Genomic DNA, 57,493 nt, shown 5'->3' on the forward strand with positions numbered 1-57,493 from the left:
GAGCTCAATGAAGAGGCCGTCATCACCAGCGAAGAAGGCTATTACCCGTTCGGCGAAACCGCGTGGATGGCCCCGGAATCGGAAATCGAATACCGCTTCATCCGTTACTCCGGCAAGGAAATGGATGCCAGTGGTTTGTATTACTACGGCGCGCGTTATTACGCGCCGTGGTTGCAACGTTGGGTCAGTGCGGATCCGGCGGGGGACGTGGATGGGTTGAATCTGTATGCGTTTGTAAGCAACAACCCCGTCGGTTATATAGACGCCGACGGTCAAGGCAAATTACTGCCGACAAAAGCGGACTATGACGCCGCCTGGAGCAGGCACTTTTCGCGGGAAAACGCCAGCTATGCAAAAAGAGGTCAGGGAATGGCTTCTGATCGCCTGCGCAGCACTCTGGCGAATCAGATACTCAAGCACGTGAATATTCTGGGAATCACCCAACTGCGATCCAACAATGTGCAGCAGCAGATGCTCAACCAGAATTCAACTTCCCATTTTGCGAAAGCAACAGCCCGTAGAACAGCCGTCCATGTGACGAATCAGGCCCTCAGTTATGGCGCAGGAATAGTGGTTGGGCTGGGTGCCCAAGCGTTAGGGGTAGCCGCTCCTGGCGTGGGAAATGTGGTTGGTGTCGGCATGGGGATTGCCACCAAAACCGCCGTCAGCTTCGCTATCGACTATGTCGCCGAAAAATCCGGGCTGAGCACCTCGGTCAAGCTCAAAGCAAGTGCTCTTGATCCTGACAAAATCATCCGGCAGGCAGAGTACAAGTCCATGAACCTACTGAATTACCTGGGCGCCAAGGGCATCAAGAATTTTGACGTTCGAAAAACCAAAGGCCAGGTAGGTACCGGAAAACTTGCTGCCGCTTTTGGGCTCAAGTTTTTTGCACCAAACGTTGCTTCTGAAGCCGGTGCAGGGCTTTCCTTAGCGATTGGAGCAGTAGAAATCGTTAAAGAAGTCAGCGACGCCAGTTCTGAAATATCCGACGAGAAATACGGCAGGCTGTTCACATATATCCCGGCATTGGTCCAGCAGATCAACGATAACCTGCAAACCACCAGAGAGTACTTCGCTGCGCTTTCCATTGATTCGCTGGCAGGAGTCAAACTTGCCGACCTCGAAACGGAAACGGCAAGAATTACCGGACACCTGCAAGAAACGATGAACAGGGCAATATCCTATTCGAAGAAACCCAGGGCGGCATGACCCCCATGGATCTCAAGTAGCAGGCAAGGGGTGATGGCATGCTATCGTGCCCCTCCTCCTACCATCCGTTAGACCAGCATGCTGCCGACTTCCCGTACCCTGCGTCTGTCGTTGTATTCCCTGCTGATCATCGCCGGCACGGTCGTGGCCGCGACACTCGCGATGCGCCACGCCGAGCGTCAGGCGCTGGAAGAAGACGCGGCCCGCGCCAATCAGCAACTGGGGTTGTACGCCAACTCATTGCACACCCTCATTGATCGCTATCGCGCCCTGCCCGCCGTACTGGCGCTGGACCCGCAATTGCGTTCGGCACTGGCCGGCCCGGTCGATGCCGCGCAGCAAGCGGCACTGAATCTGAAGCTGGAAAAGATCAACGGCGCGGCGCAGTCCTCGACCCTGGAATTGCTGGATCGAACAGGGCTGGCGGTGGCGGCGAGCAACTGGCGGCTGCCGAGCAGTTATGTCGGCCACAATTATGGTTTTCGCCCGTACTTCAGCCAGACCCGCACTCAGGGCACCGGACGTTTCTACGCGGTGGGCGTGACCAGCGGCATTCCCGGCTATTTCCTTTCCAGCGCGGTGCTCGGTGACCACGACGAGTTCCTCGGCGCCATGGTCGTCAAACTGGAATTCCCGGAGCTGGAGCGCGAATGGAGCCAGGGCAGCGACACGCTGCTGGTCAGCGATGCGCGCGGGATTATCTTCATCGCCAACCAGCCGGGCTGGCGTTATCGCGCCTTGCGGCCGTTGAGCGCCGATGATCTGGTCGAGATCAAAAGCACGCGTCAGTACGACAAGCAATCGCTGCTGCCGCTGACCCATTTGCCGCTACGGCGCTTCGATGACAACAGCGATCTGCGCCGGGTCGAAGGTCCGCAGGGCACGGCGGATTATTTGTGGGAATCGCTGCCGCTGACGACCGAAGGCTGGACCCTGCACCTGTTGCGCCGCCCGCAAGTAGCCTTCGAGGATTTGCGCAACGCCGCGCTGGCCGCCGCTGGCGTGTGGCTGGCGCTGGTGTTTCTGTTGCTGTTTCTCAATCAGCGCTGGCGGCTGGCCAAGGTGCGTCAGCGCAATCGTGAAGAGCTTGAGCGTCTGGTCGAGGAGCGCACCCGCGACTTGCGCACGGCGCAGGAAGGCCTGGTGCAGTCGGCCAAACTCGCCGCGCTGGGGCAGATGTCCGCCGCGCTGGCCCACGAAATCAATCAACCGCTGACCGCCCAGCGCATGCAACTGGCAACCTTGCGCCTGCTGCTCGAACATGGCCGCGTCGATGACGCCTACAAGGCGCTGAAACCGGTGGACGATATGCTCACGCGCATGGCTGCCCTCACCGGCCACCTCAAGACTTTCGCCCGAAAAAGCCCGAGCGGCCTGCGCGAACGTCTGGATCTGGCGACGGTGGTCGATCAATCGTTGCAACTGCTCGATGCGCGACTGCGTGACGAACAGGTCAGTCTGGTCCTGCATCTGACCCGTCCGGCGTGGGTGCGCGGTGATGCGATTCGTCTCGAACAGGTGTTGATCAACCTGTTGCGCAATGCGCTGGATGCAATGCAAGGCAAAGCCTGCAAGCGCCTGGAAATCCGTCTGGAGGCCGATGAGCAATTGTGGCGGCTCAGCGTCAGCGACAACGGCGGCGGGATTGCCGAGGAACATCTGGGCCAGGTGTTCGATCCGTTCTTTACCACCAAACCGGTGGGTGACGGTCTGGGCCTGGGGCTGGCAGTATCCTTCGCCATCGTGCATGAATCCGGCGGGCGCTTGAGCGTGGAGAATGGCGACCACGGCGCAGTGTTCAGCCTGACCCTGCCAATCGATCTGGAGGCACATATCTGATGCTCAATTCGGTGATGGTGGTCGACGACGAAAGCAGCATTCGCGACGCCGTTGAACAGTGGCTGAGCCTGTCTGGGTTTCAGGTGCAATTGTTCAGCCGTGCCGAAGAATGCCTCGCCGCGCTCCCGGAACATTTTGCCGGGGTGATCCTCAGCGACGTGCGCATGCCCGGCATGGACGGTTTGCAATTGCTCGCCGAAGTGCAACAGCGCGACGCCGATCTGCCGGTGATTCTGCTCACCGGCCATGGCGACGTGCCGATGGCGGTCGAGGCGATGCGCGACGGCGCCTACGACTTTCTGGAAAAACCGTTCAGCCCGGAAACCCTGCTCGGTAGCCTGCGCCGAGCGCTGGACAAACGCCGCCTAGTCCTGGAAAACCGTGCCCTGCACGAACTGGCTGACAACCGCGCTAGGCTGGATGCGACGTTGCTCGGCGTGTCCCGCGGCTTGCAGACATTGCGTCGGCAGGTGCTGGATCTGGCGACGTTGCCGGTCAACGTGCTGATCCGTGGTGAAACCGGCAGCGGCAAGGAACTGGTCGCGCGTTGCCTGCATGATTTCGGCCCGCGCGCCGGTAAGCCCTTTGTAGCGCTCAATTGCGCGGCGATCCCGGAGCAACTGTTCGAGGCCGAGCTGTTCGGCCATGAGAGCGGCGCGTTTACCGGCGCCTCGGGCAAGCGCATCGGCAAGCTGGAATATGCCGATGGCGGCACGCTGTTTCTCGATGAGATCGAAAGCATGCCGCTGGCCCAGCAGGTGAAATTGCTGCGGGTCTTGCAGGAACAAAAGCTCGAACGGCTGGGTTCGAACCAAAGCATTCGCGTTGATTTGCGTATCGTCGCGGCGACCAAACCGGACCTGCTCGACGAAGCCCGCGCCGGGCGTTTTCGTGAGGACCTGGCGTATCGCCTGAACGTCGCCGAACTGCGCTTGCCGCCGCTGCGCGATCGCCGCGAAGACATTCCGTTGCTGTTCGAGACCTTTGCGCACAACGCCGCCCAGCGTCTGGGCCGGACCTTTCCGCCGTTGACCGGTGCGCAGCTCAGTCACCTGCTCAGCCATGACTGGCCGGGCAATGTTCGCGAACTGGCCAACGTTGCTGAGCGTCAGGTGTTGGGGCTGGATGAACCGGTCGCCGGAATCGATCCGGGGCAATCGCTGGCGGCGCAGCAGGAAGCCTTCGAAGCACAATGCCTGCGCGCGGCGTTGACCCGGCACAAAGGTGATGTCAAAGCCGTGCTCGAAGAACTGCAACTGCCGCGCCGCACCTTCAATGAAAAGATGCAACGGCATGGGTTGAGTCGGGAGATGTTTCTGGCGGAGTGAGGCAGAGATTTGTGGTGTAGCTGAAATCCATCCCCCTCACCCCAGCCCTCTCCCCCAGGGGGCGAGGGGGAAGGGAGCCGATCTCCATGCTTTCCCGAATCTGTATTCGACTCGATATTGCAGTTCGATGTAACCCACAAGAACACCTCGGTCAGTCCCCTCTCCCTCTGGGAGAGGGCTAGGGTGAGGGGCTTTTGATCTTCACGCGGTAAGCGGAAATCCGCTCACTCAGCCCAATAAGTCGGCACAAATCCGCTCAGTCTTCCCCGCCACCCCCTCTAAACCGGCCCCTCACCCCTTGGCACACCTCCTGCTATAGCCCCAGCAGGCTGCGTTCCGACGCGCTTCACAAAAACAATTAAACGAAGGATCCTTCAATGGATAACTCCAACGCCCTGCCCCTTGGGTCGGCTGCCGTGCCGGCCAAACCAAGAACCACCGCGAGCCGGATCAAATCGATCTTCAGCGGTTCTGTCGGCAACATGGTCGAGTGGTACGACTGGTACGTGTATGCCGCCTTCTCCCTGTACTTCGCGAAAACCTTTTTCCCCGCCGGTTCCACCACCGCGCAACTGATGAACACCGCTGCGATCTTCGCCGTGGGCTTCCTGATGCGCCCGATCGGTGGCTGGCTGATGGGCATGTACGCCGACAAGGTCGGGCGCAAGAAAGCGCTGATGGCCTCGGTGTACCTGATGTGCTTCGGCTCGCTGCTGATCGCCCTGAGCCCGAACTACGAAACCATCGGCATCGGCGCGCCGATCCTGCTGGTGTTTGCCCGCCTGCTGCAAGGCCTGTCGGTCGGCGGCGAGTACGGCACCTCGGCGACTTACCTGTCCGAGATGGCGACCAAGGAACGTCGCGGCTTCTTCTCCAGTTTCCAGTACGTGACCCTGATCTCCGGGCAGCTCATCGCCCTCGGCGTGTTGATCGTGCTGCAAAACATGCTGACCACCGAACAGCTCTACGCGTGGGGCTGGCGCATTCCGTTCGCCATCGGCGCGCTCTGCGCAGTGGTAGCGCTGTACCTGCGTCGCGGCATGGAAGAAACCGAATCGTTCACCAAGAAAGAGAAGTCCAAGGAAAGCGCGATGCGCACCTTGATGCGCCACCCGAAAGAGCTGTTGACCGTGGTCGGCCTGACCATGGGCGGCACCCTGGCGTTCTACACCTACACCACCTACATGCAGAAATACCTGGTGAACACGGTCGGCATGAGCATCTCCGACTCGACCACCATTTCCGCCGCCACGCTGTTCCTGTTCATGTGCCTGCAACCGATCATCGGTGGCCTGTCGGACAAGATCGGCCGGCGCCCGATCCTGATCGCCTTCGGTGTGCTCGGTACGATCTTCACCGTGCCGATCCTGATGACCCTGCACACCATCCAGACCTGGTGGGGCGCGTTCTTCCTGATCATGGCGGCGCTGATCATCGTCAGCGGCTACACCTCGATCAATGCGGTGGTGAAAGCCGAATTGTTCCCGACCGAAATCCGCGCCCTGGGCGTCGGCCTGCCGTACGCACTGACCGTGTCGATCTTCGGCGGCACCGCCGAATACATCGCGCTGTGGTTCAAGAGCATCGGCATGGAAACCGGTTACTACTGGTACGTCACCGCGTGCATTGCCGTGTCGCTGCTGGTGTACATCACCATGAAAGACACCCAGAAACATTCGCGGATCGTCACTGACTGACGGGGCTACATCGCTGGCAGGCCACAAAATCTGTGTCCTGCCACGAACCCTACGGGGTCTCGCGTCTGGCTGGAAATATGCGCTGGGTCCTTGCACTATGGCGGCATCCGAATGCAGCTCAGGAATCCGCTCCCCATGCCCGATGACATCCACTTCTACGAACCCGCCAACGGCCACGGCCTGCCTCACGATCCGTTCAACGCCATCGTCGGCCCGCGCCCCATCGGCTGGATTTCTTCGCAGGATGCCGAAGGCCGGCTCAATCTCGCGCCCTACAGTTTCTTCAACGCCTTCAACTACGTGCCGCCGATCATTGGCTTTTCCAGTGTCGGGCGCAAAGACAGTCTGAACAACATCGAGCAGACCGGGGAGTTCGTCTGGAACCTCGCCACGCGCCCGTTGGCCGAGCAGATGAACCAGAGCTGCGCGATGGTCGCGCCTGAGGTCAACGAGTTTGAACTGGCGGGGCTGACGACCGTGGCGTCAAAGGTGATTTCGGTTCCACGGGTCGCCGAAAGTCCAGTGTCCTTCGAGTGCAAGGTCACGCAGATCATCCAGCTGCAACGCGCCGATGGCGAAACCGTACCGAGCTGGCTGATCCTCGGTGAGGTCGTCGCCGTGCACATCGCCAAATGGCTGCTGAAAGACGGCATCTACGACACCGCCGCCGCACAACCGATTTTGCGTGGCGGCGGGCCGGCGGATTATTTCCAGCTGGGGCCGGAAGCGCTGTTCAAGATGTGGCGCCCAGGCGCACAGAAGTAATTACCAGATCAGCTCGGCGTCATCGGTGACGCCCTTGAGCTTGTCCAGCTCGTTGATGGCCGCATCATCGGCAGCAATGGCGCCGGGGAACACCTGCTCATTTAGCAATTTGTGAAAGCGTGGGGCGCCGCCATCAACCAGGGCCTTGACCGCGATGGCCGCGTAATAACCCTTGTTGCCGCCCAGCTCGACGGGGACGACTGCGGAGACTGCTTCGAAGCGTTCAAACTCTTTACGTGCCATGTCGCGGATCCTGGCTCAATCAAATAAGCCGGACATTAAACCCTCAACCAGCGAGTTTGTGTATCGGCGCAGCGCATTGACCGAGGGCCTGCGCGGCTGAAACGTCTCTGAACGTGTGGAAGTCGAGGCTGTTGACCACCAGGTCCTGCACCAGCTCGGCGAAGACTTCCATCGACGGACTGTTGAAATACGCCGTCATCATTTGCTGACTGCTCCAGTAGCCGCTGACCAGCCACAGGTCGGCATCGCACTGCGACTGTTGCAAGGAAAAACTCAGGCAGCCGGGCGCAGCGCGCGAGACTTCGATCAGCGCGCTCAGGCGCACACCGAGTTCCGCCGAACGCCCGGGCTGAGCACGAACGAAGGCCATATGACTGACAGGCATCTGCTTGGACATGATCAACCCTCCATGAAATCGCGTGGCAGCCGGGGGACGGGCTGCGACTGAAGCAAAGATTAAGGGCCGGGGCCGCAGCGCCGTTAGTCGATTCCTGCCTTCGCGTTGCACAATCCTGCGAGACTTGCCAAAACCCCGGCCGGCGCCGCTGCCCTGTAGGAGCTGCCGAAGGCTGCGATCTTTTGATCTGAAAAACAAAAATCAAAAGATCGCAGCCTCCGGCAGCTCGTACACACAGGCATCGCGTCGATGCTGATGGATATCGCGATGCAGAATCAGGCAAGCATTTGGCAGAATGTGTCTACCGCCGCTGCTTGCACAAACATATGCTCTGCTGCATTCCCCCCTCACTTGCCGAGGATGCCGTGCATGACGTCATTCGATCGTTTTCAAGCCGAACCCAGCGCCGACATGGAAAAGCAGCGCGCGGAGCTGGCGGCGATCATCCGCCGCAACACCAGCGACGATGGCAGCTACCAGACCGCCATCGGCTCGCTGGTGATGTCGCGCCACACCCAGTCCCATGATTTTGCCCCGGTGCTCGCGCAGCCGGCGCTGTGCATCATGGCGCAGGGGCGCAAAGAGGTGCGCCTGGCCGATGAGTTCTTCAACTACGACCCGCTGAATTATCTGGTGGTGTCGGTTTCGATGCCGCTCAGCGGCCGGGTGGTCAATGTCTCGCCGGAAGAACCGATCCTCGCCGTGCGCCTCGACATTGACCCGACCGAAATCACCGCGCTGATCGCCGACGCCGGCCCGATGGGCGTGCCGACCCGGCCGACCGGACGTGGTCTGTACGTGGAAAAAATCGACAGCGCCATGCTCGACGCGGTGCTGCGTCTGGCCCGGCTGCTCGACGCGCCGAAAGACATCGCCATGCTCGCGCCGCTGATTCGCCGGGAGATTCTCTACCGCTTGCTGCGCAGCCCGCAGGGTCATCGTTTGTATGAGATCGCGATTGCCAACAGCCAGAGCCATCGCATCAGCCAGGCAATCAAATGGCTCAACGGCAACTTCGAGCAGCCGTTGCGCATCGATGATCTGGCGCGGGAAGTGAACCTCAGCGTGTCGACGTTGCATCACCGTTTCAAGGCGATGACCGCGATGAGTCCGTTGCAATATCAGAAGCAACTGCGCCTGCAAGAAGCGCGGCGGCTGATGTTGACCGAAGGGCTGGAAGCCTCGGCGGCGGGGTATCGGGTGGGCTATGAAAGTCCGTCGCAGTTCAGCCGCGAATACAGCCGCCTGTTTGGCGCGCCGCCGTTGCGGGATCTGGCGCGGTTGCGGCTTTCGGTCTGATCCAGTATCTGAGGTGGGGCTTATGGCGCTTTCGCGAGCAGGCTCGCTCCCATAAGGAAATGCATTCCAATGTGGGAGCGAGCCTGCTCGCGAAGGGGTCAGTCCAGGCGCTACATATCTATGATCAGACCGCGCGGATCACATGCTTGATGTCCTGAAACGCCGCCAACCCCCAAGGCCCCAACTCTCGACCGACGCTGCTCTGCTTGTAACCGCCCCAAGCCGTCTGCGGGAAGATCACCTGCGGTGCATTGATCCACACCAGCCCTGCCTGCAAGGCATTGGCCACGCGATCCGCCGTTGCAGCATCGCGCGTCGCCACACTCGCGACCAGGCCGAACTGCGTGTCGTTGGCCAGCGCAATCGCCTCGCTCTCGCTGGCGAAACTGCGTACACACACCACCGGGCCGAAAATCTCTTCACGCCATAACGCGCTGTCCAGCGGCACGTCGGTGAACACCGTCGGTTGGAGAAAATAACCGCGCGGCAAATGCGCCGGACGATTGCCGCCGCACACCAACCTCGCCCCGGCGCTCAAACCGCGATCAATATGCCCAAGCACCCGCTGGTACTGCGCCTGATTGACCAGCGCGCCCATCTCCACATCCGCATCAAACGGATCAGCGACTCGGATCGCCTCCGCACGTTTTTGCAGGCGCTGAAGAAATTCATCCATCAATGCCTCGGCCACCAGCACCCGACTGGTGGCCGAGCACATTTGCCCGGCGTTGAAGAATCCGCCACCACAGGCCAATTCCACCGCCAGTTCCAGGTCGGCATCCGCCAGCACCAGCAAAGAAGATTTGCCACCCAATTCCAGGCTGACACCCTTCACGGTTTCTGCGGCGCGCTGCATCACCTGCACGCCAACCGCGTTGCTGCCGGTGAAGGAGATTTTGGCAATACGTGGATCCGCCGACAACGGCGCGCCCACCGCCAGACCACTGCCGCAGACCAGATTGAACACGCCGTCGGGCAACCCGCATTCAGCGATGATCGCGGCCAGTTCCAGCTCCGCCAGCGGCGTCACTTCAGAGGGTTTTAGTACCACGCAGCAACCGGCGGCGAGCGCTGGCGCCAGTTTCCACGCGGTGGTGACCATGGGGAAATTCCACGGCACGATCAACCCGACCACGCCACAGGGTTCACGCCGCAAGCGTGCGCTGAAATCCTCGCTGGGCAGCGGCACGTTGCTGTCCTGACCGGCGTCGAGGCCTTCGGCGAGTTCGGCGTAATAGTCGAAAGTGGCGATCACGTCATCGACATCGATGGCCGCTTCGAACTGCGGTTTACCGTTGTTGCTCGACTGCAGGTTCATCAAGTGCTCGCGAGCGTTGCGCACGCCGTTGGCAATGTTGCGCAGGATCGCAGCGCGTTCGGCGCCGGTGGTTTTCGACCAATGTTCGAACGCTTCGGTCGCCGCGCTGATCGCCTGGTCGACGGCGTGTTCGTCACCGCCATTGACGGTGGTCAGCAGCGCTTCGGTAGCGGGGTTGATCACCCGTAGATGTTCGCGGCCCGACGACCATTGACCGTTGATGTAGAGCCCGTCGAGTGTGGTTGGAAAACTCATCATTGGGCCACCGCCTGCATCCACTGGTTCTGGTCGATTTCAATCAGCGTCGGGCCTTGCCGGTCCGTCGCTTTACGCAGCGCTGCGCGCAATTCGTCGATGCTGCTGATGGCTTGCGCGGCGCAACCGAGGCCCTTGGCCACGGCGACGAAATCCGGGGTGTAGATGTCCACGCCGACCGGTTCGATGGCGCGGTTGACCATGTACTTTTTGATCTCCTCGTAACCCTGGTTATTCCACAGCAGCACGATTACCGGCACCCGCGCTTCAACGGCGCTGGCCAGTTCCGGCAGGGTGAATTGCAAGCCGCCGTCACCGATCAGGCACACCACCGGCGGGCGCGCGCCGTTATCGAGTTGTCCACCGAGCCACGCACCAATCGCCGCCGGCAACGCATAGCCGAGGGTGCCGTAACCGGTGGATGCGTTGAACCAGCGTCGCGGACGCTCGGGGTTGAACGTGAGGTTGCCGGTGTACACCGGTTGCGTGGAATCGCCGACGAACACCGCTTCGGGCAATTCGTGCAGCACGGTTTCGAGCAAACGCGTCTGCGCCAGCGTTGGTGCATCCCAGCTCGCCGCCAATTCATTACGCAGACGCGCGGCGCGGACCTGGCCCCAATCATTGCGACGCTCGGCCAGCGGTTGGTGCGACAAGGCGCTGAGCAATGCTTGCGCGGCATTGCGCGAATCAGCGACCAGTGCGACGTATGGCGGGTAGTTGCGCACGGTCTGATCGGCATCGATGTCGATGCGCAACAGCTTGCCGGGAATCTCGAAGCCGCCGGCGAAGGTCACGTCGTAATCAGTCTCGGCCAGCTCCGTGCCGATCGCCAGCACCACGTCGGCTTCAGCGACCAGTGCGCGGGTGGCGACCAGGCTTTGCGTCGAACCGATCAACAATGGATGGCTGGTCGGCAGCATGCCTTTGGCGTTGATGGTCAGCGCCACTGGAGCGTCGAGCAATTCGGCGAGTCGGGTCAGCTGCGGCGCTGCGTCGATAGCACCGCCGCCGGCGAGAATCAGTGGACGTTGCGCAGTGGCGAGCAGTTCGCTCATGCGGGCCACGGCAGCCGGTGCGGCGCCGGCGCGATCGATATTCACCGGCAGGCTGGCGAGCAACTCATCGGCCTCTTCCACCAGCACGTCCAACGGTATTTCGATGTGCACCGGACGCGGTCGCCCGGCCTGGAACAGCGCGAAAGCGCGAGCAAGCACCACCGGCAGTTCGGCAGCGGACATCAGCGTGTGCGAGAACGCTGCGACGCCGCCGACCAGTGCGCTCTGGTTCGGCAGTTCATGCAACTTGCCGCGCCCACCGCCCAACTGACTGCGCGACTGCACGCTGGAAATCACCAGCATCGGAATCGAATCGGCGTAAGCCTGGCCCATGGCCGTGGTGATATTGGTCATGCCCGGGCCGGTGATGATGAAACACACACCGGGTTTGCCGCTGGTACGCGCGTAGCCGTCAGCCATGAACCCGGCGCCCTGTTCGTGACGAGGCGTGACGTGGTTGATGCTTGAACGCGCGAGGCCTCGGTACAGCTCAACGGTGTGCACACCGGGAATGCCGAACACCTGCTCGACCGCGTAATTCTCCAACAGCTTGACCAGTACTTCGCCGCACGTTGCCATGTTGATTGCCCTTTCATTCACTGAACACTCCCTGTGGGAGCGAGCCTGCTCGCGAATAAGCGGTCCAGCCAACATCCGTGTCGAACCTTGAACCGTCTTCGCGAGCAGGCTCGCTCCCACAGGGTCCGTGGAGTGCCCATTGGAACGGTGCGCAACTGGCAGCAACAATCGATTAAAAGTCATACTAGCCATGTCGCCACGTCATACCTCGGATCGCCATGAAACGCCTGCCACCCCTGCCCGCTCTGCATACGTTCTGGATCACCGCGCAATGCTGCAATTTCACTCGCGCCGCCGAGCAGTTGCACATCACTCAGGGCGCGGTGAGCCGGCAGATCGCCGGGCTCGAAGAACAGCTCGGTTATCCGCTGTTCATTCGTCTGGCCCGAGGTCTGGCGCTGACGGCCGAAGGCCGCGAATGGCTGCCGCGAGTGGAAAAGGTCTTCGGGCTGATCAGTGAAGCGACCGAGCAGATCGGTCAGACGCGGCAAACCTTGCAACTCAAGGCCCCGAGCTGCGTGATGCGCTGGCTGCTGCCGCGTCTGCTGCAATGGCAGAAGGAACGCCCGGACGTGCCGGTCAAATTGACGGCCTCGCTGCAACACGGCGTGGACTTTCAGCGCGAGCAATTCGACGCCGCGGTGATCTACGGTCCGCCGCCGGACAATTCGCCAGGCGCACTGCATCTGTTCGACGAGCAACTGATACCGGTCTGCTCGCCGCAACTGCTCAAGGGCTCGCCCGCGCTGAATTCACCGCAGGATTTGCAAGAGCATCTATTGTTGCACCCGACCCACGACATTCAGGACTGGTCGGTATGGCTCGATGCGGCGGGTTTGCAACTGGGCAATCTGCGCAGCGGTCAGCATTTCGAAACGCTGGATCAGGCGATGTCGATGGCGTCGCACGGCACGGGGGTGGCGATCGGGGACTGGTCGCTGATTGGCGATGATCTGAACGCAGGACGGCTGGTGATGCCGTTTGCGTTGAAGGTGAAGACGGGGTTGGCGTATTACGTGGTGGTGCCTGCTGGAGCCGAACCCTCGCCGCAACTTGAGGAGCTGATGCTCTGGCTGGTTGAGCAGGCTCATTTGCGCTGAAGCCTCTCCCCTCACCCTAGCCCTCTCCCCAGGGAGAGGGAACCGAGCGTGTTGTTTGATCTGCCTGCACCGACCTGCAATAGCAAGTCGAACTCAGGTCTGGAAAAGCATGGAGATCGGCTCCCTTTCCCCCTCTCCCCCTTGGGGGAGAGGGTTGGGGTGAGGGGGGAAAATTCTGAAGTCAGACCAATCCCTCCGCATCGACGCGGTCAATACCCGACCGTATAACGCTGCCGCAAATGCTCCGGCGTTTCCACTTCGTCAATCAGCGCAATCGCGTAATCGGCAAAGGTGATCCAGCTACGCCCTTCGGCACTGACCAACAGATGATCCTTGCCGACGCGATACTGGCCGCTGCGTTCACCCTCGACAAACTCCGCCGACGGCGAGAGGAAAGTCCAGTCCAGTTCCTGCTCCTGACGCAACGCATCAAGAAACGCCGCCCCCGCGCTCGCCTCGGCTTTGTATTCAGCCGGGAAACCGGCACTGTCGATCACCCGCGTGTCATCCGGCAGCAACAGCGAACCGGCGCCGCCGACCACCAGCAAGCGCTTCACGCCCGCCTGTTTTACCGGTCCGACAATCGCCGAGGCCGGGACGGTGGCGAAATGCGCTGCGCTGATCACCACGTCGTGACCGGCCACTGCTGCTTGCAGCGCCGCCGAATCCAGCACGTCGAGGCTCTTGCTGACGACACCGGCGCGATCACCGACCTTTGAGGTATCGCGGGCAATGGCGGTGACGCTGTGGCCGCGACGCAGGGCCTCTTCCAGCAGTTGGCTACCGGCACGGCCGGTGGCACCAATGATTGCGATCTTGCTCATGACATTCTCCAGTTGGCTTGAAAATGCTGCGTGTTCAGGTTCGGCTTACCACTGCATCTCGCCCTTGGCGACTTTCGCGCTGAGCTCCAGCGAACTTTCTTCGCCCAGCTGCGGGTAGCGTTTTTTCATCGCTGCGATCAGTGCAGCAGAGTCTTTGGCCTTGGCGGTTTCGGCATCGAAGGCCTTGATGTAATCGGCGGTGAATTTCACGCTGGCCAGCGAGCGGCTGCTGTCACCCAGAAAATGGCCGGGCACCACGGTTTGCGGTTTCAGGCTTTCGATGGTGTGCAGGGTGTGCAGCCAGTCGGCGTGGGATTGCGCGGTCTGGGTGTCGGCCATCCACACATGAATGTTCTCCGCGACCACTACGCCACCGACCACCGCTTTCAGCGACGGGATCCATACGAAGCTGCGATCCGGTTGCTTGCCGTCGAGGCCGATCACCTGCAATTGCTTGCCTTCGAGGGTCAGGCTGTCGCCCTTGAGCACGTCCGGGACGATGGTTTTCGTCGGCACATCGGCGCCCATTTTTGGCCCCCAGTAGGCCAGTTTGCCGTCGACGGTGTGCTCGATGTGATCGACAGTCGGCTGCGAAGCCAGTACTTTCGCCTGCGGGAATGCTTTGGTCAGGGTGTCGAGGCCGAAGTAGTAATCCGGGTCACCGTGGCTGATGTAGATGGTGGTCAACTGTTTGCCACTGGCGCGGATCTTCTCCACCACCTGTTCGGCCTGGGATTTGCCGAATTGCGCATCGACCAGAATCGCTTCTTTCTCACCGCTGACCAGCACCGAGCTGACCGGGAAAATTGCTTGGGTGCCGGGGTTGTAGACATCAAGGCTCAGCTCGGCGGCGGATGCATGGGCGGCAAAGCCGAAAAATGCTGCGGCGAGCAGAACGCGCTTGAAAGGGGTGAAGCCGATCATTTGTTGCTCCGGATTGCGAATGCCAGTCTGGCGATGCAACAGAGCTTAGTTGCCAGACTCAGTACAAAAAATGCGATGCTTGGACATAGTTTGTTTCTGAAAGCGGGCAAATCATGGATCGGCTTCAAGCAATGCGGATATTCGTCACGGTGGTGGACTTGGGCAGCCAGTCGGCGGCGGCCGATCACCTCGACCTGTCGCGGCCGGTAGTGTCGCGCTATCTGGCGGAGCTGGAAGACTGGGTCGGCGCGCGGCTGATGCACCGCACCACGCGCAAATTGAGCCTGACCGCCGCTGGCAGTGAAATCCTCCCGCGCTGCCGGCAGATGCTCGACTTGTCGCAGGACATGCAGGCCGCCGTCAGCGAACCCGATGACGCGCCGCGCGGACTGCTGCGGATCAGCGTCAGCACCTCGTTTGGCCAGGCGCAACTGGCCGATGCGGTGGCGGCGTACGTCAGGTTTTACCCCGGCGTGAGTATCGATCTGCAAATGCTCGACCGCACGGTGAATCTGGTCGATGAACGCATCGATCTGGCGATTCGCACCAGCAATGATCTTGATCCGAATCTGATCGCCCGGCGCCTGACCGTGTGCCGCTCGGTGGTCTGCGCAGCGCCGGCTTATCTGCTTGAGCATCCGGCGCCGCAGACGGTTGAGGATTTGAGCCGACATAACTGCCTGACCCATTCCTATTTCGGCAAGAGCCTGTGGCATTTCGAGGAGGATGGCGAACCGGTTTCGGTACCGGTGCAGGGCAATATCAGCGCCAACGAGGCCAGCACCCTTCTGCGCGCAACCCTGGCCGGCGCGGGCGTGGCGATGCTGCCGACCTACCAGGCTGGCGTGCATATTCACAACGGCGAGCTGCTGCGTTTGCTGCCACACGCAGAACCGCGACAGATGAATATCTACGCGGTGTACGCCTCCCGCAAACACATGCCGGCGGCACTGCGCAGCATGCTCGATTTTCTGGTGCAGCGCTTTCCCGAAAATCCCGCGTGGGATGTCGGCCTGTAAACCCGATCCCTTGTGGGAGCGAGCCTGCTCGCGAAGAGGCCAGTACCTTCAACATTGATGTCGCTTGCACCACCGCCTTCGCGAGCAGGCTCGCTCCCACATGGGCATCAATTCGCTGAATGGCCGGCTAAATCCTCAAGCGCACTCGCTGGCAAGTGCGCGCCGCTGACCTATGCTCAAAGTAATACCGCAAGATAGACGTTCAGAGGTCGAACACCATGAACATCAAAACAAAAAGATACGCCGCCATCTTCATCACCTGCGCCGCCACGCTGGCGCTGTACGGCACCGCTGCCTGGCGGGTCGAGCAGTTGCGCCAGCTGCCGCGCGAGTACGCGAGCTGCAACTATGAGCGGTGTATTCCGCACAATGCCACGTTGAACGCATTGCGCTGATAGACCTGAGCTGGAATGCAACTCTGTGGGAGCGAGCCTGCTCGCGAATGCGCGGTGTCAGCCAGCATCGTTGCTGAGTGAAAGAGCGTATTCGCGAGCAGGCTCGCTCCCACAGGGCTCATCAGCGCATCAGGATTGTTGCTCGGCCTTCAAGCGGTCGCGGAACGCCTTTGGCGAAATCCCCACGCGGCGACGGAACAGGCGCGTGAAGTTGGTCGGATCGGAAAACCCCAGCAACTCCGACATCTCGTAGATCGTCATGCTGGTGTAGGTCAGCAGGCGTTTGGCTTCCAGCAACTGACGCTCGTGCATGATCTGCAACGCCGGTTGCCCGGCCAATTCACGGCAGGTGCCGTTGAGGTGCGACACGGAGATGCCCAGGCGATGGGCGAGGTCTTCGACCTTGACGTGCTGGCGGTAAGTCTCTTCCACCAACTGAATGAAACCGTTGAGGTATTCGCGTTGGCGTTGCGGCCGTTGGCTGGCCTTGTGACGAACGATCGCCTGGCGGCTGACCCAGACCATGATCACGCTGACCAGCGAATGCATGAGCATTTCCCGCGCCGGTTGATGGCCGTTGTACTCGGCCTGCAACGCTGAAAACAGGCTGTTGAGATAATCGCCATCCTTGCCGGCCGGGTAGTTTTCCGCCCGAGCCAACGCGTGTACCGAATCGCCCAGTTGCGCCTGCAAATGGTTGATCAGCGGCGTGGCCAAGGTGACGATGAAGCCTTCAACATCCTCGGAAAAACGAAAGCCGTGCACCGACAACGGTGGCAGCACCTGTATCGCCGGAGTCTCGAGTTGGGTGCGCTGGCCTTCGATTTCTAGCTCTGCCTGACCTTTGAAAACGAACAGCAGCTGGCACAGATCTGCGTGGCGGTGAGGTTTGATTTCCCATTGATGTTCGCGACTGCGCGAGGAAATGGTTTCACAGTGCAGCAAGTCCGGGGTCGGCCAGTCCAGGCTTTCACCGTAGAGCTTGAACACCGGAATAGAAGGCAGGGCAGGCTTGTTCATACTTCAATCCAGGCCTCTGGTTTTTGGGCGATAATCGCACCGATTGGCAGAATGTACAGGTATCGGCTCAGTTTTCACCTTCAATTGACAGACCCGCAAGGGAAAAATGCAAGCACTCGATCCATAAAATCATTCACCGGCTGTTGCTGCGTGAAGCTTGCGAGTCATAAAAACAATGAAAACCCTGAAAACCCAAGTCGCCATTATCGGCGCCGGTCCTTCCGGACTGCTCCTCGGCCAGTTGCTGCACAACGCTGGCATCGACACCCTGATCCTCGAACGCCAGACGCCCGATTACATTCTTGGCCGCATCCGTGCCGGTGTGCTTGAACAAGGCATGGTAGAGCTGCTGCGTGAGGCCGGCGTCGGTCAGCGAATGGATGCCGAAGGTCTGGTCCATGGCGGCTTCGATCTGGCGCTGGACGGGCGTCAGGTGCACATCGACCTGCAGGCGCTGACCGGCGGCAAAACAGTAATGGTCTACGGCCAGACCGAGGTCACCCGCGACCTGATGGCCGCTCGTCGGGAGGCCGGCGCGCCAACAATTTATCAGGCGAGCAATGTCGTTCCCCATGGCATGAAAAGCGACGAAGCTTTTGTCACCTTCGAAAAGGACGGTGAAAGCTGGCGCGTCGATTGCGATTACATCGCCGGTTGCGATGGTTTCCACGGCGTCGCCCGCCAGTCGATTCCTGCCGATAGCCTGAAGATTTTCGAGCGGGTCTACCCGTTCGGCTGGCTGGGGATTCTCGCCGACACACCGCCGGTCCACGATGAATTGGTCTACGCCCGCCACGAACGCGGCTTCGCCTTGTGCAGCATGCGTTCGGCCACCCGTACCCGCTATTACCTGCAAGTGCCGGCGGATGAAAACGTCGATGACTGGAGCGATCAGCGTTTCTGGGATGAGCTGAAAAAACGCCTGCCGGATGCCCTCGCGGAAAAACTTGTGACCGGTCCTTCGATCGAAAAAAGCATCGCGCCGCTACGCAGTTTTGTTGTCGAACCGATGCAATACGGCCGGATGTTCCTGGTCGGCGACGCCGCCCACATCGTCCCGCCCACTGGCGCCAAAGGCTTGAACCTGGCGGCCAGCGATGTCAGCACGTTGTTCAATATTCTGCTGAAGGTCTATCGCGAAGGCCGCACCGATCTGCTGGAAAAATACTCGGAAATCTGCCTGCGCCGAGTATGGAAAGCCGAACGATTTTCCTGGTGGATGACGTCGATGCTGCATCGCTTCGACGAGCATGATGAATTCAGCCAACGCATCAGCGCGTCGGAACTGGACTATTTTGTCAGCTCGCAAGCCGGGCAAAAAACCATTGCAGAAAATTACGTCGGGCTTCCGTACGAGGCTATCGAATAGCCTGCTATCGACTTACACTGGCGAGCACTTACCCGCTCGCCTTGTCCATGCGGGTCAATCACTGCCCGCAGGTTTTCCGTGACCACTCTCAATCAGCCTGAAACGCCCAAACCGGCCATTCGCAGCGTGCTGGTCGCCTTGATGATGGCGATCTTCCTCGGTGCGCTGGACCAGACCATCGTCGCCGTGTCGATGCCGGCGATCTCCGCGCAATTCAAGGACGTCAGCCTGCTGGCCTGGGTGATTTCCGGTTACATGGTGGCGATGACCGTGGCGGTGCCGATCTACGGCAAGCTTGGTGACCTTTACGGGCGGCGCAAACTGATGCTGTTCGGTATGGGCCTGTTCACCCTCGCCTCGCTGTTCTGCGGCATGGCGCAGAGCATGGAGCAGTTGGTGCTGGCGCGAATCCTTCAAGGCATCGGCGCCGGCGGCATGATCTCGGTGAGTCAGGCGATCATCGGCGACATCGTCCCTCCACGTGAACGCGGGCGCTATCAGGGTTATTTCAGCAGCATGTACGCCGTGGCCAGCGTTGCCGGTCCGGTGCTTGGCGGCTACATGACCGAATACCTGTCGTGGCGCTGGGTGTTTCTGATCAACCTGCCGCTGGGCCTCGGCGCCTGGTGGGTGGCTCGGCGCAATCTGCGCGGCTTGCCGATTCCACAGCGCAAACCGGTGATCGATTATCTCGGCACGGTGCTGATGATCATCGGCCTGACCGCGTTGTTGCTCGGTATCACCGAAGTCGGCCAGGGTCATTCATGGCGCAGCAGCGAAGTGCTCGGCCTGTTCGCTTGTGCCGTGGTGGTGCTGGCGCTGTTCGTCTGGCATGAACGCCGGGCGCGGGAGCCGTTGCTGCCGATGCACCTGTTCGCCAACCGCAATGCCCTGCTGTGCTGGTGCACGATCTTCTTCACCAGTTTCCAGGCCATCTCGCTGATCGTGCTGATGCCGCTGCGCTTCCAAAGCGTCACCGGCGCTGGCGCCGACAGCGCGGCGTTGCACTTGCTGCCACTGGCGATGGGCTTGCCGATCGGTGCCTATTTCGCCGGCCGCCGCACCTCGATCACCGGACGCTACAAACCGCAGATTCTCACCGGGGCGATCCTCATGCCGATCTCGATTCTCGGCATGGCCTTCAGTCCGCCACAAGCAACGCTGCTCAGCGGTCTGTTCATGCTGCTCAGCGGCATCGCCGGCGGCATGCAGTTCCCGACCTCGCTGGTCGGCACGCAGAACTCGGTGGAACAACGCGACATCGGCGTCGCCACCAGCACCACCAACCTGTTCCGCTCACTGGGCGGCGCGGTGGGCGTGGCGTTGATGTCGGCGCTGCTGCTGGCGTTATTGCACGACTCCAGTTTCGCCCATCTGGCGAACAGTTCGCTGATCAGCGAAGGGCATTCGGGCAACGTCCTGCTCGATGGCCTGAACGCAGCACCCGGCGAAGCGCAGAACGCTTTGCGCGCGGAGCTGCTGGTGACCTTCCGCCACCTGCTCTGGGTCAGCACGGCAGTGTCGTTGCTCGGGCTGGCAGCGGCGATTGCCATGCCGAACAACCTGCTGCGCGGGCGCGAGCACGGCGCGAAATAATTGCCGCAACAAATACCACTGTGGGAGCGAGCCTGCTCGCGAAGGCGCGGTGTCAGCCGACACATAGCTGAATGACACACCGCTTCGCGAGCAGGCTCGCTCCCACAAGGGAACGGTGTTCGCTCAAGGGCTGTAGTAACCCACCGCGACGAGGAAATGCCCGACCTTTTTCAGGTACGCATGCTTGTCCTCGATCTTGCCGGTTACCGGGTTTTTCCAGCGGTATTCATATTCGCCTTCATCCTGCTTGCCGATCAGCGCCAGAATCGGCTCGCCCACCGGTTTGCCTTCCGGATCCTTGACCTTGCCAAAATCAGTGTTGATCAAACGCAGATTGGTGCCGTGGGCGACATAGCGCTGGTTGTTCAGATCGACCACGAAGACATACAGGTCATCCTGCAGATACCCGCCCTTGAGCGAGTTGATCGCCACCAACGTGCCCTTCTCGTCCTTGCTCAGATCCGTCGCGGCTTTGTCCAGCAAGGCCTTGGCCTGCTCAGCCGAAGCCCGTGGCAGGTAGTAACCCACCGCGAGAATGCGCTGCCCGACGCGCTGATAGAACACATGCTTGCGCTCGACCTTGCCGTCGGCCCAGTTCTGCCAGCGATATTCGGCCTGCTGGATGCCATTGCCTTCCGGCACTTTCAGCGCATCCTTGAACGCCTTCTGCAGATCCGGCCCGAGCACTTCGCTGACATCACGGCCGATCAGCGCCGATGACGGCCCGCCACTGGCAAGCATGACGCCTTTGGTGTCGAGGACGAACACGTAGCGATCCTTGTCGACGAACTCACCCTGGCGGCTGAAGGCGGCAAACGCCTTGTCGCCATTGTCGTGGTAATAGGCCAAGGCTTTTTCCAGCAGGGCGATGGCGGCCTGACTGTCATCCTTGGCGGCGGTGGCGGCGCTGGCCTGACCGAAACCGGCCAACAGAATCAGGCCGAGCCAGGCCACTTTATGCAAAAACCCCATAGCGCATCCCTCGTTCTTTTTGGTGTCTCAAGAGCGTAGACGGCTTGGGCTGATGTACGAGTATTCAGAATGATGCAGGGGATTACAGGCCCCTGTGGTAAGGGGACAAAGCCCTCCGGGCAACAGATCAGTCGCTACGGGCGAGAATTGATCTGCTGCTGGAGATTCTGGATCTGCGCCTGCAAGGTATTCAGGTTGCGGGTCATCTGCGCGCGGAACGCATCGAACTCGGCGGTGTTGCCGCCACCCTGTGGCGCTGCCGGGCGGTTGTCCTGCTGACTTTTCAGCACCACGATGTCCTGCTCCAGACGGTCGATCGCCGCGCTCGGATTGCCCTGTTTCTTCAGCGCGGCGATATCGGCGCCGAGGCTTTTGAACTGGGCGTCGAAGGCTTTCAACTGGGCATCGACCTTGCTGGTATCGGCCGGGGTGCTTTTAATGGTCGCCAGCTCGGCGCTCAAGGCTTTGACCTGCGCCTGCAACTGCGTATTGGCGTTCTGCTGTTCGGTGGTCTGCGCGGTCATCTGCGCCAGCCGCTTGTCCAGCTCGCTGGCCTGCCCGGCCACGCCTTGCTGCTGCTTGCTCTGGTCGAGCAGCTTGCCTTCGAGTTGTTTGATCTGCAGCTTCAGCGCTTCGCTGTCACTGTTGACGTTGCTCTGGCTGGCGACAACCTTGCCGGAAATATCCTGCAGGCGCCCCGCCGCTTCTTCGCTGATGCGGGCAAAGCTTTCCTGGGTGGCAACCAGTTGCTGCTCCATCAGCGAAATCTGCTGGAAGCTCCACCAGGCCAGACCGATGAAGGCGAAAAACAACGCGCCGACCAGCGCCCACAGCGGCCCAGTGCTGGCGGCCTTGACCTTGACCACTGGCGCGCTGCGCGAATGCACGGATGTACGGGGGCTGGGGGCGATGTCATCGTCGTCGAACGGATCGGCGCGCAGGCTTGGCACGTTATCGAAATCGTCGTCGTGGGCATCGTTTCGCATGGACATTGAGGCAACCTTTGGCAAACGCGGTGATGGCTAAATGCTGCGAAGTATAACCGCCGCAGCCGCAGGCATTGACCCTCAACCCGCAAGGCGGTTCATTGCCGCCCGGCCGAATCGTTTCAACGGATGTCCTGGGCTTTCCACCACGCACAGAACTCATCGAGGGCCGCCCACAGGCTGACTTTCGGATCGTAGTCGAGATAATGCCGGGCGCGGCTGATGTCGAGGGTGAAATTTTTTTTCATGACCTGCATGCCCAGGCGCGACAGGGTCGGCTCCGGGCGTCCCGGCCAGAGCATGCACGCGCCTTCGTTGAGCGCCGCGACGCTGTAGGCCAGACCGTAGGAGCGGTATTTGCGCACCTGATCAACTTCCATCCGCCGCATCACGTAATTGACCACGTCCCACAGCGGCACCGGCGTGCCGTTGCTGATGTTGTAGGCCTTGCCCAGCGCCGAACCTTGCGCCAACAGGCTGCTGAGCATGGCTTCGTTGAGGTTTTGCACGCTGGTGAAATCGACCTTGTTCAAGCCGTCGCCGATGATCGCCAGCCGGCCCTTGCGCTGCATCTTCAGCAGGCGCGGGAAGATGCTCATGTCGCCGGCACCGGTGACGAAACGCGGGCGCAGGGCGATGGTTTCCAGACCGAACTCCTGGGCACCGAAGACTTTCTGCTCGGCCAGATATTTGGTCGCGGCGTAGGGATGCTTGAAGCGTTTGGGCACTTGCTCTTCGGTCAGACCGAGATGGTCGCGGCCATCGAAATAGATCGACGGCGACGACAGATGCACCAGCCGCCGCACCCGCTGCTTGAGGCACGCTTCGACGACGTTTTCGGTGACTTCGACGTTGCCCTGATGAAAGTCCTGATAACGCCCCCACACACCGACAGCACCGGCGCAATGCACCACGGCTTCGACATCGTTGCACAGATCCCGCACCAGATCGGCGTCGCTCAGATCGCCCGGCACGAACTCCGCGCCCCGGCGCACCAGATGCTCGACGCTCTCGGCCCGGCGACCGTTGACCCGCACTTCAAGGCCCTGCTCCAGGGCGAAACGCGCAAAGCGCCCGCCAATAAAGCCGCTGGCGCCGGTAACCAAAATCTTCATCAAAAACTCCAGGGAAGCAGCTGCAAGCTTCGAGCTTTCAGCTGCAAGTTGAAACGGTGCGTGTTCTTGCAGCTTGACGCTTGTTGCTGCGCTCAAGCCACTAGCCATTGCTTTGCGGAGCGCAGCAGTTGTTCGGTCAGTAGATTGAGCAACTGGCCGCCATTGCGCCAATGATGCCAGTACAGCGGCACGTCTATCGGTTTATCTGGCAGCAATTCGCGCAGCACCCCGCGTTGCAATTGCTCGCGCACCTGCAGCTCTGGCACCAGGCCCCAGCCCAGACCGGCTTCGGTCAGGCGAATGAAGCCTTCGGAAGACGGGCATAAGTGATGTTCAAAAGCGCCGTCGACGCCCAACAGCGCCAGATAGCGATGCTGAAGGAAATCGTCCGGGCCGAAAACCAGCGCCGGGGTGCGCGGCAGCTGTTCGGCGCGCACCCCATCGGGAAAATGCCGAGCGATGAACGCTGGACTGGCTAGCGCCCGATAGCGCATGGCGCCGAGCAATACGCTGCGGGCACCTGCCACCGGCCGTTCGCTGGCACACAGGCATGCGGCCACTTCACCGGCACGCATACGCTTGAGGCCGACGGTCTGGTCTTCGACGATCAGGTCGAGCAACAAATGCTGCTCGGCGCAGAAATCGCCGACGGCCTCGGCCCACCAAGTGGCGAGGCTGTCGGCGTTGAGGGCGATGCGCAGGCGATCGGGCAAGCCTTCTTCGTCCAGCGCCGGCACCACTGATTGCAAGTCGCGCTCGAGCAGACGCACCTGCTGCACATGGTTGAGCAAGCGTCGGCCGATCTCGGTCGGCGCTGGCGGTGTTCCGCGCACCAGCACTGGCTGGCCGACCCGCGCCTCGAGCAATTTGATGCGCTGGGAGATCGCCGACTGCGACAGGCCCAGCACTTGTGCGGCGCGATCGAATCCGGCCTGCTCGACCACAGCGGCGAGCGCGGAAAGCAATTTATAGTCGAACATCAGTTTTCCTAATGGGCGATCAGCACTATTGGTTTTTCTTATACAGCGTCACACCGGAGAATAGCCAGCAAGCACTCTCTTTCAAAGGATCTCTCCCATGTGGCAAAGCTACGTAAACGGCCTGTTGGTGGCGTTCGGCCTGATCATGGCGATCGGCACGCAGAACGCTTTTGTCTTGGCGCAAAGCCTGCGCCGTGAACACCATTTGCCGGTGGCGGCATTGTGCGTGGTGTGTGACGCAATTCTGGTCGCGGCCGGGGTGTTCGGCCTGGCGACGATTCTGGCGCAGAACCCGACCCTGCTGGCGATCGCCCGTTGGGGCGGTGCGACGTTCCTGATCTGGTACGGCAGCCAGGCGCTGCGCCGGGCCTGCTCGAAACAGAGCCTTGAGCAAGGCGAGAACCAGACCGTGCGTTCGCTGCGCGCAGTGATGCTCAGCGCTCTGGCGGTGACCTTGCTCAACCCCCACGTTTATCTGGATACGGTATTGCTGATCGGCTCGCTGGGCGCGCAGCAATCGGTGCCGGGCGCTTATGTGGTCGGCGCGGCGAGTGCATCGTTGTTGTGGTTTTTTACCCTGGCCCTCGGCGCGGCGTGGCTGGCACCGTGGCTGGCCCGCCCGAGCACGTGGCGCATTCTCGATTTGGTGGTGGCGTTGATGATGTTCGCCGTCGCCGCGCAGTTGATCATCGCCGGATGAATAATTGCCAAAGGCTCTGGAACCTCTATCCCACACAGTTGTTGCGTGGTTAAGGCGCGACCCCGGTGCTATGATCCGAACCCTGCGCCGCAAAGAGTAAAAACTCGCCGGTGCATTTCCGGCCGCCCGTGATCGGCCTTGCGCTCACCGCAACAGACCTGATTAGGAGAATCATCATGGCTTTCGAATTGCCGCCGCTGCCTTACGCACACGATGCCCTGCAGCCGCACATCTCCAAGGAAACCCTGGAGTTCCACCACGACAAGCACCACAACACCTACGTCGTGAACCTGAACAACCTGGTGCCAGGCACCGAGTTTGAAGGCAAGACCCTGGAAGAAATCGTCAAGACTTCTTCGGGCGGCATCTTCAACAACGCCGCTCAGGTCTGGAACCACACTTTCTACTGGAACTGCCTGGCGCCAAACGCCGGCGGTCAACCAACCGGCGCTCTGGCAGATGCCATCAACGCAGCGTTCGGTTCGTTCGACAAGTTCAAGGAAGAATTCAGCAAAACCTCGATCGGCACCTTCGGTTCCGGCTGGGGCTGGCTGGTGAAAAAGGCTGACGGTTCCCTGGCCCTCGCCAGCACCATCGGCGCCGGCAACCCGCTGACCAGCGGCGACACCCCGCTGCTGACCTGCGACGTCTGGGAACACGCTTACTACATCGACTACCGCAACCTGCGTCCGAAGTACGTTGAAGCGTTCTGGAACCTGGTCAACTGGAAGTTCGTGGCCGAGCAGTTCGAAGGCAAAACCTTCACCGCTTAAGCTGCGCGCCAGACAAGAAACCCGGCTTCGGCCGGGTTTTTTATGCCCGGCGCATGGCGTTTCTCGCACGGTAAAAGCAGCTTCACGCCGTTTGCCGCCAGCCCTCAGCCGTCTACCATCACAGACAGGAAAAAATCTTTGGCCCAGTGCTCAAGTTGAAGGCAATTGCAACCGACACAGTTAATTCAGAGCTATTACTCAAATGACGACATTGCGGCCAGGATCACGGCGACTTTTCCCGTGCCCGATTGTCCCTTTGACTGCCAACCCGGGATTGCCAATACTCATGGCAACTTGACGCTACCCGCACGGAACAAGGAATAACCCTTTGAAGCTGGAACTCAAGAACAGCTTGTCGGTGAAGTTGCTCCGGGTCGTGCTCCTGTCGGCATTGATCGTAGGCGTAGTCTTGAGCTGCGCGCAGATTGTCTTCGATGCCTACAAGACCCGTCAGGCAGTGGCCGGCGACGCCGAACGGATCCTCGACATGTTCCGCGATCCATCGACCCAGGCCGTGTACAGCCTGGATCGGGAAATGGGTATGCAGGTGATCGAAGGGCTGTTCCAGGACGACGCCGTGCGTCAGGCCTCCATCGGCCACCCCAACGAAGCCATGCTCGCGCAGAAATCCCGCGAACTGCAGCATTCCAACAGCCGTTGGCTGACCGACCTGATTCTCGGCCAGGAACGCACCTTCACCACGCAACTGGTCGGCCGTGGCCCTTACAGCGAATACTACGGCGACCTGAGCATCACCCTCGATACCGCCACTTATGGCGAAGGGTTCATTGTCAGCTCGGTGATCATTTTCATTTCCGGGGTGTTGCGCGCACTGGCGTTGGGCCTGGTGCTGTATCTGGTCTATCACTGGCTGCTGACCAAACCGCTGTCGCGAATCATTGAGCACCTCACCGAGATCAACCCCGATCGCCCCAGCGCACACAAGATTCCGCAAATCAAGGGCCACGAAAAAAACGAACTGGGCCTGTGGATCAACACCGCCAACCAGTTGCTCGAGTCCATCGAACGCAACACCCACCTGCGCCACGAAGCGGAAAACAGCCTGCTGCGCATGGCCCAGTACGATTTTCTCACCGGTCTGCCGAACCGCCAGCAATTGCAGCAGCAACTGGACAAGATTCTCGTCGATGCCGGCAAATTGCAGCGCCGCGTCGCCGTGTTGTGCGTCGGCCTGGATGACTTCAAGGGCATCAACGAGCAATTCAGCTACCAGACCGGCGACCAATTGCTGCTGGCCCTGGCCGATCGTTTACGTGCCCACAGCGGTCGTCTCGGCGCCCTCGCTCGACTGGGCGGCGATCAGTTCGCGCTGGTGCAGGCCGACATTGAACAGCCTTACGAAGCAGCAGAACTGGCGCAGAGCATTCTCGATGACCTCGAGGCGCCCTTCGCCCTCGACGATCAGGAGATCCGCCTGCGCGCGACCATCGGCATCACCCTGTTTCCGGAGGACGGCGACAGCACCGAGAAGCTGTTGCAGAAAGCCGAGCAGACCATGACCCTGGCCAAGACCCGCTCGCGCAATCGTTATCAGTTCTACATCGCCAGCGTCGACAGCGAGATGCGCCGTCGTCGCGAGCTGGAAAAAGACCTGCGTGACGCGCTGATCCGCGACCAGTTCTACCTCGTCTATCAGCCGCAGATCAGCTACCGCGATCACCGCGTGGTCGGCGTCGAAGCGCTGATTCGCTGGCAACATCCGGAACACGGCCTGGTGCCGCCGGACCTGTTCATTCCGCTGGCCGAACAGAACGGCACGATCATCGCCATCGGCGAGTGGGTGCTCGATCAGGCCTGCAAGCAATTGCGCGAGTGGCACGATCAGGGTTTTGCCGATCTGCGCATGGCGGTCAATCTGTCCACCGTGCAACTGCACCACGCCGAGCTGCCACGGGTGGTCAACAACCTGTTGCAGATGTACCGCTTGCCGCCGCGCAGTCTGGAACTGGAAGTCACCGAAACCGGCCTGATGGAAGACATCACCACCGCCGCCCAGCATCTGCTCAGCCTGCGCCGCTCCGGTGCGCTGATCGCGATCGACGACTTCGGCACCGGCTATTCATCGCTCAGTTATCTGAAAAGCCTGCCGCTGGACAAGATCAAGATCGACAAGAGCTTCGTTCAGGACCTGCTCGATGACGACGATGACGCGACCATCGTTCGCGCGATCATTCAACTGGGCAAGAGCCTGGGCATGCAGGTGATTGCCGAGGGCGTGGAAACCGCCGAGCAGGAGACGTACATCATTTCCGAGGGCTGCCACGAAGGTCAGGGCTACCACTACAGCAAACCGCTGCCGGCGCGGGAGCTGGGGATTTACCTCAAGCAGGCGCAACGCAGTAACGCGGCGATTCTTTAAAGATCAAAGATCGCAGCCTCAAAGATCAAAAGATCAAAAGATCGCAGCCTCGTTGCACTCGTCAGCTCCTACAGTGCAACGAGGCTGCGATCTTTTGATCTTCTTGCGCAAATAAGAAATATTTCCAGGCACGCCTTTACACATAATGCGAAAGATTTGCATTATGTCGCAGTTTTGCGCGCCCCCGGCGCCAGTCCACTCAACTACCGAAGCAGGATGTTCGCCATGATTCGTATGCCTCTGGCTACCGCCAGTCTGCTGGCCATCGCTATTTCCCTCGCCGGTTGCGGCGAAGGCAAGGACAAAGAAAAAGCCTCCGAGATGACTCCGGCTTCCAGCAGCGCTGCTCCAGCCCCGGCGCCGGCCGCTGCACCCGCTCCTGCTGCCGGTAAAGTTGACGACGCCGCCGCCAAGGCTGTGGTCGCGCACTATGCCGACATGGTCTTCGCCGTTTACAGCGATGCCGAATCCACCGCGAAAACCCTGCAAACCGCCGTCGACGCGTTCCTCGCCAAGCCGAACGCCGACACCCTGAAAGCCGCCAAGGCTGCCTGGGTCGCCGCGCGCGTGCCGTACCTGCAGAGCGAAGTATTCCGCTTCGGCAACACCATCATCGACGACTGGGAAGGTCAGGTTAACGCCTGGCCCCTGGACGAAGGCCTGATCGACTACGTAGACAAATCCTACGAGCACGCATTGGGTAACCCGGGCGCCACCGCCAATATCATCGCCAACACCGAAGTCCAGGTCGGCGAAGACAAGGTCGATGTGAAAGAAATCACCCCGGAAAAACTCGCCAGCCTCAACGAGCTGGGCGGTTCCGAGGCGAACGTTGCCACCGGCTACCACGCGATCGAATTCCTGCTCTGGGGCCAGGATCTGAACGGCACCGGCCCGGGCGCTGGCAACCGTCCGGCCTCGGACTATCTGGAAGGCGCCGGCGCCACCGGTGGTCATAACGAGCGTCGTCGTGCCTACCTGAAAGCCGTGACCCAACTGCTGGTCAGCGACCTGGAAGAAATGGTCGGCAACTGGAAGCCGAACGTGGCCGACAACTACCGCGCCACCCTGGAAGCCGAGCCAGGCGAAACCGGCCTGCGCAAAATGCTCTTCGGCATGGGCAGCCTGTCCCTGGGTGAACTGGCGGGCGAGCGCATGAAGGTTTCCCTGGAAGCCAACTCCCCGGAAGACGAGCAGGATTGCTTCAGCGACAACACCCACTACTCGCACTTCTACGACGCCAAAGGCGTGCGTAACGTTTACCTGGGCGAGTACACCCGTGTTGACGGCACCAAGCTGACCGGCGCCAGCCTGTCGTCGCTGGTGGCCAAGGCCGACCCGGCTGCCGACACCGCGCTGAAAGCCGATCTGGCCGCGACCGAAGCGAAGATCCAGGTCATGGTCGATCACGCCAACAAGGGTGAGCACTACGACCAGTTGATCGCCGCCGGCAACACCGCTGGCAACCAGGTGGTCCGCGACGCCATCGTCGCGCTGGTCAAGCAGACCGGCTCGATCGAAGCGGCTGCCGGCAAACTTGGCATCAGCGACCTGAACCCGGACAGCGCCGATCACGAGTTCTGATCGCAGCGTCCGCTCAAAAAGAGGCGACCTTCGGGTCGCCTTTTTCATACCCCATGTTCACAGTCCCCTGTAGGAGCTGCCGAAGGCTGCGATCTGTTGATCTTGATTTTTGAAGATCAGAATCAAAAGATCGCAGCCTTCGGCAGCTCCTACAGGGGGTTTGCATCGCTCTGCAGATTTGCGCTGTATCAAGCAAACGATAATTCCTCTTATTCAAACTCCCCCGCCCTGTTAGACTTTGCGCCTTTGTTTTCGCCCGTTTGCAGGATGTCTGATGCTGTCGTTGCCGCTTCGCTTGTCCGCACTGTTGCTGGCCCTGGGCCTGAGTGCCTGCGATGACGCCCCGCGTTTCACCAAGGCCGAGCCGGGGGAAGCGCGTTCGGGCGGTGCGGCAACTGTGCGCAAGAGCGATCAGAACGCCTTTTCCCTGCCATCGGCCAACCTGCCGCCCTCGCGGCGCGTGGATTTCAGTGTCGGCAACAGTTTCTTTCGCAGCCCGTGGGTGATCGCGCCGTCGACCACCACGGCGCGCGACGGCCTCGGCCCGTTGTTCAATACCAACGCCTGCCAGAACTGCCACATCAAGGACGGTCGCGGGCATCCGCCGGCACCTGATGCAAGCAATGCAGTGTCGATGCTGGTACGCCTGTCGATTCCCGACGCACCGCCCTACGCCAAAGTCATCGAACAGCTCGGCGTGGTTCCGGAGCCGGTGTATGGCGGGCAGCTCCAGGACATGGCCGTGCCCGGCGTCGCCCCGGAAGGCAAAGTGCGTGTCGACTACACGCCAGTGCTGGTGCGTTTCAAGGACGGCACCGAGGTCGAGTTGCGCAAACCGACCCTGCAGATCACTCAACTCGGTTACGGCCCGATGCACCCGGACACGCGTTTTTCCGCGCGGGTGGCGCCGCCGATGATTGGTCTGGGCCTGCTCGAAGCCATCCCTGAGCAAGCGATCCTCGCCAACGCCACCGCCCAGGCGAAAGAGAACAATGGCATCAACGGCCGGCCCAACCGTGTCTGGGATGACCAGTTGCAGAAAACCGTCATCGGCCGGTTCGGCTGGAAAGCCGGGCAGCCGAATCTCAATCAACAGAATGTTCATGCGTTCTCGGGTGACATGGGCCTGACCACCAGCCTGCGGCCGTTCGACGATTGCACCGAGGCGCAGACTGCCTGCAAACAGGCGCCGAACGGCAATGGCCCGGACGGCGAACCGGAAGTCAGCGACAACATCCTGCGGCTGGTGCTGTTCTACAGCCGCAATCTCGCAGTGCCGGCGCGCCGTGGCGTCAACGATCCACAGGTGCTGGCCGGCAAGAATCTGTTTTTCCAGGCCGGTTGCCAGTCCTGCCACACGCCGAAATACACCACCGCCGCCGATGCCGCCGAACCGGAATTGGCCAATCAGGTGATTCGTCCGTACAGCGACTTGCTGCTGCATGACATGGGCGAAGGCCTGGCGGACAACCGCACGGAATTTCAGGCCTCCGGCCGCGACTGGCGCACCCCGCCGTTGTGGGGGATTGGTCTGACGCAAGCGGTCAGCGGTCACACCCAGTTTTTGCATGACGGCCGCGCACGCAACCTGCTCGAAGCGGTGCTCTGGCATGGCGGCGAAGCGACGGCGGCGCAGCAACAGGTTTTGTCTTTCAATGCCGAGCAGCGCGCTGCGTTGCTGGCGTTTCTGAACTCACTTTAAATACTGAAAAAACATCGGGAGCCCGACATGTTCCGTCCCAAGTTACTGTTCACCAGCCTTGCCGCGCTCGCCCTCGGCGCCTGCTCGCCGCAGGACCCACAAGCGGTCACTTCGGCGGCGATCGCCAAATCGGTGATCCTGCCGACCTACACCCGTTGGGTCGAAGCCGACCGGCAACTGGCGGTCAGCGCCCTCGCCTATTGCCAGGGCAAGGAAAGCCTGGAAACTGCCCGTGCCGACTTCCTTCACGCGCAGAAAGCCTGGGCCGAACTGCAACCGCTGCTGATCGGTCCGCTGGCCGAGGGCAATCGTTCGTGGCAAGTGCAGTTCTGGCCGGACAAGAAAAACCTCGTCGGCCGTCAGGTCGAGCAACTGGTCGTCGCCCAGCCGCAGATCGACGCCGCCGCACTGGCCAAATCCAGCGTCGTGGTGCAAGGCCTGTCGGCTTACGAATACATCCTGTTCGACGCCAAGCCTGACGTCGCCAACGACGCGCAAAAAGCCAAATACTGCCCGCTGCTGATCGCCATCGGCGAACGCCAGAAGCAACTGGCCGAAGAGATCCTGCAGGGCTGGAACAACACCGACGGCATGCTCGCGCAGATGAGCAAGTTCCCCAACCAGCGCTACGCCGACTCCCACGAAGCGATCGCCGATCTGCTGCGCGTACAAGTGACTGCACTGGATACCCTGAAGAAAAAACTCGGCACGCCGATGGGCCGTCAGAGCAAAGGCGTGCCGCAGCCGTTCCAGGCGGATGCGTGGCGCAGCCAGTCGTCGCTGACGGCGCTGGAAGCCAGCCTCGCCGCTGCCAAAACCGTGTGGGAAGGCGTCGACAACAAAGGCCTGCGCGGTCTGCTGCCGGCGGAGCAGAAACCGTTGGCGGACAAGATCGACGCCGCCTATGCCGCGTCGCTGAAGCTGTTCGACAGCACCCAGCGCTCGCTGGGCGAAATGCTCGAAGACGACGCCGGTCGTCAGCAACTCAACGACATCTACGACAGCCTCAACGTCGTCCATCGCCTGCACGAAGGCGAACTGGCCAAGGCGCTGGGCATCCAACTGGGCTTCAACGCCAACGACGGTGACTGATGAGGGCAAGTGCCATGCTGCGACGTCAGGTTCTGACTTTAGGTAGTGCACTGCTGGGAGCAGTGACGCTGGGCGGCTGGACGCTGTTCAAACGCAAGGATCAGAGCCCGCTGTTGCTGTCGGCGCGCGACGATGCTGACGGCAAGCATTACGCCGTCGGCTATCGGCTCGACGGTACGCGGGTGTTCGCCACCCACGTCGGCCAGCGTTGCCACGACATCATCAACCACCCGACGCAGCCGCTGGCGCTGTTCGTTGCACGGCGTCCGGGTACCGAGAGTTACCTGATCGACCTGCGCGACGGCAAGCTACTGCAGACCGTGACCTCCCAGCCGAACCGGCACTTTTACGGCCACGCCGTGGTGCACAAGGATGGTGAATACCTGTACGCCACCGAGAACGACACGAGCGATCCCGGACGTGGCCTGCTCGGCGTGTACAAGTTCGAGGGCGAACGGCTGGTGCATTCGGGCGAGATCTCCACCCACGGCCTCGGCCCGCATCAGGTGTCGTGGATGCCCGACGGTGAGACGCTGGTGGTGGCCAACGGCGGCATTCGCACCGAGGCGGAAAGCCGCGTCGACATGAACCTCAACGCCATGGAACCGAGCCTGGTGCTGATGCAGCGCGACGGTACATTACTGAGCAAGGAAACCCTCGCCCAGCAGATGAACAGCGTGCGCCACCTGGGCATCGCCAGTGACGGCACCATCGTCGCCGGCCAGCAATTCATGGGGCCGTCGCACGAGCGCTCGGAGCTGTTGGCGATCAAGCGCCCCGGGCAAGCGTTCGTGGCGTTCCCGGTAGCGGAAGAGCAGTTGCAGGCGATGGGGCACTACACCGCCAGCGTCGCGGTGCACAGCGACCTGCGTCTGGTCGCGTTGACGGCGCCGCGCGGCAATCGTTTCTTTATCTGGGATCTGGACAGCGGCGAACTGCGCCTCGATGCGCCTTTGCCTGATTGCGCCGGGGTCGGAGCGGTGAAGGATGGCTTTGTCGTGACCTCGGGTCAGGGCCGTTGCCGCTACTACGATTGCCGCCAGGAACAGCTGCTGGCCAAGCCGCTGGAATTGCCGGCGGGGCTCTGGGACAACCATCTTCATCTGATGGCCTGATACCCCCCCATTTTTGAGATGCCCCCCCGTCCTGTGGCGAGGGGATTTATCCCCGTTGGGTGGCGCAGCCGCCCTTAAAACTGCAATTGCGGTATGACTGAAGGATTCAGGGGGCCGCTTCGCAGCCCAACGGGGATAAATCCCCTCGCCACAGGGTTCATATCCGGCCTTCACGTAATAACTGCCAGTTGGAATCCCCACCTGACTCGGAGTAATGTGCCCGCCTGTCTCATGATTTATCCAAGGAACTGGAAATATGCTGCGTCGCCGCATGCTGATCATGTTGGGTGTTGTTTTGCTGATCGTCCTGGTACTGGGCGGATACAAAGCCTTTTCGATCTACACGATGATCCAGGGCTTTTCCAGGCCCAAGCCGCCGATCAGTGTCGCCGTGGCCACTGCCGGCGAACAGCCGTGGCAGATGCGCCTGCCCACCGTCGGCTCGCTCAAGGCGCTGCAAGGTGTCGACTTGAGTCTGGAAGTCGCCGGCACCGTCACTGAACTCAAATTCGAATCCGGGCAGAAGGTCAAGGCCGGACAGCCGTTGCTGCAACTCGACAGCGCCGTCGAAACCGCTCTGCTGGAAACCGCCCGCGCCGACCTCGGCCTGGCGCAACTGGACTTCGGCCGTGGCGCGCAACTGGTCGACAGCCGCGCGATCTCCAAAGGCGAGTACGACCGCCTCTCCGCCGTGCTGCAGAAGAACAAGGCCACGGTCAATCAGCTCAATGCTTCGCTGGCGAAAAAGCGCATCCTCGCGCCATTCAGCGGCACCATCGGCATCCGCCAGGTCGACGTCGGCGACTACCTGGCCAGCGGTACCAAAATCGCTACGTTGCAGGATTTGAGCAGCCTTTACGCTGACTTCTATGTGCCGGAACAAGCGGTGCCGAAACTCGCTATCGGTCAGCCCGTGCAGTTCACCGTCGCCGCTTATCCGGGGCAGAACTTTGCCGGCAAGATCAGCGCGATCAACCCGATCGTCGAAAGCACCACGCGAAACATCCTCGTCCGCGCCACCCTGGCCAACCCCGACGGCAAGCTGCTGCCGGGCATGTTCGCCAGCCTTGAAGTGCTGCTGCCTGATCCGCAAAAGCACATCGTGGTGCCGGAGAGCGCGATCACCTACACCCTGTACGGCAACTCGGTTTATGTGGTCGGGCAGAAGAAGGCCGAGGACGGCAGCGTCGCCAAGGATGACAACGGCCAACCGCTGCTGATCGCCGAACGTCGTTTCGTCGAGACCGGTGAACGCCGCGATGGCCTGGTGATGATCAACAAGGGCGTGCAGAGCGGCGAACAAGTGGTAACGGCGGGCCAGATCAAACTGGACAACGGTGCCCACATCGCCATCAGCGACGACAAGACCCTCGGCGAGCAGAACAGTCCGCCTCGCGCCGACTGATCAAGGAATCCCCATGGCTTTTACCGATCCGTTCATCCGCCGCCCGGTGCTCGCCACCGTGGTCAGCCTGCTGATTGTGCTGCTGGGCTTCCAGGCGTGGAGCAAGCTGCCCCTGCGCCAGTATCCGCAAATGGAAAACGCCCTGATCACGGTGACCACGGCTTATCCCGGGGCCAACGCCGAAACCATTCAGGGCTACATCACCCAGCCGATGCAACAGAGTCTGGCCAGCGCCGAAGGCATCGATTACATGACCTCGGTCAGCCGGCAGAACTTCTCGGTGATTTCAATTTATGCGCGCATCGGTGCCAACACCGACCGCTTGTTCACCGAACTGCTGGCCAAGGCCAACGAGGTGAAGAACAAGCTGCCGCAGGACGCCGAAGACCCGGTGCTGAGCAAGGAATCCGCCGACGCTTCGGCGCTGATGTACATCAGTTTCTTCAGCAAGGACCTGAGCAACCCGCAAATCACCGACTACCTGTCGCGGGTCATCCAGCCAAAACTGGCGACGCTGCCGGGCATGGCCGAAGCGGAAATTCTCGGCAATCAGGTGTTCGCCATGCGTCTGTGGCTCGACCCGGTGAAACTCGCCGGCTTCGGCCTCAGCGCCGCCGACGTGACCGCCGCAGTGCGCCAGTACAACTTTCTCTCCGCCGCCGGCGAAGTGAAAGGCGAGTACACCGTCACCAGCATCAACGCCAACACCGAACTGAAATCCGCCGAGGCCTTCGCGGCGATTCCGCTCAAGGTCGATGGTGACAGCCGCGTGCTGCTGCGCGATGTCGCACGGGTGGAAATGGGCGCGGAAAACTACGACTCGATCAGTTCGTTCGGCGGCACGCCGTCGGTGTACATCGGCATCAAGGCCACCCCCGGCGCCAACCCGCTGGACGTGATCAAGGAAGTGCGCAAGCTGATGCCCAAGCTGGAAGCGCAGCTGCCGCCGAACCTGAAAAGCGAGATCGCCTACGACGCGACATTGTTCATTCAGGCCTCCATCGATGAAGTGGTGAAAACCCTGTTCGAAGCGGTGCTGATCGTTATCGTCGTGGTGTTCCTGTTTCTCGGCGCTCTGCGTTCGGTAGTGATCCCGGTGGTGACCATTCCGCTGTCGATGATCGGCGTGATGTTCTTCATGCAGATGATGGGTTACTCGATGAACCTGCTGACGCTGCTGGCGATGGTGCTGGCCATCGGTCTGGTGGTGGACGACGCGATTGTCGTGGTGGAAAACATCCACCGGCACATCGAGGAAGGCAAGACGCCGTTCGATGCAGCGCTGGAAGGTGCGCGGGAAATTGCCATGCCGGTGGTGTCGATGACCATCACTCTGGCGGCGGTGTATGCGCCGATCGGATTCCTCACCGGGCTGACCGGGGCGCTGTTCAAGGAGTTCGCCCTGACTCTGGCCGGTGCGGTGGTAATTTCTGGCGTCGTCGCCTTGACCCTGTCGCCGATGATGTGCGCGTTTCTGCTGCGTCACGAAGAGAATCCCAGCGGCCTGGCCCATCGTCTCGATCGTGTTTTCGAAGGGCTCAAGCGCCGTTATCAAAGCATGCTGCACGGCACGCTCAACACCCGGCCGGTGGTGCTGGTGTTCGCGGTGATCGTGCTGTGCCTGATTCCGGTGTTTCTCAAGTTCACCAAGTCAGAACTGGCCCCGGACGAGGATCAAGGCATCATTTTCATGATGGCCAGCGCGCCGCAGCCGACCAACCTCGACTACCTGAGCACCTATACCGACGAATTCATCACCATCTTCAAAGAGTTTCCCGAGTACTACTCTTCGTTCCAGATCAACGGCTACAACGGCGTGCAGGCCGGTATCGGCGGTTTCCTGCTCAAGCCGTGGAACGAGCGCAGCCGCACGCAGATGGAAATCCTCCCCGAGGTGCAGAGCAAACTGGAAAGTATTCCCGGCTTGCAGATCTTCGGTTTCAACCTGCCTTCCCTGCCCGGCACCGGTGAAGGGCTGCCCTTCGAGTTCGTGGTCAACACCGCCAATGACTACGAGCTGCTGCTGCAAGTCGCCGACCGCATCAAGAAGCGCGCGATGGAGTCGGGCAAGTTCGCTTTCGTCGACCTTGATCTGGCGTTCGACAAGCCGGAAGTAGTCGTGGATATCGACCGCGACAAGGCCGCGCAGATGGGCGTGTCGATGCTCGACCTCGGCGGCACGCTGGCGACCTTGCTTGGCGAAGCGGAGATCAACCGCTTTACCATCGACGGGCGCAGCTACAAGGTCATCGCCCAGGTTGAACGGGCCTACCGCGACAACCCGGACTGGCTGAACAATTACTACGTGAAAAACACCCAGGGCGAATTGTTGCCGCTGTCGACCTTGATCAAGGTCAGTGATCGCGCGCGACCGCGTCAGCTCAATCAGTTCCAGCAGCTCAATGCGGCGAAGATTTCCGGCTTTCCGCTGGTGAGCATGGGCGAAGCCATCGACACCGTGCTGCAGATTGCCCGCGAAGAAGCACCGGCCGGGTTTGCCTTTGACTACGGCGGCGCCTCGCGGCAGTACGTGCAGGAAGGCAGCGCATTGTGGGTCACGTTTGCGCTGGCGCTGGCGATCATCTTTCTGGTGCTGGCTGCGCAGTTCGAGAGCTTCCGCGATCCGCTGGTGATTCTGGTAACGGTGCCGCTGTCGATTTGCGGTGCGCTGATCCCGTTGTTCCTCGGCTGGTCGAGCATGAACATCTACACCCAGGTCGGGCTGGTGACGCTGATCGGCCTGATCAGCAAGCACGGGATCCTGATCGTCGAGTTCGCCAACCAGTTGCGCAAGGACAAGGGCCTGAGCGCCCGTGAGGCCGTCGAGGAAGCGGCGGCGATTCGCTTGCGTCCGGTGCTGATGACCACGGCGGCGATGGTGTTCGGCATGGTACCGCTGATTCTGGCGACCGGTGCGGGAGCGGTGAGCCGCTTTGATATCGGCCTGGTGATTGCCACGGGGATGTCGATCGGCACGTTGTTCACATTGTTCGTGCTGCCGTGTGTTTATACCTTCCTTGCTAAGCCAGATGCCAGATAAGCCCATTTCCCTGTGGGAGCGAGCCTGCTCGCGAATGCGGCAGTTCAGCTGCATTGATGTCGACTGACACACCTTCGCGAGCAGGCTCGCTCCCACAGAGGGCGATATGTATCTTGAAAGTCGTGGAATAAAAAAGGCCTCGCATCTGCGAGGCCTTTTATTTGGGCTTCAATCGTTTCAACTGGCTGGCCTCATTCCCTGGGACAGGCCGAACATGAACAACAGCAAATCATGATCGGGCTGGGTCGCAACGGAGGCCTTGGCCACCCGTGGAACCGAGCAGTGAGCGTCGTTCCCGGACGCTCCTATGACCTGCATGCGCGGCTGCTCCCAGGCAGCCACCGCCAGTGAAGCAACTGCCAAGGCCCCAACCAGGAACAAACCTCGTGCAATTTCGAGTTTCATCGCTATAAACCTTTGATAGCGCTGCCAAACGCCGTCTCATAAAAGTAGACGAGTTTTTTCCAGTCGGCATCGCGGAACGACGAATGGCGACGCAGTTGCTTCATGTCATGTCGGGCGGCGCGATAGGCGGTCAGACGCTGACGGCACTTCTCCAGATCGATCAGCGCCACTTCAACCTGCGCCGCTTCGCCTTCACCGGTCACCCGGACGAAAACATGCTTGATGTAGATGCAGCTGTGTTGCCAGCGGCCCTTGTGCATGCGCGCCAGGTTTTCGGCGAGGTCCTTGAGGACTCGCTCGTAAACCACGTTGTCACATTGATCGCGACCACCGACGGCGGCCAGCCAGTGCTCCAGTTCCTGGAAGCCGTCCAGCGACTTCGTCACCAGCAATGCGCGCCACTTGTGCTGAGGATCGGGCTGGGCGCCGCAGAAAACGATTTGCGGTACGCGGACACCGAGCTTGCTCACGCCGGTCAGCGCGTCGAGCTCACGCAATACGGTGGGGCGTCCGAACGGGTGAAGCCAGCTGCGATAGATGTGCCCGGTCTGGCGCTTGGCGTACAACAGCTGACCGTCACGGTCGACGATGCGCTGCACCCCGCTTTCGCCACCACGGCGCACATTGGGCTCTTCAACCCATTCGCCGCGCTGGTTCCAGTAATGATCGAAACGATCCTGGGGAGCGACATTCGCTTCAACCGCTGCTTGCACTGCCATCCTCTACCTCTTGCGTAATACGTAAACTCGCCACATCGCATAGAGCGGTATGAAGTCCAGTTGTTCCTGAATGCGGAAACCCGCCTGTTCGAATTCTTTCTCGATCGTCGCCGCCGGAATCAGAAAACGATTCTGATAGTCATGGCTCGGCCGTTCCCGCTCGGCGCGCTTGCGCTTCCAGGCCTTGAAATTGCCGTCGACCCACAACGAAACAATCACACTGTCACGGGTCACCCGCTCGAACTCGCGCAGGATCACCCGGCGGTGCTCGGCCTCGCCGATGTGGTGCAGCAGACGCATGCAAAAGATGCTGTCGACCGAGTTATCCGGCAGAGCGATGTCGAATGCCGAGGTGTGCAGTGGTTGCACGCGCTTGACCACTTCGGCCGGTTGCCCTCGCAACGCGGTCTTGATCATCGATTCGGAATTGTCCGCACCGATGATTACCCGGTTGGGCTTTTCCGCAAGCATTGGCCAGAAACGCCCGGCACCACATGGCAGATCCAGCACCAGTCCGGGGTCACCCGCGAGCGCCAGGGCCTTGCGACCCACTTGCTCGTCGCGCCAGTGCGACAGGCGGCGACCAAGGCTTTCCTGATGCTTGCGCAGATATCGTTGTGCGTGTTGGTCGTCGTACTTTTCGGAAAAATCGAGCTTGATCGGGCCGGCCATCATCTGGACTCCTGAGTTCTGATGACGCCACCTTAAGCAGCGACCTGTCAGCGTCAGGTCATCCAATTGTGAAAATTCTGTCAGGTAAATCCGCAAATTATTACAACGTTATACAGGATTCAGACAGCTGTACGGGAGTAGCCTCGAGCCACTATTTGCCGGCATTCACGCCAAGATCTACCTCGAATCGGCAGCCATTGGGCTCCATCGTGCTCAGGCTCACCGTCCATCCCTGGTTTTCACAGATGCGTTGCACCAGCGACAAGCCCAGGCCGAGACCTTCGCCACGTTTCTCGCTGCCGCGTACAAAGGGCTCGAACATCGCCTCGCGTTTTTCCTCGGGAATGCCCACGCCCGAATCCTCGACAACAAAACCGTTGGCGGTGAGGGTCAGGCGAATGAAGCCCTGTTCGGTGTAGTGCAGCGCGTTACGCAGAAGATTGCCCATGACCGCGTTCAGCAAGGTCGCGTTGTAGCGAGTGTCCGGTGGGTTGCCCGGCTCGAACATCAGCGTCAGGCCCTTGCGCTCGATCGGCTCACGCCACAGGCACAACAGGCTTTCGGCGACTTGCGTGAGATTCTGCTGCGGCGCCGCCGCGGCTTCTTCGTTCTGTGTGCGTGCCAGCATCAGGAAAGTCTGTACCAGTTCGCGCATCTCTTCGCTGGCCCGGGCAATGCGCTCGACCTGCGCGCGACCGCGCTGATCGATACCGGGGTTTTCCAGCAGCAGTTCGCAGGAACTGGCCAGGACCATCAGCGGCGTGCGCAGCTCATGGCTGACGTCACTGGTGAACAGGCGTTCGCGGGTCAGCGCCTGACGCAAGCGCCCCAGCGTGGCATCGAATGCCACCGCCAGCTCACCGACTTCATCCGCTGCGTAATCCGGCGCCAAGGGTGGCGCCAGGCCGAGCAACTGGTCGCGATGACGGACCTGCCGCGCCAGGCGCACCACCGGCGCCATCACTTTGCGGGCGAGCACCCAGCCAAGGAACACCGCCAGCGCCAGACTGAGCACGAAGCCGACCAGCACCACAGCAAACAGCACGCGCTCGCGCTCTTCGAAATCGCTTTGATCCTGCAGCAAAACATAACGCCGACCATCCACCACTTCGACCATGGCGTGATAGGACAGCTGCTCGCGAAATACCTCATGGAAACCTGCATCGAGGTGACGCAGATCCTTGGGCAGGTCGAAATCCCCTGGCCCGCCGCTGAAATAGAACAGCTGATCCGGCTCGGGCCGGTGGCTCCAGTCGGAGACGTTGTCCATCAGCAGCAGACGTTGCAGGTCGCCGCCCAGCCCCGCAGAAATCAGTTTCTCTTCCACCAGGTGCACCGTCGCGACGATGCCCATGGCGAAGGCGCCAGCCACCAGCGCACTCATCAGTGCAAAGGCGATGATGATCCGCTGGGAAAGACTCTGCTTAAACTCCATCTCGCCCCTCGGCCAAGCGATAACCCACACCGTGCACGGTGTGCAGCAGTGGCTTGGCGAATGGCTTGTCGATCACCTGGCGCAATTGGTGAACATGGCTGCGCAGGCTGTCGCTGTCCGGGCAGTCATCGCCCCACAGCGCTTCTTCGAGAATCTCCCGACGCAGCACGTGCGGGCTCTTCTGCATCAGCACTGCGAGCAGCTTGAGGCCGACCGGGTTGAGCTTGAGCAACTTGCCTTCGCGGGTCACTTCGAGAGTGTCGAGGTCGTAGCTCAGGTCGCCGACCTGCAATGCCCGGCGACCGCCGCCCTGAGCACGGCGCATGACCGCTTCGACGCGCGCCGCCAGTTCGGACAGAGCGAACGGTTTGATCAGGTAGTCGTCGGCGCCGGACTTGAAGCCCTGCAGCCGGTCGTCGAGTTGATCGCGGGCGGTGAGCATGATCACCGGCGTGTCGCGCCGGGCATCTTCACGCAGGCGTTTGCACAAGGTGTAGCCGTCGATGCCGGGCAGCATGATGTCGAGCACGATCAGGTCGTAATGCTCGGTCGCCGCCAGATGCAGACCGGACAGGCCGTCTTGTGCGCAATCGACGGTATAGCCTTTCATGCCCAGGTAATCGGCCAGATTGGCCAGGATGTCACGGTTGTCTTCGACCAGCAGAATTCGCATGGACATCTCCTCCGAACGGGGTAACGGCCGTCTTGGCCCGCGCAGCTTACGGCCAAGTGTGGCTCAGGGCTAGGGGCGTTTTTCGATAAACCTGCACTGCGCGCGCTGCGACGTTTTTTTCACTTTCGGTTAACAAATCGCCGACGCCAGCGCGCGCAGACTCCGCGCGATTGCGCCTTCACTCTCTCTTCATCGACCAAGGAACCTGCCATGGTGTCGACCTCTGCCCTTCCCGCTTCAAGACCGCTGAACTGGTGGTTGTGTCTGGGCATTCCCGCAGCGGCGGCGATCATTCTGCTGTTGCTCGAACTGACCGATCTGGACATGGTTCTGGCGCAGATGTTCTACGACCCGGTGGCCGGGGACTTCATCGGGCGGCACAGCTATTTTCTTGAAGACATCCTGCATGACCGGGCGAAACAGCTGGTGATCGGCTTCTCGGTGTTTGCCATCCTCGGTTTCATCGGCGCGTTTTTCATCGAAAGACTGAAACCGTTCAAGCGCGAACTGGGCTGCCTGGTGCTGTCGCTGGGGCTGGCGACTTCGTTTGTCACCCCGGTCAAAGCCGTCACCGCCGTGCAATGCCCGTGGAGCCTGGAGCAATTCGGCGGTCACGAGACCTACAGCAAACTGATGGAGCATCGCCCCGCCACCGACAAACCGGGACGTTGCTGGCCGGGTGGCCATGCGGCGACCGGGTTTACGTTGTTTGCTTTGTTCTTCGTGTTGCGCGACCGCCGCCCGCGACTGGCGCGGCAGGCATTTGTGTTTGCCTTTGCGCTGGGCTCGGTGTTCTCGATCAGCCGCATGATGCAGGGCGCGCACTTCTTTTCGCACAACGTGTGGACGGCGATTTTTTGCTGGCTGATCTGTCTGGGGGCTTATTACTGGGTGCTGTATCGCCCGGCTGGCAAGACTTCGACGGCGATGAACACACAGCCGATCAATGCCTGAAATAAACAACCTGTGGGAGCGAGCCTGCTCGCGAATTGTCGGCTCAACTGGCTTGCATGTCGGATGACAGACCGCTTTCGCGAGCAGGCTCGCTCCCACAGGGGATACCAGTGAGCTTCGAAATTGGGGCAATAAAAAACCCCGCCGACTTTCGCCAGCGGGGTTTTGCGTTACAGGGCCAGGGCTGGCTTACATCATGCCGCCCATGCCACCCATGCCGCCCATGTCTGGCATACCGCCGCCAGCTGCACCTTCTTTCTTCGGTGCGTCGGCAACAGCTGCTTCGGTGGTCAGGATCAGACCGCCGATGGAGGCTGCAGCTTGCAGAGCCGAACGGGTTACCTTGGTTGGGTCCAGGATACCCATTTCGATCATGTCGCCGTATTCGCCGGAAGCGGCGTTGTAACCGAAGTTACCTTTGCCGTTCTTCACTTCGTTGACGACTACGCTTGGCTCGTCACCGGAGTTGGCAGCGATCTGACGCAGCGGCGCTTCAACAGCGCGACGCAGCACAGCGATACCGACGTTCTGGTCAGCGTTGTCGCCGGTCAGCTCGGTCAGTGCTTCCAGAGCACGGATCAGCGCCACGCCACCGCCAGGTACCACGCCTTCTTCAACGGCTGCGCGGGTTGCGTGCAGGGCGTCTTCAACGCGGGCTTTCTTCTCTTTCATTTCAACTTCGGAACCAGCGCCAACCTTGATCACTGCAACGCCGCCGGACAGCTTGGCCAGACGCTCTTGCAGTTTTTCACGGTCGTAGTCCGAGGAAGTTTCGGCAACCTGGGCACGGATCTGAGCGATACGGCCTTCGATGTCAGCCTGTACGCCAGCACCGTCAACGATGATGGTGTTTTCCTTGGACAGGGTGACGCGCTTGGCGTTACCCAGGTGCTCCAGGGTGGTGCTTTCCAGGCTCAGACCGATCTCTTCGGAGATAACGGTACCGCCGGTCAGAACGGCGATGTCCTGCAGCATGGCCTTGCGACGGTCGCCGAAGCCCGGTGCCTTGACGGCAGCGACTTTGACGATGCCACGCATGTTGTTCACAACCAGAGTCGCCAGGGCTTCGCCTTCAACGTCTTCGGCCACGATCAGCAGTGGGCGGCCGGCTTTGGCAACGGCTTCCAGCACTGGCAGCATTTCGCGGATGTTCGAGATCTTCTTGTCGACCAGCAGGATCAGCGGGCCGTCGAGCTCGGCAACCATGGTGTCCGGCTTGTTGACGAAGTATGGCGACAGGTAGCCACGGTCGAACTGCATGCCTTCTACAACCGACAGTTCGTTTTCCAGGCCCGAGCCTTCTTCAACGGTAATCACGCCTTCTTTACCGACTTTTTCCATGGCTTCGGCAATGATGTCGCCGATGGAGTTGTCGGAGTTGGCCGAGATGGTGCCGACCTGAGCGATGGCTTTGAAGTCAGCGCATGGCTTGGACAGGGCTTTGAGCTCTTTGACAATGGCGATGGTCGCCTTGTCGATGCCACGTTTCAGGTCCATCGGGTTCATGCCGGCAGCGACGGCTTTCAGGCCTTCGTTGACGATCGACTGAGCCAGAACGGTAGCGGTGGTAGTACCGTCACCAGCGTCATCGTTGGCACGGGAGGCAACGTCTTTGACCAGCTGCGCGCCCATGTTTTCGAAGCGATCTTCGAGTTCGATCTCTTTGGCGACGGAAACGCCGTCCTTGGTGATGGTCGGAGCGCCGAAGCTCTTCTCGAGGATCACGTTACGGCCTTTCGGGCCCAGGGTCGCTTTTACCGCGTCAGCCAGAACGTTGACGCCTTTGAGCATCTTGGAGCGGGCGGCATCGCCGAACTTAACTTCTTTAGCAGCCATGATCGATATTCCTTAAATACTTTGTAGTAGCGGGAAAATGAACGGGGATATCAGCCTTCGATAACCGCGAGGATTTCGTTCTCGCTCATTACCAGCAGGTCTTCGCCATCGACTTTCACAGTGTTGCTGCCGGAGTAAGGACCGAACACAACCTTGTCGCCTTCCTTCACGGACAGTGCACGCACTTCACCGTTTTCCAGAGCTTTGCCCGGGCCTACAGCGAGAATCACACCGTGGTTGGCTTTTTCAGCAGCCGAACCTGGCAGGACGATACCGCCAGCGGTTTTCTTTTCTTCTTCGCTGCGACGGATGACGACGCGGTCATGCAGAGGACGAAGCTTCATTGTCGATCTCTCCTAATTGTGGTTTTCATCGGCCGGTGTAGTCCCGGCGGGTTTAACGAATCCGGCCTGCGCCGGTTGCGGTCCGTCGAGCGAACCGCGCAAGTCTGTCCGGTTTGAATACCGGAAACCTTTCGGTGACCGATACATAGGGGCGCACAAGCCGATTACAAGGGCTGATGGAAAAAATTTTTCATCGCCACACAGCAAAAAAGCGCCATAAAAGAGCACGGCACCCGAAGGTGCCGTGTCGATGCTGATGTCACTTGTTGTCGCGATGTTCGAACTCGCCTTCGATCACATTCGGCTCTCGACCGAGCGGCTCGCGCGGGGCCGGGCCGCCGCGGGGTTGCAGGTCGTCGGCGAAGGCGCGCTGGCGCATGGCCTGGTCTTCGGCGCGCTGGCGCATCTTGTTCGCCAGCAGACGCCGGGTGACCGGCAACAGCATCACCAGACCGACCACGTCACTGATGAAACCGGGAATGATCAACAGGCCACCGGCCAACGCCAGCATCAGGCCTTCGAGCATGGTCTGCGCGGGCAATTCGCCGCGATTCAGACTTTCCCGGGCACGCAATGCGGTGGCCAGACCGGCGACGCGCAGGACGAACACACCGAACGCCGAGCCGAGAATGATCAGCAGCAGGGCCGGGAAGAACCCGATAGAGCCTGCCACTTTGACGAATACGAACAGCTCCAGCACTGGAAACAGCAGAAAGAGCAACAGAAAAGGGCGCATCAAAGTTTCCTCAACGCAAGAAATGCCTTGCAGTAAGCCTTAGATGACGTCGCCCTTGCGTGAATTCAAGCTTAACTTTGCGCTTTTTTCGGCCAGGAATGGGCGTGAGCCAGAGAAACCAAGGCCTCGCGCACTTGTGTCGGCGTATTACATGGCGCCGCGAAGGGCAACCAATAGACGGCCTGACCGATGCGCAGGTGCATGCCTTCGCTGTCGATCCCGGCCAGTTGCGCCGGCGTGCTGTTGGGCAGCCCGGCCAGCTCGACGTAATGGGCAATGGCTTTGGCGTGATCGCTGTTCATGTGCTCGACCATGCTGATTTCAGCCTTGCCGGCGAACGGGTTGGCCAGGGTCAGATCGTCGATCCAGTGGATCGCACCAAAGCCGCCGATGTAGCGATGGCGCACCGGATTGAGCACCCAGAAATCGAAATCGTGGGCCTGGTGATAATTCTGCGAGTCGGGGAAATAGCGGTAATAGCGTTCGGCGGCGGCCTCGATGGCTGCCGGGTCTTCGAGTTTCTGCGCTTGGGCCAGATAGGTCAGCCGCCCGACCGCCTGCACATCGTCGGCCTCGCGCTCGCCCACCAGCATCGAACACTTCGGATCTTTCTGCAGGTTATGCGTGTGCTGGGCGATGCGGCTGATCAGGATCAGCGGCCGGCCCTGCTCGTCCAGGCAATACGGCACCACCGAACCAAAGGGAAAACCCGGCATCGATTTGGAGTGGGTCGACAGCACTCCACGGTATTCCTTGAGAAGCAATTCTCGGGCATTCTTCGCCACTTCAGCGCTCAATTTGTGACTCCTTAAATGGGTTCCGTCTAGAAAACGGACAGGCGCGCAGCGAAAAGTAACCGGCGCGCATCGGGCAAATGTTCGTGTGCAACCAGGCCTGACCGGTACCGATCGAGCGTTGCCGACAACAAAAACAACTCAGACCTGCCAGCGGGACATGCGAATGCAACTCAACGACAAAGTAATCATTATCACTGGCGGTTGCCAGGGTTTGGGCCGTTCCATGGCCGAGTATTTCGCCGGCAAGGGCGCGAAACTGGCCCTGGTCGATCTGAATCAGGAAAAACTCGACGACGCCGTCGCCGCCTGCAAAGCCAAGGGTGTCGAAGCGCGCAGCTATCTGTGCAACGTCGCCAGTGAAGAACAGGTCGAGCACATGGTCGCGCAAGTGGCCGAAGACTTCGGCGCCATCCACGGCCTGATCAACAACGCCGGGATCCTGCGCGATGGTCTGCTGCTGAAGGTCAAGGACGGCGAGATGACCAAGATGAGCCTGGCGCAGTGGCAGGCAGTGATCGACGTCAACCTGACCGGCGTGTTTCTTTGCACCCGAGAAGTCGCGGCGAAGATGGTCGAGCTGAAGAACAGCGGCGCGATCATCAATATTTCCTCGATCTCCCGTGCGGGCAACGTCGGCCAGACCAACTATTCCGCCGCCAAGGCTGGCGTAGCGGCAGCGACCGTAACCTGGGCGAAGGAACTGGCGCGTTACGGCATTCGCGTCGCGGGCATTGCGCCGGGCTTCATCGAAACCGAAATGACTTTGGGCATGAAGCCGGAAGCGCTGGAGAAGATGACGTCGGGCATTCCGCTCAAGCGCATGGGCAAGCCGGAAGAGATCGCCCATTCGGCGGCGTATATCTTCGAAAACGACTACTACACCGGGCGGATTCTGGAGATGGATGGCGGGTTGCGCATCTGACTGTCACCCTGAAACAAATGTGGGAGCGAGCCTGCTCGCGAATGCGGTGTGTCATTCAACCCATTGGTTGTCTGATCTACCGCTTTCGCGAGCAGGCTCGCTCCCACAGGTTTTTCAGCGCTGCTGATGGATCAATCGTCGCTGATGGTGATGTTCGGCATCGCCGGCGTGGCCGCTTCCTGCAAGACAATGCGCGCGCCGACGTGACGGGCCAGCTCCTGATAGACCATGGCAATCTGGCTGTCCGGCTCGGCGATGACGGTTGGCTTGCCGCCATCGGCCTGTTCGCGGATCAGCATCGACAGCGGCAGTGAGGCCAGCAGTTCGACGCCGTACTGGGTGGCCAGTTTTTCGCCGCCACCTTCACCGAACAGATGCTCGGCATGCCCGCAGTTCGAGCAGATGTGCACGGCCATGTTTTCCACCACGCCCAGCACCGGAATGTTGACTTTGCGGAACATCTCCACGCCTTTGCGTGCGTCGAGCAGCGCCAGATCCTGCGGCGTAGTGACGATCACCGCACCGGCCACCGGGACTTTCTGCGCCAGGGTCAGTTGGATGTCGCCAGTTCCTGGCGGCATGTCGATGACCAGATAATCCAGATCGCCCCAGGCAGTTTGCGTGACCAGTTGCAGCAGCGCCCCGGAAACCATCGGCCCGCGCCAGACCATCGGCGTGTTGTCGTCGGTCAGGAACGCCATCGACATGACTTCCACGCCGTGGGCCTTGAGCGGCACGAACCATTTCTGATCCTTGACCTCAGGACGGGTGCGCTCGGGAATGCCGAACATGATGCCCTGGCTCGGGCCGTAGATATCGGCGTCGAGGATGCCGACTTTGGCGCCTTCGCGGGCCAGCGCCAGCGCGAGGTTGGCAGCGGTGGTGGATTTGCCCACGCCACCCTTGCCGGACGCGACGGCGACGACGTTCTTGACGTTGGCCAGCCCCGGAATCTGCGCCTGGGCCTTGTGCGCGGCGATCACGCTGGCGATCTCGACTTTAGCCGCAGTGACACCTTCGAGGTTTTCGATAGCCAGTTGCAGCATTTGCGCCCAACCGCTCTTGAACAAGCCGGCGGCGTAGCCGATTTCCAGCTGCACATTGACGCGGTCACCGATGATCTCGATGTTTTTCACGCAACCGGCGCTGACCGGGTCCTGGTTCAGGTAAGGGTCGGTGTATTGGCTGAGGACGGCTTCCACCGCTGCGCGAGTGACGGCGCTCATGGGCAACTCCGATAACAAGACTGGAAAAGATGGCGGCTATCGTACGCTGGACACCGATTTGAGGCGAACAGATTACTTGCGCTGAAAAGCCACTGTGGTGAGGGGATTTATCCCCGTTGGGTGGCGAAGCCGCCCCAAAACCTGCGCCCCCGGTACATCAGGAGCTGCGTGTGTAACGATATCCACGACTGCTGCGCAGCCGAACGGGGATAAATCCCCTCACCACTCGAGCTCTCAAAGTACCCGGTGGCGCAGGGGTGAAAAATATGCGCCGGCGCTTTATAGTGGCCGACCTCCGTTTCATCAAGTAGCGAAGCCCCATGTCCGAGCCACGCAAGATCCTCGTCACCAGCGCCCTGCCCTACGCCAATGGTTCGATCCACCTTGGCCACATGCTGGAATACATCCAGACCGATATGTGGGTGCGCTTCCAGAAGCATCGCGGCAACCAATGCATCTATGTCTGCGCCGACGACGCCCACGGTTCGGCGATCATGCTGCGCGCGGAAAAGGAAGGCATCACCCCGGAACAACTGATCGCCAACGTGCAGGCTGAACACAGCGCCGACTTTGCCGACTTCCTCGTCGATTTCGACAATTTCCACTCCACTCACGCCGAAGAAAACCGTGAGCTGTCGAGCCAGATCTACCTCAAGCTGCGTGACGCCGGGCACATCGCCCAGCGCTCGATCACCCAGTATTTCGACCCGGAAAAGAAAATGTTCCTGGCCGACCGCTTCATCAAGGGCACCTGCCCGAAATGCGGCACCGAAGACCAGTACGGCGACAACTGCGAAAAATGCGGCGCGACCTACGCACCGACTGACCTGAAGGATCCGAAGTCGGCGATCTCCGGCGCCACCCCGGTGCTCAAGGATTCCCAGCACTTCTTCTTCAAGCTGCCGGACTTCCAGCAAATGCTGCAGGCCTGGACACGCAGCGGCACCCTGCAGGACGCCGTGGCCAACAAGATCGCCGAATGGCTGGACGCCGGCCTGCAGCAGTGGGACATTTCCCGCGATGCGCCGTATTTCGGCTTCGAGATTCCGGGCGAACCGGGCAAGTATTTCTACGTGTGGCTGGATGCGCCGATCGGTTACATGGCCAGCTTCAAGAACCTCTGCAACCGCACGCCGGAGCTGGACTTCGACGCGTTCTGGGGCAAGGATTCGACTGCCGAGCTGTACCACTTCATCGGCAAGGACATCGTCAATTTCCACGCGCTGTTCTGGCCAGCCATGCTCGAAGGCGCCGGCTACCGCAAGCCGACCGGCATCAACGTGCACGGCTACCTGACCGTCAATGGTCAGAAAATGTCCAAGTCGCGCGGCACCTTCATCAAGGCCCGCACTTATCTGGATCATCTGTCGCCGGAATACCTGCGCTATTACTACGCAGCCAAGCTGGGCCGTGGCGTCGATGACCTCGATCTGAACCTCGAAGACTTCGTGCAGAAGGTCAACTCCGACCTGGTCGGCAAAGTGGTCAACATCGCCAGCCGTTGCGCCGGATTTATCCACAAAGGCAACGGCGGCCTGCTGGTCGACAACAATGCCGCGCCGGAGCTGACCGAGGCTTTCCTCGCCGCCGCGCCGAGCATTGCCGACGCCTACGAGGCCCGCGATTTTGCCCGCGCCATGCGTGAAATCATGGCCCTGGCTGACCGCGCCAACGCGTGGATCGCCGACAAGGCGCCGTGGTCGTTGAACAAGCAGGAAGGCAAGCAGGATGAAGTCCAGGCAATCTGCGCCACCGGCATCAACCTGTTCCGCCAGTTGGTGATCTTCCTCAAACCGGTACTGCCGCTGCTGGCCGCCGATGCCGAGGCGTTCCTCAACGTCGCGCCGCTGACCTGGAATGACCACACCACCCTGCTGGCCAATCACCAGCTCAACGAATTCAAGCCGTTGATGACCCGCATCGACCCGGTAAAAGTGCAAGCCATGACCGACGCCTCCAAGGAAGACCTGACCGCCAGCCAGACCGACACTGGCGCAGCCGCCCCGGCGGGCAATGGCGAACTGGCCAAGGATCCGCTGTCGCCGGAAATCGATTTCGACGCCTTTGCTGCCATCGATTTGCGCGTCGCTCTGATCGTCAAGGCCGAACACGTCGAAGGCGCCGACAAGCTGCTGCGCCTGACCCTCGACATCGGTGACGAGCAACGCAACGTGTTCTCCGGGATCAAGAGCGCCTACCCGGACCCGTCCAAGCTCGACGGTCGCCTGACCATGATGATCGCCAACCTCAAGCCACGGAAAATGAAGTTCGGTATTTCCGAAGGCATGGTGATGGCGGCAGGTCCCGGCGGTGAAGAGATCTACCTGCTGAGCCCTGACAGCGGCGCCAAGCCGGGTCAGCGCATCAAGTAAGACGTTGCCGTAAAGCGATCCCACCGACGTGCGCTGCATGCCGGTGGGATTTTTCATATCTGGCCCGATAGTGCCTACCCTTAAGAGACACCCGCCCGTTTCGCTGGCAGAACCATGACCGAACTCGTGTTAACGCTGATCAGTGCTGCGCTGCTCAACAATTTCGTGTTGCACTGGCCGCTGGGCGTCGCTCCGCTGCTGGCGGGCAACCGACGCCAGGTGCATGCGCTGGGGTTGGCGACGTTGTGCCTGATGGTGGTGGTCGGCGTTATCGGTCAGGCGATCTGGCAGTGGATACTGCTGCCGTTGCAGCTTGAAGCGCTGCGCCTGTTCGTGTTTCTGCCGTCGAGTGTGTTGTTGATCACGCCGCTGCTGAAACTGCTGGCGCGCGGGCTGCCGGATTGGCCGTTCGACGGATTGTGGCCGCTGCTGCTCGGCAATGCCGGCGTACTCGGGCTGGCGTTGATCAATGCGCAAAATGATCAAGGCCTGCTGCACGCGACAGCATTGAGTTTCGGCGCCGGGCTGGGTTTCTGGCTGGTGTTGAGTGTGTTCTGCGACCTGCGCGAGCGCACGGCCGACAACGATATTCCCCTGCCCTTTCGCGGCCTGCCGATCGACCTGATCAGCGCCGGACTGATCGCAGTGATTTTTCTCGGATTCAGTGGATTGATCAAAACATGAGTCTGCTTCAACGCATCGATGCCCTGCTGCCGCAGACCCAATGCGGCAAGTGCGGACATCCCGGATGCAAACCCTATGCACAAGGCATTGTTGACGGCGAGCCGATCAACAAGTGCCCGCCGGGCGGCGAAGAAACCATCGCTGCCCTGGCCGAGCTGTTGAAAATACCGGTCCTGGAACTGGACATCAGCCGTGGCCCGGCACCGCCGCAAGTCGCCTTCATCCGCGAGGCCGAATGCATCGGCTGCACCAAGTGCATTCAGGCCTGCCCGGTCGACGCCATCGTCGGCGCGGCAAAACTCATGCACACGGTGCTGATCGACGAGTGCACCGGTTGTGATCTGTGCGTTGCGCCGTGCCCGGTCGACTGCATCGAAATGCATCCTTTGCCTGCGAACACGACTGCCGTGGTTGGCGGTCTTGCGTTCGATCCGGAAGAGCAGCGCGCCCGAGCAATCAAGCGTGACCACGCGCGCCAGCGTTTCGAGCGTCGCAACCAGCGCCTGCTGCGTGAAGAACAGCAAAAGCAGGCTGAACGTGAAGCGCGAGCCGCGCGTGCGGCACAACCGCAAGTCTCGACCGCCGACCCGGTGCAGGCTGCACTTGAGCGGGTGCGCGCACAAAAAGCCGCGAGCGCCGATGCGGCGCTGAAGAAGGCCAAGGTCGATGTGGCGATGAGTCGGGCTCAATTGCACAAATCGCTGAAAGCCTTCGGTCATCCGCCGACGTTCGAGCAGCAGTCGCAATTGATCGTCCTGCAGCAACAATTCGAAGCCGCCGAGCAAGCACTGGCGAACCTGGAAAGCAGCCAACCGGCGCTTCCCGTCGCCCCTGCTCCGAGCAACGACGCGGAGTTGAAGCGGGCCAAGATCCAGTTGGCCATGCGTCGTGCCGAACTGAAAAAAGCCCAGGCGGCGGAGGCTGCGCCGGAGCAGATCGCAGCACTGGAGCAAGCCGTGACTGACGCCGAGCGCCAGGTGCAAGACCATGCCACCCCTTGAGGCAGCGGACGATCGCCTGCAACAGGCGATGAATACCGTGCTGCTCGCAGCGCTGCCGGGGCTGCTCGCTTTGTTCTGGCTGTATGGCTGGGGCGTGTTGATCAATCTGCTGTTGGCGGTTGCCAGTGCTTTGCTCGTCGAAGCCGGGGTCGCCCATTTGCGTCGGCAAGCGGTGCAAGCGGCACTGCGTGATGGCAGCGCGCTGGTCAGTGCAATGTTGCTGGCCGTTGCGCTGCCGGCTTATTGCCCTTGGTGGCTGACGGTCACGGCGACCGCTTCAGGCTTGTTGTTCGGCAAGCACCTGTATGGCGGCGTCGGCAGAAATCCGTTCAACCCGGCGATGCTTGGCTTTGCCCTGAGCATGGTGCTGTTTCCGCAAGCGATGACGCATTGGCCCGGTCATGGCCTCGATTTCCTCTCGGCGTTGCATCAGGTTTTCAACCCGACTCCAGCACCAGACGCCTGGGCGCAGGCCACGGCACTGGACAGTCTGCACATCAATAAAAGCCTGACCATCGATGAGCTGTTCGCCAGCAACCCGGCCTTCGGCCGCTTCGGCGGGCGCGGTGTGGAATGGGTGAATCTGGCGTTTCTGCTCGGCGGCCTGCTGCTGTTGCAGCGGCGGATTTTTTCCTGGCATGCGCCAGTTGGTATGCTCGCCAGCCTGTTCGTCATCAGCCTGTTGTGCTGGAACGGATCGGGGTCCGATTCCCATGGTTCGCCGCTGTTTCATCTGCTCAGCGGCGCGACCATGCTCGGTGCATTTTTTATCGTGACCGAACCGGTGTCCGGCGCGAAAAGCGCCCTCGCCCGCCTGCTGTTCGGCATTGGCGTCGGCTTGCTCACCTATCTGATTCGCACTTGGGGTGGTTACCCGGACGGCGTCGCGTTTGCGGTATTGCTGATGAATCTGCTGGTGCCGACGCTGGAGCGCTTCGCCGCCAGCCACCAGTTGAAGGTGAACGCGTGAACCGCTCGGCGAGCGTCGTGACGGTCGTGCTGCTGGCACTCGTTGGCGTGAGCGCAACATACGTGCTGCAGCGCAGCAGTGCACCGCAGATTGCCAGCGAGCAGCGTTTGCTCGACAGCCGCAAATTGCTTGATGTGCTTCCTTCGGGGTACTACGACAATCAGCCGCTGGAACAACCGCTGACGCTCATCGACTCATCGCTGCGCCATAGCACGCTGTCGGGCGGCTATCGAGCGACCCGCTCCGGACAGACAGTCGCGGTGCTGTTGCGCAGTCGCAGCGAAGGTTACGCAGGTACTCTGGAACTGCTGATAGCCATCGATGCAAACGGCAGAGTTCTGGGCGTGAAAACCCTTGAGCAGCGCGAAACGCCGGGATTGGGTGGTCACATCGGTGAATGGCCGAACTCCTGGCTTCAGGCCTTCATCGGCAAATCCCGTACAGAGCCGACAGATGCCGGTTGGGCGCTGAAAAAGGATCAGGGGCAGTTCGATCAAATCGCTGGCGCGACCATAACCTCCCGTGCCGCCGTCAACGCGATTCATGACGCACTGCGTTATTTCGATGAGCATCGGGCGCTGCTGCTGGGGAATGGCCAATGAGACGCACGGTGAGTTTATTGATGCTGGTGCCGCTACTGGGCGCCACACAAACGTTGAGCGCTGCACTGGGGATAACCTTGATGCTCGGCGCGGTACTTGGCGCTTTTGCCATCTGCATGTCACCGCTGCGCGACCGGCTGACGGGCACCCGTACGTTGCTCGCCAGCCTGACACTTGCTGCGACGTTGACCAGTTGCGCGGATATTGTGGCGCAACGCTGGTTTTTGCCATGGCAGCAGGCGTCTGCGCTCTATATAGGGCTGCTTGCCTTGCAGTGCGTCGCTCTTGAATACAGTGGCCTCTTTCGCGAGCCCATCGCTGCCATTTTCAAACGCTGCACCCTGTTCGCCGCGCTCATGCTGTTGATCGGCGGGCTGCGTGAAATCCTTGGCCATGGCTCCCTTGGCCGAGGGCTGTCGGCGTCTTGGCAAGGTCTGGTTGTCTTCCCCGAGGGATTGCATCTGTTTACGCTGGTCCCCGGCGCTTTTGTTTTAACGGGCGTGCTTCTCGCCGCACGTCAGGCGTGGACACGCCGCCACTCTGTCATCAAGGAAACGCATCGCCCATGAATGCTGCAAAACGTCTTGAGATATTTCGCCGACTGCACGAAGACAATCCCGAGCCGAAAACCGAGCTGGCCTACTCTTCGCCGTTCGAGCTGCTGATTGCGGTGATTCTTTCGGCACAGTCCACCGATGTCGGCGTCAACAAGGCCACCGCCAAACTCTTCCCCGTCGCCAATACGCCCGCCGCTATTCACGCGCTGGGGGTCGAAGGCCTGTCCGAGTACATCAAGACCATCGGCCTGTACAACAGCAAGGCGAAGAACGTCATTGAAACCTGTCGCTTGCTGGTTGAACGCCATGGCGGGGAAGTGCCGCAAACCCGCGAAGAACTCGAAGCCCTGCCCGGCGTCGGGCGCAAGACTGCCAATGTGGTGCTAAATACCGCTTTCCGGCAATTGACCATGGCGGTCGACACGCACATCTTCCGCGTCAGCAATCGCACCGGCATCGCGCCGGGGAAAAATGTGGTGGAAGTTGAAATGAAATTGATGAAGTTTGTACCGAAAGAATTCCTGCTCGACTCACACCACTGGTTGATTCTGCACGGCCGTTATGTGTGCCTGGCACGCAAACCGCGCTGCGGCAGCTGCCGCATCGAAGATTTGTGCGAATACAAACACAAAACTTCTGACGATTGAGCCATCATCAGTTTTCCGTATCCATCGATTGAAAAAATCTTTTTTACCCGCCGCACTAATGTCGATATAAGGAGCGCCAAAGGCAGTCTTAGCCGGGAGTCGACTTCATGAGTACCGATAAAGAACAACTGGATGTGGAAGAAGATTTTATTGTCGCTGATGCCGATGACGCGGAGCCGGTGGTGGAAGTGGCTAAAACCAACCTCAGCAAGCGTCGCACAATCGACAACCTGCTTGAGGAGCGCCGATTGCAAAGACAATTGGCCGACTACGATTTTGATCTCTGATACCTGAAGGCCTCCCTGAACGGAGGCTTTTCATTTTCTGCGACAACCGAGCTTGATCGGCCCATGACGGTCTCAGCTGTCGAATCGTTCAAACCAGGCCATTGCGCTGCGCCAACTCGATCAGATCAACCAGAGACCGCGCATTGAGTTTCAGCAACAGACGAGTCTTGTAAGTGCTCACAGTCTTGTTGCTCAAAAACATGCCGTCTGCGATCTCCTTGTTGGTCTTGCCGCGGGCCAATTGCTGCAACACCATCATCTCCCGTCCGGACAGTCGATCAACCATGTCCGCTTCACTCGCATTGCCCAGACTGGTTCGCACGGTATGCAGCGCCTGATTAGGGAAATAGCTGTAGCCGGACAGAACAGCCTTGATCGCACTGAGCAATTCGGTGAGATCCTGTTGCTTGCATACATAACCCGCTGCGCCGGACTGCATACAGCGCATCGAAAAATGTCCCGGAGCCTGGGAAGTCAGCACCAGAACTTTCACCGGCATGGCAGTGGAAGTCAGGCGAGCAATAACTTCCAGACCATCAAGTTTTGGTATGCCTATATCGAGAATGACAAGGTCCGGCAGTTGTTCACGAGCAATTTGTAGTGCATCAACGCCATTATCCGTTTCTGCAATGACTTCGTAGCCATGCCGTTCCATCAGCATACGTACCGCAAGTCGAATGACGGGATGGTCATCCACGATCAGCACTTTATTCATGGGCAAGTCCAGTTTTCGCTGTTCGAATTTTTAGAACACGCACGATATCCCAGTCACTTGCTTCAAGGCATGGCAACTTTTACACGCACTTGCATCGAGAGACATTCCCTACAAGCATCGAAGATAATTCCCACAAATCGGCCACTCTCGACCCGTCATAACCTCCTTCCTGCCTTCCTTATGGCGGCGAAACCTGGATTGCCGTGCAGGCAAATCCTACGCATCGCTGGTCCTGCGTGACGTCCCTGCTCACAATCAATTGGACATATAAGGTAACGAACCGGCAACAAGACACGTTCGACACCACATCATTGATTCTATAAAACTTGGAAATAAACACTTGCTACTTGCATGAACGTTTTTGCTGTAAATGGAAACATTGAACTTTCAACTAAACGCAGAAGATGGAACTCAACCCATGCTGAAGATAAAAAACCAGATCACCAACCCCATGACAGTCATTGCCATATTTGCGATTCTTTCGGAAACTTCCGCTGCGGTCTCGCTGCCTTTTCTGGACAACAAGGACCGGGAAATTTACGTGTGGTTTCTGATCAGCTTTCCCTTTTATTTGTTATTTCTGTTTTTTATCACGCTCAACTTCAATCACCGGTCGCTTTATTCGCCATCCGACTTTGGCAAAGACAAAAGCTTTTTGAAGACGACAGAGCATCAGGAGCGAGACGACAAACGCAACGCACTGCTTCGCGAAACAGGCGAGCATTGCGCTTTCGAGCTGACCAGTTGCATCGTGTCAGCCAAAACCGGCCCTGGCCGATTCCCGCGTCCATGCAGAATTCACAACGCGCCAGACCCTCCACCCGGCACCAGGCGAAGAACCGATCCGGTTGTGCAGAA

53 protein-coding genes (1 of these 53 cut by a window edge) are annotated in these 57,493 nt (G+C 60.4%); 31 read left to right on the plus strand and 22 right to left on the minus strand.

Annotation, left to right across the window (positions count from 1 at the left end; all coding sequences use genetic code 11):
- The 5 genes from ND528_RS28285 to ND528_RS21310 form a co-directional block, all read left to right on the plus strand.
- On the plus strand, positions 1–1,212 hold a 1,212-nt coding region (locus ND528_RS28285), incomplete at its 5' end, for an RHS repeat-associated core domain-containing protein (protein WP_330221321.1).
- 78 nt (positions 1,213–1,290) lie between these two features.
- The gene (locus tag ND528_RS21295; RefSeq protein ID WP_137214033.1) at positions 1,291–3,051 is read left to right on the plus strand and encodes an ATP-binding protein; all 1,761 of its coding nucleotides are present in this window, start codon (positions 1,291–1,293) and stop codon (positions 3,049–3,051) included.
- A complete protein-coding gene (locus tag ND528_RS21300) occupies positions 3,051–4,379 on the plus strand; it encodes a sigma-54-dependent transcriptional regulator (RefSeq protein ID WP_263471189.1) in 1,329 nt (442 codons plus the stop codon). The genes ND528_RS21295 and ND528_RS21300 overlap by 1 nt, the downstream gene beginning before the upstream one ends.
- 377 nt (positions 4,380–4,756) lie before the next feature.
- The gene (locus ND528_RS21305; RefSeq protein ID WP_024014128.1) at positions 4,757–6,076 is read left to right on the plus strand and encodes an MFS transporter; all 1,320 of its coding nucleotides are present in this window, start codon (positions 4,757–4,759) and stop codon (positions 6,074–6,076) included.
- Positions 6,077–6,211: 135 nt separating this feature from the next.
- Positions 6,212–6,841 carry a flavin reductase family protein gene (locus tag ND528_RS21310; protein ID WP_071173402.1) on the plus strand — a complete coding sequence of 210 codons (630 nt, stop codon included), beginning with the start codon at positions 6,212–6,214 and terminating at the stop codon, positions 6,839–6,841.
- Here ND528_RS21310 and ND528_RS21315 read toward each other — a convergent pair whose 3' ends face one another.
- Complete coding sequence (locus ND528_RS21315; protein WP_041479831.1) at positions 6,842–7,084, minus strand: hypothetical protein; 243 nt, start codon at positions 7,082–7,084, stop codon at positions 6,842–6,844.
- Between the two features lie 43 nt (positions 7,085–7,127).
- Entirely contained in the window at positions 7,128–7,481 is a 354-nt protein-coding gene (locus ND528_RS21320; protein ID WP_041479832.1) for a putative quinol monooxygenase, read from the minus strand.
- 369 nt (positions 7,482–7,850) lie between these two features.
- Here ND528_RS21320 and ND528_RS21325 point away from each other — a divergent pair, with 369 nt between their 5' ends.
- Positions 7,851–8,780, plus strand: a complete 930-nt coding sequence (locus ND528_RS21325) for an AraC family transcriptional regulator (protein WP_016773445.1) — start codon at positions 7,851–7,853, stop codon at positions 8,778–8,780.
- 124 nt (positions 8,781–8,904) lie between these two features.
- On the opposite strand, the gene ND528_RS21330 is transcribed toward ND528_RS21325, so the two are convergent.
- Both ND528_RS21330 and ND528_RS21335 read right to left on the minus strand, forming a co-directional pair.
- Positions 8,905–10,353: an aldehyde dehydrogenase family protein gene (locus ND528_RS21330; protein WP_263471190.1), complete on the minus strand. Its 1,449-nt coding sequence runs from the start codon at positions 10,351–10,353 to the stop codon at positions 8,905–8,907.
- The gene (locus tag ND528_RS21335; protein ID WP_263471191.1) at positions 10,353–11,990 is read right to left on the minus strand and encodes a 5-guanidino-2-oxopentanoate decarboxylase; all 1,638 of its coding nucleotides are present in this window, start codon (positions 11,988–11,990) and stop codon (positions 10,353–10,355) included. The genes ND528_RS21330 and ND528_RS21335 overlap by 1 nt, the downstream gene beginning before the upstream one ends.
- A 218-nt stretch (positions 11,991–12,208) precedes the next feature.
- Here ND528_RS21335 and ND528_RS21340 point away from each other — a divergent pair, with 218 nt between their 5' ends.
- Entirely contained in the window at positions 12,209–13,090 is an 882-nt protein-coding gene (locus ND528_RS21340; RefSeq protein WP_263471192.1) for a LysR substrate-binding domain-containing protein, read from the plus strand.
- Between the two features lie 209 nt (positions 13,091–13,299).
- On the opposite strand, the gene ND528_RS21345 is transcribed toward ND528_RS21340, so the two are convergent.
- Together ND528_RS21345 and ND528_RS21350 are read right to left on the minus strand one after the other, a co-directional pair.
- Positions 13,300–13,914, minus strand: a complete 615-nt coding sequence (locus tag ND528_RS21345; RefSeq protein WP_137214038.1) for an NAD(P)-dependent oxidoreductase — start codon at positions 13,912–13,914, stop codon at positions 13,300–13,302.
- 45 nt (positions 13,915–13,959) lie between these two features.
- The gene (locus tag ND528_RS21350) at positions 13,960–14,838 is read right to left on the minus strand and encodes an MBL fold metallo-hydrolase (protein WP_263471193.1); all 879 of its coding nucleotides are present in this window, start codon (positions 14,836–14,838) and stop codon (positions 13,960–13,962) included.
- 113 nt (positions 14,839–14,951) lie between these two features.
- On the opposite strand from ND528_RS21350, the gene ND528_RS21355 reads away from it, so the two are divergent.
- Both ND528_RS21355 and ND528_RS21360 read left to right on the plus strand, forming a co-directional pair.
- Positions 14,952–15,857 carry a LysR family transcriptional regulator gene (locus ND528_RS21355; protein ID WP_263471194.1) on the plus strand — a complete coding sequence of 302 codons (906 nt, stop codon included), beginning with the start codon at positions 14,952–14,954 and terminating at the stop codon, positions 15,855–15,857.
- A gap of 218 nt (positions 15,858–16,075) precedes the next feature.
- Positions 16,076–16,252, plus strand: coding sequence for a hypothetical protein (locus ND528_RS21360; RefSeq protein WP_016773438.1), 177 nt, complete (start codon positions 16,076–16,078; stop codon positions 16,250–16,252).
- A gap of 129 nt (positions 16,253–16,381) precedes the next feature.
- On the opposite strand, the gene ND528_RS21365 is transcribed toward ND528_RS21360, so the two are convergent.
- Entirely contained in the window at positions 16,382–17,272 is an 891-nt protein-coding gene (locus ND528_RS21365) for a helix-turn-helix domain-containing protein (RefSeq protein ID WP_024014136.1), read from the minus strand.
- 175 nt (positions 17,273–17,447) lie between these two features.
- Between ND528_RS21365 and pobA the strand changes: the two genes are divergently transcribed.
- Positions 17,448–18,641: a 4-hydroxybenzoate 3-monooxygenase gene (gene pobA, locus ND528_RS21370; RefSeq protein WP_263471195.1), complete on the plus strand. Its 1,194-nt coding sequence runs from the start codon at positions 17,448–17,450 to the stop codon at positions 18,639–18,641.
- A 78-nt stretch (positions 18,642–18,719) separates the two neighbouring features.
- Positions 18,720–20,237, plus strand: a complete 1,518-nt coding sequence (locus tag ND528_RS21375) for an MDR family MFS transporter (RefSeq protein ID WP_071173411.1) — start codon at positions 18,720–18,722, stop codon at positions 20,235–20,237.
- A 123-nt stretch (positions 20,238–20,360) separates the two neighbouring features.
- Here the strand turns inward: ND528_RS21375 and ND528_RS21380 are convergent, their stop codons facing one another.
- The 4 genes from ND528_RS21380 to ND528_RS21395 all read right to left on the minus strand — a co-directional run bounded on the left by ND528_RS21380 (position 20,361) and on the right by ND528_RS21395 (position 24,290).
- A complete protein-coding gene (locus ND528_RS21380) occupies positions 20,361–21,209 on the minus strand; it encodes a cache domain-containing protein (protein WP_197890832.1) in 849 nt (282 codons plus the stop codon).
- 134 nt (positions 21,210–21,343) lie between these two features.
- A complete protein-coding gene (locus tag ND528_RS21385; RefSeq protein WP_130910931.1) occupies positions 21,344–22,201 on the minus strand; it encodes an ATPase in 858 nt (285 codons plus the stop codon).
- 116 nt (positions 22,202–22,317) lie between these two features.
- Complete coding sequence (locus tag ND528_RS21390; RefSeq protein WP_137214043.1) at positions 22,318–23,310, minus strand: NAD-dependent epimerase/dehydratase family protein; 993 nt, start codon at positions 23,308–23,310, stop codon at positions 22,318–22,320.
- Between the two features lie 92 nt (positions 23,311–23,402).
- Positions 23,403–24,290 carry a LysR family transcriptional regulator ArgP gene (locus ND528_RS21395; RefSeq protein WP_137214044.1) on the minus strand — a complete coding sequence of 296 codons (888 nt, stop codon included), beginning with the start codon at positions 24,288–24,290 and terminating at the stop codon, positions 23,403–23,405.
- A gap of 97 nt (positions 24,291–24,387) precedes the next feature.
- On the opposite strand from ND528_RS21395, the gene ND528_RS21400 reads away from it, so the two are divergent.
- The 9 genes from ND528_RS21400 (at position 24,388) to ND528_RS21440 (ending at position 38,081) form a co-directional block, all read left to right on the plus strand.
- Positions 24,388–24,990: a LysE/ArgO family amino acid transporter gene (locus tag ND528_RS21400; protein WP_016773432.1), complete on the plus strand. Its 603-nt coding sequence runs from the start codon at positions 24,388–24,390 to the stop codon at positions 24,988–24,990.
- A 176-nt stretch (positions 24,991–25,166) separates the two neighbouring features.
- Positions 25,167–25,763 (plus strand): superoxide dismutase, encoded by a 597-nt coding sequence (locus ND528_RS21405; protein WP_016773431.1) that lies wholly within the window; start codon positions 25,167–25,169, stop codon positions 25,761–25,763.
- A 328-nt stretch (positions 25,764–26,091) separates the two neighbouring features.
- Positions 26,092–28,143, plus strand: coding sequence for a putative bifunctional diguanylate cyclase/phosphodiesterase (locus ND528_RS21410; RefSeq protein ID WP_137214045.1), 2,052 nt, complete (start codon positions 26,092–26,094; stop codon positions 28,141–28,143).
- 225 nt (positions 28,144–28,368) lie between these two features.
- Positions 28,369–29,727: an imelysin family protein gene (locus ND528_RS21415; protein ID WP_263471196.1), complete on the plus strand. Its 1,359-nt coding sequence runs from the start codon at positions 28,369–28,371 to the stop codon at positions 29,725–29,727.
- Positions 29,728–30,004: 277 nt separating this feature from the next.
- On the plus strand, positions 30,005–31,429 hold the full coding sequence (locus ND528_RS21420) for a di-heme oxidoreductase family protein (RefSeq protein ID WP_408005059.1): 1,425 nt from the start codon (positions 30,005–30,007) through the stop codon (positions 31,427–31,429).
- A gap of 27 nt (positions 31,430–31,456) precedes the next feature.
- Positions 31,457–32,521, plus strand: coding sequence for an imelysin family protein (locus ND528_RS21425; RefSeq protein WP_024014143.1), 1,065 nt, complete (start codon positions 31,457–31,459; stop codon positions 32,519–32,521).
- 14 nt (positions 32,522–32,535) lie between these two features.
- Positions 32,536–33,636, plus strand: a complete 1,101-nt coding sequence (locus ND528_RS21430; RefSeq protein ID WP_263471198.1) for a DUF1513 domain-containing protein — start codon at positions 32,536–32,538, stop codon at positions 33,634–33,636.
- A gap of 256 nt (positions 33,637–33,892) precedes the next feature.
- Entirely contained in the window at positions 33,893–35,041 is a 1,149-nt protein-coding gene (locus ND528_RS21435) for an efflux RND transporter periplasmic adaptor subunit (protein WP_263471199.1), read from the plus strand.
- A 13-nt stretch (positions 35,042–35,054) separates the two neighbouring features.
- Positions 35,055–38,081, plus strand: coding sequence for a multidrug efflux RND transporter permease subunit (locus ND528_RS21440; RefSeq protein WP_263471200.1), 3,027 nt, complete (start codon positions 35,055–35,057; stop codon positions 38,079–38,081).
- Between the two features lie 177 nt (positions 38,082–38,258).
- Here ND528_RS21440 and ND528_RS21445 read toward each other — a convergent pair whose 3' ends face one another.
- From ND528_RS21445 to colR, 5 genes are all read right to left on the minus strand, one after another.
- Complete coding sequence (locus ND528_RS21445; RefSeq protein ID WP_016773424.1) at positions 38,259–38,486, minus strand: hypothetical protein; 228 nt, start codon at positions 38,484–38,486, stop codon at positions 38,259–38,261.
- 2 nt (positions 38,487–38,488) lie between these two features.
- The gene (locus ND528_RS21450; protein WP_130912038.1) at positions 38,489–39,205 is read right to left on the minus strand and encodes a lipopolysaccharide kinase InaA family protein; all 717 of its coding nucleotides are present in this window, start codon (positions 39,203–39,205) and stop codon (positions 38,489–38,491) included.
- 3 nt (positions 39,206–39,208) lie between these two features.
- Positions 39,209–39,877, minus strand: coding sequence for a class I SAM-dependent methyltransferase (locus ND528_RS21455; protein ID WP_212617053.1), 669 nt, complete (start codon positions 39,875–39,877; stop codon positions 39,209–39,211).
- A 151-nt stretch (positions 39,878–40,028) separates the two neighbouring features.
- Positions 40,029–41,312 carry a sensor histidine kinase gene (locus tag ND528_RS21460; RefSeq protein WP_130912036.1) on the minus strand — a complete coding sequence of 428 codons (1,284 nt, stop codon included), beginning with the start codon at positions 41,310–41,312 and terminating at the stop codon, positions 40,029–40,031.
- Positions 41,302–41,985 (minus strand): two-component system response regulator ColR, encoded by a 684-nt coding sequence (gene colR, locus ND528_RS21465; protein WP_016773421.1) that lies wholly within the window; start codon positions 41,983–41,985, stop codon positions 41,302–41,304. Before colR ends, ND528_RS21460 begins: the two co-directional genes overlap by 11 nt.
- Before the next feature lie 210 nt (positions 41,986–42,195).
- On the opposite strand from colR, the gene ND528_RS21470 reads away from it, so the two are divergent.
- On the plus strand, positions 42,196–42,939 hold the full coding sequence (locus ND528_RS21470; RefSeq protein WP_024014149.1) for a phosphatase PAP2 family protein: 744 nt from the start codon (positions 42,196–42,198) through the stop codon (positions 42,937–42,939).
- 189 nt (positions 42,940–43,128) lie between these two features.
- On the opposite strand, the gene groL is transcribed toward ND528_RS21470, so the two are convergent.
- The 4 genes from groL to ND528_RS21490 all read right to left on the minus strand — a co-directional run bounded on the left by groL (position 43,129) and on the right by ND528_RS21490 (position 46,652).
- The gene (gene groL, locus ND528_RS21475) at positions 43,129–44,775 is read right to left on the minus strand and encodes a chaperonin GroEL (RefSeq protein ID WP_064365078.1); all 1,647 of its coding nucleotides are present in this window, start codon (positions 44,773–44,775) and stop codon (positions 43,129–43,131) included.
- A 50-nt stretch (positions 44,776–44,825) separates the two neighbouring features.
- A complete protein-coding gene (locus ND528_RS21480) occupies positions 44,826–45,119 on the minus strand; it encodes a co-chaperone GroES (RefSeq protein ID WP_007916610.1) in 294 nt (97 codons plus the stop codon).
- A 259-nt stretch (positions 45,120–45,378) separates the two neighbouring features.
- Entirely contained in the window at positions 45,379–45,855 is a 477-nt protein-coding gene (locus ND528_RS21485; RefSeq protein WP_137214053.1) for an FxsA family protein, read from the minus strand.
- A 71-nt stretch (positions 45,856–45,926) separates the two neighbouring features.
- On the minus strand, positions 45,927–46,652 hold the full coding sequence (locus ND528_RS21490; RefSeq protein ID WP_263471201.1) for a HugZ family pyridoxamine 5'-phosphate oxidase: 726 nt from the start codon (positions 46,650–46,652) through the stop codon (positions 45,927–45,929).
- A 163-nt stretch (positions 46,653–46,815) separates the two neighbouring features.
- Here ND528_RS21490 and ND528_RS21495 point away from each other — a divergent pair, with 163 nt between their 5' ends.
- Positions 46,816–47,574 (plus strand): SDR family oxidoreductase, encoded by a 759-nt coding sequence (locus tag ND528_RS21495; protein ID WP_263471202.1) that lies wholly within the window; start codon positions 46,816–46,818, stop codon positions 47,572–47,574.
- Positions 47,575–47,705: 131 nt separating this feature from the next.
- Here the strand turns inward: ND528_RS21495 and apbC are convergent, their stop codons facing one another.
- Complete coding sequence (apbC, locus tag ND528_RS21505; RefSeq protein ID WP_039758331.1) at positions 47,706–48,800, minus strand: iron-sulfur cluster carrier protein ApbC; 1,095 nt, start codon at positions 48,798–48,800, stop codon at positions 47,706–47,708.
- Between the two features lie 320 nt (positions 48,801–49,120).
- Between apbC and metG the strand changes: the two genes are divergently transcribed.
- From metG to ND528_RS21545, 8 genes are all read left to right on the plus strand, one after another.
- Positions 49,121–51,172, plus strand: a complete 2,052-nt coding sequence (gene metG / locus ND528_RS21510) for a methionine--tRNA ligase (protein WP_071173428.1) — start codon at positions 49,121–49,123, stop codon at positions 51,170–51,172.
- A 114-nt stretch (positions 51,173–51,286) separates the two neighbouring features.
- Positions 51,287–51,856, plus strand: coding sequence for an Rnf-Nqr domain containing protein (locus ND528_RS21515; RefSeq protein ID WP_137214057.1), 570 nt, complete (start codon positions 51,287–51,289; stop codon positions 51,854–51,856).
- A complete protein-coding gene (rsxB, locus tag ND528_RS21520; RefSeq protein ID WP_263471203.1) occupies positions 51,853–52,857 on the plus strand; it encodes an electron transport complex subunit RsxB in 1,005 nt (334 codons plus the stop codon). Before ND528_RS21515 ends, rsxB begins: the two co-directional genes overlap by 4 nt.
- Positions 52,844–53,827: an RnfABCDGE type electron transport complex subunit D gene (locus ND528_RS21525; protein ID WP_263471204.1), complete on the plus strand. Its 984-nt coding sequence runs from the start codon at positions 52,844–52,846 to the stop codon at positions 53,825–53,827. The genes rsxB and ND528_RS21525 overlap by 14 nt, the downstream gene beginning before the upstream one ends.
- Entirely contained in the window at positions 53,824–54,429 is a 606-nt protein-coding gene (locus ND528_RS21530; RefSeq protein ID WP_263471205.1) for an RnfABCDGE type electron transport complex subunit G, read from the plus strand. Before ND528_RS21525 ends, ND528_RS21530 begins: the two co-directional genes overlap by 4 nt.
- A complete protein-coding gene (locus ND528_RS21535; protein WP_263471206.1) occupies positions 54,426–54,998 on the plus strand; it encodes an Rnf-Nqr domain containing protein in 573 nt (190 codons plus the stop codon). Before ND528_RS21530 ends, ND528_RS21535 begins: the two co-directional genes overlap by 4 nt.
- Positions 54,995–55,633, plus strand: coding sequence for an endonuclease III (gene nth, locus ND528_RS21540; protein ID WP_016773410.1), 639 nt, complete (start codon positions 54,995–54,997; stop codon positions 55,631–55,633). The genes ND528_RS21535 and nth overlap by 4 nt, the downstream gene beginning before the upstream one ends.
- A 107-nt stretch (positions 55,634–55,740) precedes the next feature.
- A complete protein-coding gene (locus ND528_RS21545) occupies positions 55,741–55,920 on the plus strand; it encodes a PA3496 family putative envelope integrity protein (RefSeq protein WP_130912026.1) in 180 nt (59 codons plus the stop codon).
- A gap of 88 nt (positions 55,921–56,008) precedes the next feature.
- On the opposite strand, the gene ND528_RS21550 is transcribed toward ND528_RS21545, so the two are convergent.
- Complete coding sequence (locus ND528_RS21550) at positions 56,009–56,635, minus strand: response regulator transcription factor (RefSeq protein ID WP_130912025.1); 627 nt, start codon at positions 56,633–56,635, stop codon at positions 56,009–56,011.
- A gap of 418 nt (positions 56,636–57,053) precedes the next feature.
- On the opposite strand from ND528_RS21550, the gene ND528_RS21555 reads away from it, so the two are divergent.
- Positions 57,054–57,493, plus strand: the 5' portion of a protein-coding gene (locus ND528_RS21555) for a hypothetical protein (RefSeq protein WP_130912024.1). 274 nt of this gene lie beyond the right edge of the window; 440 of the gene's 714 nt are visible here — the first part of the coding sequence; the start codon lies at positions 57,054–57,056; its stop codon lies beyond the right edge, outside the window.

This window comes from Pseudomonas mercuritolerans (genome assembly GCF_025706525.1).
Taxonomy (GTDB): Bacteria; Pseudomonadota; Gammaproteobacteria; order Pseudomonadales; family Pseudomonadaceae; genus Aquipseudomonas; species Aquipseudomonas mercuritolerans.

Bases quoted from the DNA above. Each gene is read 5' to 3' on its own strand.
- ND528_RS21295 (WP_137214033.1), top strand. From the start codon at position 1,291: ATGCTGCCGACTTCCCGTACCCTGCGTCTGTCGTTGTATTCCCTGCTG.
- ND528_RS21300 (WP_263471189.1), top strand. From the start codon at position 3,051: ATGCTCAATTCGGTGATGGTGGTCGACGACGAAAGCAGCATTCGCGAC.
- ND528_RS21305 (WP_024014128.1), top strand. From the start codon at position 4,757: ATGGATAACTCCAACGCCCTGCCCCTTGGGTCGGCTGCCGTGCCGGCC.
- ND528_RS21310 (WP_071173402.1), top strand. From the start codon at position 6,212: ATGCCCGATGACATCCACTTCTACGAACCCGCCAACGGCCACGGCCTG.
- ND528_RS21315 (WP_041479831.1), bottom strand. From the start codon at position 7,084: ATGGCACGTAAAGAGTTTGAACGCTTCGAAGCAGTCTCCGCAGTCGTC.
- ND528_RS21320 (WP_041479832.1), bottom strand. From the start codon at position 7,481: ATGTCCAAGCAGATGCCTGTCAGTCATATGGCCTTCGTTCGTGCTCAG.
- ND528_RS21325 (WP_016773445.1), top strand. From the start codon at position 7,851: ATGACGTCATTCGATCGTTTTCAAGCCGAACCCAGCGCCGACATGGAA.
- ND528_RS21330 (WP_263471190.1), bottom strand. From the start codon at position 10,353: ATGAGTTTTCCAACCACACTCGACGGGCTCTACATCAACGGTCAATGG.
- ND528_RS21335 (WP_263471191.1), bottom strand. From the start codon at position 11,990: ATGGCAACGTGCGGCGAAGTACTGGTCAAGCTGTTGGAGAATTACGCG.
- ND528_RS21340 (WP_263471192.1), top strand. From the start codon at position 12,209: ATGAAACGCCTGCCACCCCTGCCCGCTCTGCATACGTTCTGGATCACC.
- ND528_RS21345 (WP_137214038.1), bottom strand. From the start codon at position 13,914: ATGAGCAAGATCGCAATCATTGGTGCCACCGGCCGTGCCGGTAGCCAA.
- ND528_RS21350 (WP_263471193.1), bottom strand. From the start codon at position 14,838: ATGATCGGCTTCACCCCTTTCAAGCGCGTTCTGCTCGCCGCAGCATTT.
- ND528_RS21355 (WP_263471194.1), top strand. From the start codon at position 14,952: ATGGATCGGCTTCAAGCAATGCGGATATTCGTCACGGTGGTGGACTTG.
- ND528_RS21360 (WP_016773438.1), top strand. From the start codon at position 16,076: ATGAACATCAAAACAAAAAGATACGCCGCCATCTTCATCACCTGCGCC.
- ND528_RS21365 (WP_024014136.1), bottom strand. From the start codon at position 17,272: ATGAACAAGCCTGCCCTGCCTTCTATTCCGGTGTTCAAGCTCTACGGT.
- pobA (WP_263471195.1), top strand. From the start codon at position 17,448: ATGAAAACCCTGAAAACCCAAGTCGCCATTATCGGCGCCGGTCCTTCC.
- ND528_RS21380 (WP_197890832.1), bottom strand. From the start codon at position 21,209: ATGGGGTTTTTGCATAAAGTGGCCTGGCTCGGCCTGATTCTGTTGGCC.
- ND528_RS21385 (WP_130910931.1), bottom strand. From the start codon at position 22,201: ATGTCCATGCGAAACGATGCCCACGACGACGATTTCGATAACGTGCCA.
- ND528_RS21390 (WP_137214043.1), bottom strand. From the start codon at position 23,310: ATGAAGATTTTGGTTACCGGCGCCAGCGGCTTTATTGGCGGGCGCTTT.
- ND528_RS21395 (WP_137214044.1), bottom strand. From the start codon at position 24,290: ATGTTCGACTATAAATTGCTTTCCGCGCTCGCCGCTGTGGTCGAGCAG.
- ND528_RS21400 (WP_016773432.1), top strand. From the start codon at position 24,388: ATGTGGCAAAGCTACGTAAACGGCCTGTTGGTGGCGTTCGGCCTGATC.
- ND528_RS21405 (WP_016773431.1), top strand. From the start codon at position 25,167: ATGGCTTTCGAATTGCCGCCGCTGCCTTACGCACACGATGCCCTGCAG.
- ND528_RS21415 (WP_263471196.1), top strand. From the start codon at position 28,369: ATGATTCGTATGCCTCTGGCTACCGCCAGTCTGCTGGCCATCGCTATT.
- ND528_RS21425 (WP_024014143.1), top strand. From the start codon at position 31,457: ATGTTCCGTCCCAAGTTACTGTTCACCAGCCTTGCCGCGCTCGCCCTC.
- ND528_RS21430 (WP_263471198.1), top strand. From the start codon at position 32,536: ATGCTGCGACGTCAGGTTCTGACTTTAGGTAGTGCACTGCTGGGAGCA.
- ND528_RS21435 (WP_263471199.1), top strand. From the start codon at position 33,893: ATGCTGCGTCGCCGCATGCTGATCATGTTGGGTGTTGTTTTGCTGATC.
- ND528_RS21440 (WP_263471200.1), top strand. From the start codon at position 35,055: ATGGCTTTTACCGATCCGTTCATCCGCCGCCCGGTGCTCGCCACCGTG.
- ND528_RS21445 (WP_016773424.1), bottom strand. From the start codon at position 38,486: ATGAAACTCGAAATTGCACGAGGTTTGTTCCTGGTTGGGGCCTTGGCA.
- ND528_RS21450 (WP_130912038.1), bottom strand. From the start codon at position 39,205: ATGGCAGTGCAAGCAGCGGTTGAAGCGAATGTCGCTCCCCAGGATCGT.
- ND528_RS21455 (WP_212617053.1), bottom strand. From the start codon at position 39,877: ATGGCCGGCCCGATCAAGCTCGATTTTTCCGAAAAGTACGACGACCAA.
- ND528_RS21460 (WP_130912036.1), bottom strand. From the start codon at position 41,312: ATGGAGTTTAAGCAGAGTCTTTCCCAGCGGATCATCATCGCCTTTGCA.
- colR (WP_016773421.1), bottom strand. From the start codon at position 41,985: ATGCGAATTCTGCTGGTCGAAGACAACCGTGACATCCTGGCCAATCTG.
- ND528_RS21470 (WP_024014149.1), top strand. From the start codon at position 42,196: ATGGTGTCGACCTCTGCCCTTCCCGCTTCAAGACCGCTGAACTGGTGG.
- groL (WP_064365078.1), bottom strand. From the start codon at position 44,775: ATGGCTGCTAAAGAAGTTAAGTTCGGCGATGCCGCCCGCTCCAAGATG.
- ND528_RS21480 (WP_007916610.1), bottom strand. From the start codon at position 45,119: ATGAAGCTTCGTCCTCTGCATGACCGCGTCGTCATCCGTCGCAGCGAA.
- ND528_RS21485 (WP_137214053.1), bottom strand. From the start codon at position 45,855: ATGCGCCCTTTTCTGTTGCTCTTTCTGCTGTTTCCAGTGCTGGAGCTG.
- ND528_RS21495 (WP_263471202.1), top strand. From the start codon at position 46,816: ATGCAACTCAACGACAAAGTAATCATTATCACTGGCGGTTGCCAGGGT.
- apbC (WP_039758331.1), bottom strand. From the start codon at position 48,800: ATGAGCGCCGTCACTCGCGCAGCGGTGGAAGCCGTCCTCAGCCAATAC.
- metG (WP_071173428.1), top strand. From the start codon at position 49,121: ATGTCCGAGCCACGCAAGATCCTCGTCACCAGCGCCCTGCCCTACGCC.
- ND528_RS21515 (WP_137214057.1), top strand. From the start codon at position 51,287: ATGACCGAACTCGTGTTAACGCTGATCAGTGCTGCGCTGCTCAACAAT.
- rsxB (WP_263471203.1), top strand. From the start codon at position 51,853: ATGAGTCTGCTTCAACGCATCGATGCCCTGCTGCCGCAGACCCAATGC.
- ND528_RS21525 (WP_263471204.1), top strand. From the start codon at position 52,844: ATGCCACCCCTTGAGGCAGCGGACGATCGCCTGCAACAGGCGATGAAT.
- ND528_RS21535 (WP_263471206.1), top strand. From the start codon at position 54,426: ATGAGACGCACGGTGAGTTTATTGATGCTGGTGCCGCTACTGGGCGCC.
- nth (WP_016773410.1), top strand. From the start codon at position 54,995: ATGAATGCTGCAAAACGTCTTGAGATATTTCGCCGACTGCACGAAGAC.
- ND528_RS21545 (WP_130912026.1), top strand. From the start codon at position 55,741: ATGAGTACCGATAAAGAACAACTGGATGTGGAAGAAGATTTTATTGTC.
- ND528_RS21550 (WP_130912025.1), bottom strand. From the start codon at position 56,635: ATGAATAAAGTGCTGATCGTGGATGACCATCCCGTCATTCGACTTGCG.